Annotated in this window: 50 protein-coding genes and 1 pseudogene (1 of these 51 only partly in view); 23 read left to right on the top strand and 28 right to left on the bottom strand. The window is 68.3% G+C overall.

Translation table 11 applies throughout. The annotated features are described in order from the left end of the window. The 4 genes from V7702_RS02705 to V7702_RS02690 all read left to right on the top strand — a co-directional run. On the top strand, positions 1 to 291 hold the 3' end of the coding sequence (locus tag V7702_RS02705) for a flagellar hook assembly protein FlgD (RefSeq protein WP_335648604.1). It extends 447 nt beyond the left edge of the window; only the last 291 of its 738 coding nucleotides appear in the window; the start codon falls outside the window, past its left edge; its stop codon occupies positions 289 to 291. A gap of 56 nt (positions 292 to 347) precedes the next feature. Next, on the top strand, positions 348 to 1733 hold the full coding sequence (locus tag V7702_RS02700; RefSeq protein ID WP_335648603.1) for a flagellar hook protein FlgE: 1386 nt from the start codon (positions 348 to 350) through the stop codon (positions 1731 to 1733). A 177-nt stretch (positions 1734 to 1910) separates the two neighbouring features. Continuing rightward, positions 1911 to 2198: a CtrA inhibitor SciP gene (gene sciP / locus V7702_RS02695; RefSeq protein ID WP_300574079.1), complete on the top strand. Its 288-nt coding sequence runs from the start codon at positions 1911 to 1913 to the stop codon at positions 2196 to 2198. Between the two features lie 146 nt (positions 2199 to 2344). Then, positions 2345 to 2731 (top strand): DUF5367 family protein, encoded by a 387-nt coding sequence (locus V7702_RS02690; RefSeq protein ID WP_335648602.1) that lies wholly within the window; start codon positions 2345 to 2347, stop codon positions 2729 to 2731. Here V7702_RS02690 and V7702_RS02685 read toward each other — a convergent pair. Next, entirely contained in the window at positions 2705 to 3115 is a 411-nt protein-coding gene (locus V7702_RS02685; protein ID WP_300574085.1) for a RusA family crossover junction endodeoxyribonuclease, read from the bottom strand. The genes V7702_RS02690 and V7702_RS02685 overlap by 27 nt on opposite strands. Positions 3116 to 3198: 83 nt before the next feature. Here V7702_RS02685 and fumC point away from each other — a divergent pair, with 83 nt between their 5' ends. Further along, positions 3199 to 4590 (top strand): class II fumarate hydratase, encoded by a 1392-nt coding sequence (gene fumC / locus V7702_RS02680; protein WP_335648601.1) that lies wholly within the window; start codon positions 3199 to 3201, stop codon positions 4588 to 4590. Between the two features lie 67 nt (positions 4591 to 4657). On the opposite strand, the gene V7702_RS02675 is transcribed toward fumC, so the two are convergent. Further along, complete coding sequence (locus V7702_RS02675; protein WP_335648600.1) at positions 4658 to 5848, bottom strand: acetyl-CoA C-acyltransferase; 1191 nt, start codon at positions 5846 to 5848, stop codon at positions 4658 to 4660. A 26-nt stretch (positions 5849 to 5874) separates the two neighbouring features. Then, positions 5875 to 7104, bottom strand: coding sequence for a tRNA 2-thiouridine(34) synthase MnmA (gene mnmA, locus V7702_RS02670; protein WP_335648599.1), 1230 nt, complete (start codon positions 7102 to 7104; stop codon positions 5875 to 5877). A gap of 207 nt (positions 7105 to 7311) precedes the next feature. Between mnmA and V7702_RS02665 the strand changes: the two genes are divergently transcribed. The 4 genes from V7702_RS02665 to V7702_RS02650 all read left to right on the top strand — a co-directional run bounded on the left by V7702_RS02665 (position 7312) and on the right by V7702_RS02650 (position 11615). After that, complete coding sequence (locus V7702_RS02665) at positions 7312 to 7509, top strand: hypothetical protein (RefSeq protein ID WP_335648598.1); 198 nt, start codon at positions 7312 to 7314, stop codon at positions 7507 to 7509. Between the two features lie 166 nt (positions 7510 to 7675). Continuing rightward, complete coding sequence (locus V7702_RS02660; RefSeq protein WP_335648597.1) at positions 7676 to 9193, top strand: glucan biosynthesis protein G; 1518 nt, start codon at positions 7676 to 7678, stop codon at positions 9191 to 9193. Between the two features lie 56 nt (positions 9194 to 9249). After that, complete coding sequence (gene mdoH, locus V7702_RS02655) at positions 9250 to 11196, top strand: glucans biosynthesis glucosyltransferase MdoH (protein WP_335648596.1); 1947 nt, start codon at positions 9250 to 9252, stop codon at positions 11194 to 11196. Continuing rightward, positions 11193 to 11615: a GFA family protein gene (locus V7702_RS02650; protein WP_335648595.1), complete on the top strand. Its 423-nt coding sequence runs from the start codon at positions 11193 to 11195 to the stop codon at positions 11613 to 11615. The genes mdoH and V7702_RS02650 overlap by 4 nt, the downstream gene beginning before the upstream one ends. Here V7702_RS02650 and V7702_RS02645 read toward each other — a convergent pair. Further along, positions 11591 to 12736: a phosphatidylinositol-specific phospholipase C1-like protein gene (locus tag V7702_RS02645; RefSeq protein WP_335648594.1), complete on the bottom strand. Its 1146-nt coding sequence runs from the start codon at positions 12734 to 12736 to the stop codon at positions 11591 to 11593. The genes V7702_RS02650 and V7702_RS02645 overlap by 25 nt on opposite strands. Positions 12737 to 12872: 136 nt before the next feature. Between V7702_RS02645 and V7702_RS02640 the strand changes: the two genes are divergently transcribed. Then, positions 12873 to 14510 (top strand): EAL domain-containing protein, encoded by a 1638-nt coding sequence (locus tag V7702_RS02640; protein ID WP_335648593.1) that lies wholly within the window; start codon positions 12873 to 12875, stop codon positions 14508 to 14510. Between the two features lie 16 nt (positions 14511 to 14526). Here V7702_RS02640 and V7702_RS02635 read toward each other — a convergent pair whose 3' ends face one another. Together V7702_RS02635 and V7702_RS02630 are read right to left on the bottom strand one after the other, a co-directional pair. Continuing rightward, the gene (locus V7702_RS02635; RefSeq protein WP_335648592.1) at positions 14527 to 16350 is read right to left on the bottom strand and encodes a DUF885 domain-containing protein; all 1824 of its coding nucleotides are present in this window, start codon (positions 16348 to 16350) and stop codon (positions 14527 to 14529) included. Between the two features lie 102 nt (positions 16351 to 16452). Then, entirely contained in the window at positions 16453 to 17943 is a 1491-nt protein-coding gene (locus V7702_RS02630) for an alanine/glycine:cation symporter family protein (RefSeq protein ID WP_335648591.1), read from the bottom strand. A gap of 190 nt (positions 17944 to 18133) precedes the next feature. On the opposite strand from V7702_RS02630, the gene V7702_RS02625 reads away from it, so the two are divergent. The 3 genes from V7702_RS02625 (at position 18134) to V7702_RS02615 (ending at position 20983) form a co-directional block, all read left to right on the top strand. Further along, positions 18134 to 19429: a M20/M25/M40 family metallo-hydrolase gene (locus V7702_RS02625; RefSeq protein ID WP_335648590.1), complete on the top strand. Its 1296-nt coding sequence runs from the start codon at positions 18134 to 18136 to the stop codon at positions 19427 to 19429. A 101-nt stretch (positions 19430 to 19530) separates the two neighbouring features. Next, entirely contained in the window at positions 19531 to 20205 is a 675-nt protein-coding gene (gene trhA / locus V7702_RS02620) for a PAQR family membrane homeostasis protein TrhA (RefSeq protein WP_335648589.1), read from the top strand. Between the two features lie 139 nt (positions 20206 to 20344). Further along, positions 20345 to 20983, top strand: a complete 639-nt coding sequence (locus V7702_RS02615) for an exopolysaccharide biosynthesis protein (protein ID WP_335648588.1) — start codon at positions 20345 to 20347, stop codon at positions 20981 to 20983. 21 nt (positions 20984 to 21004) lie between these two features. Here V7702_RS02615 and V7702_RS02610 read toward each other — a convergent pair whose 3' ends face one another. Further along, the gene (locus V7702_RS02610) at positions 21005 to 21490 is read right to left on the bottom strand and encodes a DUF421 domain-containing protein (protein WP_335648587.1); all 486 of its coding nucleotides are present in this window, start codon (positions 21488 to 21490) and stop codon (positions 21005 to 21007) included. An 80-nt stretch (positions 21491 to 21570) separates the two neighbouring features. After that, positions 21571 to 23643: a cell cycle histidine kinase CckA gene (gene cckA, locus V7702_RS02605; RefSeq protein WP_335648586.1), complete on the bottom strand. Its 2073-nt coding sequence runs from the start codon at positions 23641 to 23643 to the stop codon at positions 21571 to 21573. A gap of 243 nt (positions 23644 to 23886) precedes the next feature. On the opposite strand from cckA, the gene yghU reads away from it, so the two are divergent. Continuing rightward, positions 23887 to 24762: a glutathione-dependent disulfide-bond oxidoreductase gene (gene yghU / locus V7702_RS02600; RefSeq protein WP_335648584.1), complete on the top strand. Its 876-nt coding sequence runs from the start codon at positions 23887 to 23889 to the stop codon at positions 24760 to 24762. Between the two features lie 5 nt (positions 24763 to 24767). On the opposite strand, the gene V7702_RS02595 is transcribed toward yghU, so the two are convergent. The 5 genes from V7702_RS02595 to V7702_RS02575 form a co-directional block, all read right to left on the bottom strand. Then, entirely contained in the window at positions 24768 to 25226 is a 459-nt protein-coding gene (locus V7702_RS02595; protein WP_335648583.1) for a DUF4126 family protein, read from the bottom strand. Between the two features lie 89 nt (positions 25227 to 25315). Further along, positions 25316 to 26407 carry a flagellar biosynthesis protein FlhB gene (gene flhB, locus V7702_RS02590; RefSeq protein WP_335648582.1) on the bottom strand — a complete coding sequence of 364 codons (1092 nt, stop codon included), beginning with the start codon at positions 26405 to 26407 and terminating at the stop codon, positions 25316 to 25318. Between the two features lie 18 nt (positions 26408 to 26425). Then, on the bottom strand, positions 26426 to 27181 hold the full coding sequence (fliR, locus tag V7702_RS02585; RefSeq protein ID WP_335648581.1) for a flagellar biosynthetic protein FliR: 756 nt from the start codon (positions 27179 to 27181) through the stop codon (positions 26426 to 26428). 6 nt (positions 27182 to 27187) lie between these two features. After that, entirely contained in the window at positions 27188 to 27451 is a 264-nt protein-coding gene (gene fliQ, locus V7702_RS02580; protein ID WP_300574139.1) for a flagellar biosynthesis protein FliQ, read from the bottom strand. A 108-nt stretch (positions 27452 to 27559) separates the two neighbouring features. Further along, positions 27560 to 30337, bottom strand: coding sequence for a PAS domain S-box protein (locus V7702_RS02575; protein ID WP_335648580.1), 2778 nt, complete (start codon positions 30335 to 30337; stop codon positions 27560 to 27562). Between the two features lie 273 nt (positions 30338 to 30610). Between V7702_RS02575 and V7702_RS02570 the strand changes: the two genes are divergently transcribed. Continuing rightward, positions 30611 to 32569, top strand: coding sequence for a S8 family peptidase (locus V7702_RS02570; protein WP_335648579.1), 1959 nt, complete (start codon positions 30611 to 30613; stop codon positions 32567 to 32569). A 77-nt stretch (positions 32570 to 32646) separates the two neighbouring features. After that, the gene (locus V7702_RS02565; RefSeq protein WP_335648578.1) at positions 32647 to 33210 is read left to right on the top strand and encodes a hypothetical protein; all 564 of its coding nucleotides are present in this window, start codon (positions 32647 to 32649) and stop codon (positions 33208 to 33210) included. Between the two features lie 3 nt (positions 33211 to 33213). On the opposite strand, the gene V7702_RS02560 is transcribed toward V7702_RS02565, so the two are convergent. From V7702_RS02560 to V7702_RS02540, 5 genes are all read right to left on the bottom strand, one after another. After that, entirely contained in the window at positions 33214 to 33393 is a 180-nt protein-coding gene (locus tag V7702_RS02560; RefSeq protein WP_335648577.1) for an alpha/beta fold hydrolase, read from the bottom strand. After that, positions 33393 to 34118 (bottom strand): hypothetical protein, encoded by a 726-nt coding sequence (locus V7702_RS02555; RefSeq protein WP_335648576.1) that lies wholly within the window; start codon positions 34116 to 34118, stop codon positions 33393 to 33395. The genes V7702_RS02560 and V7702_RS02555 overlap by 1 nt, the downstream gene beginning before the upstream one ends. A gap of 111 nt (positions 34119 to 34229) precedes the next feature. Then, the gene (locus V7702_RS02550) at positions 34230 to 35096 is read right to left on the bottom strand and encodes an alpha/beta fold hydrolase (protein ID WP_335648575.1); all 867 of its coding nucleotides are present in this window, start codon (positions 35094 to 35096) and stop codon (positions 34230 to 34232) included. Positions 35097 to 35171: 75 nt separating this feature from the next. Then, positions 35172 to 35906, bottom strand: coding sequence for an SDR family NAD(P)-dependent oxidoreductase (locus V7702_RS02545; protein ID WP_335648574.1), 735 nt, complete (start codon positions 35904 to 35906; stop codon positions 35172 to 35174). A 30-nt stretch (positions 35907 to 35936) separates the two neighbouring features. Then, on the bottom strand, positions 35937 to 38231 hold the full coding sequence (locus V7702_RS02540) for an FdhF/YdeP family oxidoreductase (RefSeq protein WP_335648573.1): 2295 nt from the start codon (positions 38229 to 38231) through the stop codon (positions 35937 to 35939). A gap of 108 nt (positions 38232 to 38339) precedes the next feature. On the opposite strand from V7702_RS02540, the gene fdhD reads away from it, so the two are divergent. From fdhD to V7702_RS02525, 3 genes are all read left to right on the top strand, one after another. Further along, positions 38340 to 39185, top strand: a complete 846-nt coding sequence (gene fdhD / locus V7702_RS02535) for a formate dehydrogenase accessory sulfurtransferase FdhD (RefSeq protein ID WP_335648572.1) — start codon at positions 38340 to 38342, stop codon at positions 39183 to 39185. Positions 39186 to 39274: 89 nt separating this feature from the next. After that, complete coding sequence (locus tag V7702_RS02530; protein WP_335648571.1) at positions 39275 to 39403, top strand: hypothetical protein; 129 nt, start codon at positions 39275 to 39277, stop codon at positions 39401 to 39403. Positions 39404 to 39426: 23 nt separating this feature from the next. Beyond that, positions 39427 to 39633: a hypothetical protein gene (locus V7702_RS02525; protein ID WP_335648570.1), complete on the top strand. Its 207-nt coding sequence runs from the start codon at positions 39427 to 39429 to the stop codon at positions 39631 to 39633. 5 nt (positions 39634 to 39638) lie between these two features. Here the strand turns inward: V7702_RS02525 and V7702_RS02520 are convergent, their stop codons facing one another. The 5 genes from V7702_RS02520 to flgB form a co-directional block, all read right to left on the bottom strand. Then, the gene (locus V7702_RS02520; protein WP_335648569.1) at positions 39639 to 41192 is read right to left on the bottom strand and encodes an ABC transporter permease/substrate-binding protein; all 1554 of its coding nucleotides are present in this window, start codon (positions 41190 to 41192) and stop codon (positions 39639 to 39641) included. Further along, complete coding sequence (locus V7702_RS02515; RefSeq protein ID WP_335648568.1) at positions 41189 to 41959, bottom strand: ABC transporter ATP-binding protein; 771 nt, start codon at positions 41957 to 41959, stop codon at positions 41189 to 41191. The genes V7702_RS02520 and V7702_RS02515 overlap by 4 nt, the downstream gene beginning before the upstream one ends. A gap of 68 nt (positions 41960 to 42027) precedes the next feature. Next, entirely contained in the window at positions 42028 to 42333 is a 306-nt protein-coding gene (fliE, locus tag V7702_RS02510; RefSeq protein WP_300574171.1) for a flagellar hook-basal body complex protein FliE, read from the bottom strand. Between the two features lie 13 nt (positions 42334 to 42346). Next, a complete protein-coding gene (flgC, locus tag V7702_RS02505; protein ID WP_335648567.1) occupies positions 42347 to 42766 on the bottom strand; it encodes a flagellar basal body rod protein FlgC in 420 nt (139 codons plus the stop codon). 20 nt (positions 42767 to 42786) lie between these two features. Then, positions 42787 to 43209 carry a flagellar basal body rod protein FlgB gene (gene flgB / locus V7702_RS02500; RefSeq protein WP_300574177.1) on the bottom strand — a complete coding sequence of 141 codons (423 nt, stop codon included), beginning with the start codon at positions 43207 to 43209 and terminating at the stop codon, positions 42787 to 42789. Positions 43210 to 43307: 98 nt separating this feature from the next. Between flgB and V7702_RS02495 the strand changes: the two genes are divergently transcribed. Together V7702_RS02495 and fliP are read left to right on the top strand one after the other, a co-directional pair. Beyond that, positions 43308 to 43625, top strand: coding sequence for a flagellar biosynthetic protein FliO (locus V7702_RS02495; protein ID WP_335648566.1), 318 nt, complete (start codon positions 43308 to 43310; stop codon positions 43623 to 43625). Beyond that, a complete protein-coding gene (gene fliP / locus V7702_RS02490; RefSeq protein WP_335648565.1) occupies positions 43625 to 44422 on the top strand; it encodes a flagellar type III secretion system pore protein FliP in 798 nt (265 codons plus the stop codon). Before V7702_RS02495 ends, fliP begins: the two co-directional genes overlap by 1 nt. Before the next feature lie 15 nt (positions 44423 to 44437). Here fliP and V7702_RS02485 read toward each other — a convergent pair whose 3' ends face one another. Then, positions 44438 to 45679, bottom strand: coding sequence for a TetR/AcrR family transcriptional regulator (locus tag V7702_RS02485; RefSeq protein WP_335648564.1), 1242 nt, complete (start codon positions 45677 to 45679; stop codon positions 44438 to 44440). Positions 45680 to 45885: 206 nt separating this feature from the next. On the opposite strand from V7702_RS02485, the gene V7702_RS02480 reads away from it, so the two are divergent. Both V7702_RS02480 and V7702_RS02475 read left to right on the top strand, forming a co-directional pair. Continuing rightward, on the top strand, positions 45886 to 48465 hold the full coding sequence (locus tag V7702_RS02480; RefSeq protein ID WP_335648563.1) for a TonB-dependent receptor: 2580 nt from the start codon (positions 45886 to 45888) through the stop codon (positions 48463 to 48465). Positions 48466 to 48480: 15 nt separating this feature from the next. Beyond that, positions 48481 to 49527, top strand: coding sequence for a tyrosine-protein phosphatase (locus V7702_RS02475; protein WP_335648562.1), 1047 nt, complete (start codon positions 48481 to 48483; stop codon positions 49525 to 49527). A gap of 18 nt (positions 49528 to 49545) precedes the next feature. Here V7702_RS02475 and V7702_RS02470 read toward each other — a convergent pair whose 3' ends face one another. From V7702_RS02470 to V7702_RS02455, 4 genes and pseudogenes are all read right to left on the bottom strand, one after another. Next, on the bottom strand, positions 49546 to 50706 hold the full coding sequence (locus tag V7702_RS02470; RefSeq protein WP_335648561.1) for an alpha-hydroxy-acid oxidizing protein: 1161 nt from the start codon (positions 50704 to 50706) through the stop codon (positions 49546 to 49548). A 101-nt stretch (positions 50707 to 50807) separates the two neighbouring features. Further along, on the bottom strand, positions 50808 to 52715 hold the full coding sequence (locus V7702_RS02465) for a PhoX family protein (RefSeq protein ID WP_335648560.1): 1908 nt from the start codon (positions 52713 to 52715) through the stop codon (positions 50808 to 50810). A gap of 17 nt (positions 52716 to 52732) precedes the next feature. After that, positions 52733 to 55576 (bottom strand): TonB-dependent receptor, encoded by a 2844-nt coding sequence (locus tag V7702_RS02460; protein WP_335648559.1) that lies wholly within the window; start codon positions 55574 to 55576, stop codon positions 52733 to 52735. A 268-nt stretch (positions 55577 to 55844) separates the two neighbouring features. Then, positions 55845 to 57243, bottom strand: a pseudogene (locus V7702_RS02455) (endoglucanase); the annotation flags it as partial.

Here is a 57243-nt window from a genome sequence, read left to right as displayed (position 1 = left end):
TGGGACGGCAAGAACGTTCTCGGCTCGCAACTGCCCGACGGCGGCGCCTACACCCTGCGCATCACGGCTACGGATTCGGCCGGGGCCAGCGTGGGCCACAACGTCTTCATCGAGGGCCTGGTCCGGGCCGTCGAGCAGGTCGATGGCCAAACCTACGTGACTATCGGCGGCAGCCGCGCCCTCTGGCAGACGATCAGCAGTATTGGCCTGCCGTCGACGCAGAACGCCGACACCACCCCCGATCCCAGCAACGACAGCGAAGACGAAGAGACCCCGGCGCAGGCGGCCTGAGCGCCGTCCTGAAAGGGTCCGTCCGCCCCCCCAACCCCTAGAGAAGGCAAGCCCCCATGAGTATCAACAGCGCCATGCTCGCCGGCGTGTCGGGATTGACCGCCAATTCCTCGGCGCTCGCCGCGATCTCCGACAACATCGCCAACATCAACACCGTCGCCTACAAGCGAAACCAGGTGAACTTCGCCAACATCGTGACGGCCCAGGCCGTGACGGGGCGCTACAGCGCCGGCGGCGTCCAGGGCCTGACGCGCCAGTACATCAGCCAGCAGGGCCTGATCCAGAGCGCCAACTCCTCGACCGACCTGGCGATCTCCGGCGACGGCTTCTTCATCGTCACCGAGAAGGGCGCGGGCCTGACCGAGGCCGACAAGCGGGTCTTCACCCGCGCAGGGTCGTTCAGTGTCGACGCCGACGGCTATCTGCGCAACGACGCCGGCTTCTATCTGCAGGGCTGGCCGATCGCCGCCGACGGGACGATCAATTACAATCCGTCCGACCTGACCGAACTTGACTCCATCAACGTCAAGAACCTCGGCTCGGCGGTGCAGGCCACCGCCAATGTCGTCATCAACGCCAACCTGGACAAGCGCCAGACCGTTTCGGCGGCTGAAGCCACCTATGACGCCACGACCCGCTCCATGGCCGACTGGGAAGAGAACACCGACCCACTGACCGGCACCCAGCCCGACTTCAGCATCGAGATGAACGTCGTCGACACCATGGGCGGCACGCACAAGGTGTCGATGAGCTTCCTGCGCTCATCGGCCAACCCCAATGAGTGGCACGCGGAAATCTTCGCCATCCCCGCGGGCGACGTCACCGGCGGCCCCTCAGGCCAGATCGCCGAGGGTCTGGTCATGTTCAATCAGGACGGCACGATCGACCTGGCCAACACGACCCTGTTCGGCGCGGCCGGGGCGGCCCCGACCATCAGCCTGGGAGCATCTGGAACGGCCGGCACGCCGCGCTGGGACGACGCCCTGGGCGTCGGCGCCCAGGATGTGACCTTCGACCTGGACAAGCTGACCCAGTACGCCAACGCCTCGACCGTCCGCCTCGTGAATCCGGACGGCGCCACGGTTGGAACCGTGGTCGGGGTGGAGGTCGACGAGGCCGGGGTCGTCTCGGCCATCTTCGACAACAGCCAAGTCCGACAGATCGCCCAGATTGGGGTCGCCACCTTCGCCAACCCCGACGGGCTGCAGGCCGTCAGCGGCAACTCCTACCGCGCCACCATCGACAGCGGCGAGTATGTGATCAAGCAGGCGGGCAAGGGCGGCGCCGGCGCTATTTCCCCCTCGACCCTCGAAAACTCAACCGTGGACATGTCGGCCGAGTTCACAGGCCTGATCACGACGCAGAAAGCTTATTCCGCCTGCTCGCGCATCATCACCACCGCCGACCAGATGCTGGATGAACTTATCAGTATGCGCCGATAACTTGGAGAGTAACTGAGATTTAGTGAAGGTTAACGCCTCCTGAAATCTCTAACTGTATCATTTCAGTACATGGGGGAGTGAATGGTTACTCCATTTTTCACTATCGGGATTCACGAGCTGTTATGTCAGCCGGCCTATTGTCTGCCCCAACGATGATGGTGGGAAAGGCGTAAAGCCATGTTGCAACAACAGCAGACCCGAACGAACAGCCGTGGCGAGCCCTATGTGATCGGTCCGACCGGCGCGCCTCTGACCCTGGCCGATCTGCCGCCCTCCGACACCGGGCGCTGGGTGATCCGACGCAAGGCCGAGGTGGTCGCCGCCGTCCGTGGCGGCCTGCTCAGCCTGGACGACGCGCTCGCCCGTTATGGCCTGACGTCCGAGGAGTTCCTGGCCTGGCAGAAGTCGATCGACCGCCACGGCCTGGCCGGCCTGCGGACCACTCGACTGCAACAGTATCGCTGAACCTGAACTCCCCCCAGGTCGGTTCGCGATAGGACGGCCGCGCCCCGCAAGAGGCGCGGCCGTTTTTCTTGGCCCGCTGTCATTCGCCGAACATTGGCATGCGATAAGCAGGGCGGACCCCAGATTGGACCGACGGGGGAAATCAAGTGTCAAAAGAAGACAGCCTGTGGTTCGCCCTGGCCGGGGCCGCGGTCTGGGCGGCGGCGACTCTCTTCTACGCGGCCTTCGCCGGTGGCCTGATCGAGCAGGCCTTCTGGTTCTACGCCCTTAACGCCGCCCTTGCCGCCAGCGCGCTGGCCTTCTTCTTCCATCTGACCGCCCAGCTCCGACGGATTCCCCGCCGCCGCTGGCTGGTCGCGGCCACGGCGTTCAGCGCGCCTGGCCTGGCTGGCGCGGCCGTGGTGATGATCCTGTTCGAGACCCTCATGCCGGGCCTTCCGCCGGAAAGCCTCGGCCGCTACGGCGCCTTCGTGGCCGTGGCCTATGCGGTGGTCGCCACCCTGGCCCTAGAGCGGCCCGCCAAGTCGGCTTGAGGGCGCCGGCGTGCTGGCGGCGAAGGCGTCGGAGAGCCGTCGCACCTGGACGATGATCCGTTCCCGCTCGCCGGCCCGGCGCTCCACCAGCAGGCGGGCCACCTGGGCGTCGTCATGGAAGGCGTAGCCCTTGATGGCGTCGAGGATCGCCTTGGCCAGGTTGTCGAGATCGAGCCAGGGCGGATCGCCCACATATTCCATGGTGATCTCGACGGCATACTCGCCCCAGGCCGGCCGGCCGCCCCGCCAGGCCTTGCGAAAGAACTCGTAGATCAGGGGTTTGTAGTATTTGGCCTGGGTGGTCAGCCCATCGACGACCACGTCCATGGCGCCGTCGCCCTCCCGGGCGCGCACCTTGCCATGGTGGGTCCAGCCATCGTTCATGCCCCTCTCTAGCCTGCAGACGCTTTGCAGTCTCGCCCGGCCTCGTTAAACCGACGCGACACCAGTTGCTGGAGGCTTCCCCGATGACCGCGACCCGCACCGAATCCGACACCTTCGGCCCCATCGAGGTGCCCACCGACCGCTACTGGGGCGCCCAGTCGCAGCGCAGCATCGGCAACTTCAAGATCGGCTGGGAAAAGCAGCCCCAGCCGATGATCCGCGCGCTGGGCGTGGTCAAGCGGGCTGCGGCCGAGGCCAATATGGAGCTGGGCCGGCTGGATCCGAAGATCGGCGCCGCCATCGTCCAGGCCGCCCAGGAAGTCATCGACGGCAAGCTCGACGACCACTTCCCCCTGGTGGTCTGGCAGACCGGCTCGGGCACCCAGTCCAACATGAACGCCAATGAGGTGATCTCGAACCGCGCCATCGAGATCCTCGGCGGGGTGATGGGCTCCAAGTCGCCGGTCCACCCGAACGACCACGTCAATATGAGCCAGTCGTCCAACGACACCTATCCGACGGCCATGCACATCGCCTGCGCCGAGCAGGTGGCGCGCGAGCTGATGCCGGCGCTTGAGCACCTGCACACCGCGCTGAAGGCCAAGGCCGAGAACTTCGATCACATCATCAAGATCGGCCGCACCCACACCCAGGACGCCACGCCCCTGACGCTCGGCCAGGAATTCTCCGGCTACGCCCACCAGGTCTCCAGCGGCGTGCGCCGCCTGAAGGAAAGCCTCTACGGGCTCTATGAGCTGGCTCAGGGCGGCACCGCCGTGGGTACGGGGCTGAACGCGCCGGTGGGCTTCGCCGAGAAGGTGGCGGAAAAGATCGCGGCCATCACCCACCTGCCCTTCATCACCGCCCCCAACAAGTTCGAGGCGCTCGCCGCCCACGACGCCATGGTCTACAGCCACGGGGCGATCAACACCGTCGCCGGCTCGCTGTTCAAGATCGCCAACGACATCCGCTTCCTGGGCTCGGGGCCACGTTCGGGGCTGGGCGAGCTTTCCCTGCCGGAGAACGAGCCGGGCTCCTCGATCATGCCGGGCAAGGTCAACCCCACCCAGTGCGAGGCCCTGACCATGGTCTGCGCCCAGGTGTTCGGCAACCAGTCGACCATGACCTTCGCCGGCGCCTCGGGCCACTTCGAGCTGAACGTGTTCAACCCGGTCATGGCCTACAACTTCCTGCAGTCGTGCAAGCTGCTCTCGGATGCGGCCATCTCGTTCACCGACAACTGCGTGGTCGGCATCGAGGCCCGCGAGGACAACATCAAGGCCGCCCTTGAGCGCTCCCTGATGCTGGTCACCGCGCTCGCGCCGAAGATCGGCTACGACAACGCCGCCAAGATCGCCAAGACCGCGCACAAGAACGGCACCACCCTGCGCGACGAGGCCGTGGGCGGCGGCTATGTGACCAATGAGGAGTTCGACGAGGTCGTGCGCCCGGAGAAGATGATCTCGCCGGGCTGACCGCGAGAGCCTTTAGATGGCGCGCGTTTTGATCCGATAACCGGTTCCCACTTATCGGAACGCGCTTCTAGACCAGCTCCACCGCCACCGCCGTGGCCTCGCCGCCGCCGATGCACAGGCTGGCGAGGCCACGACGACCGCCGCGGGCCTGAAGCGCGGCGATCAGGGTGGCCAGGATCCGCGCGCCGGACGCGCCGATCGGATGGCCGAGCGCGCAGGCGCCGCCATTGACGTTCAGCTTTTCCCGGGGAATGGCCAGCTCGCGCTCGGCGATCATGGCCACCACGGCGAAGGCCTCGTTCACCTCGAACAGATCCACCTCGTCCACGCTCCAGCCGGCCTTGGCCAGGGCCTTGCGCATGGCTGGAACCGGGGCGGTGGTGAACTGGCCCGGCTCGTGGGCGTGGGCGGCGTGGGCTGTGATGCGGGCGACCACCGGCAGGCCGAGCCTCTCAGCGACTGAGGCTCGGGTCAGGACCAGGGCTGCGGCCCCGTCGCTGATCGAGCTGGCGTTGGCCGCCGTGATGGTCCCATCCTTGGCGAAGGCGGGCTTCAGGGTCGGGATCTTGGCCGGATCGGCCTTCAAGGGCTGCTCGTCGGCGGAGATGGTGGAGGCGCCCTTGCGGGTGGTGACCTCCACTGGCACGATTTCGCCTTCGAAGGCGCCGCTCTCCGTGGCGGCCCGCGCGCGACAAAGGCTCATGATCGCAAACTCGTCCATGGCCTCGCGGGTGAACTGATAGGCCCGCGCCGTGTCCTGGGCGAAGGAGCCCATCAGCCGGCCCGGCTCATAGGCGTCCTCCAGGCCGTCGAGATACATGTGGTCGAAGGCCGTATCGTGCCCGATCCGCGCGCCGGAGCGGTGCTTGGCCAGCAGGTAGGGGGCGTTGGACATGCTCTCCATGCCGCCGGCCACGATGATGTTGGCTGAGCCGGCCGTCAGGGCGTCGTGGGCCATGATGGCCGCCTGCATGCCGGAGCCGCACATCTTGTTGACCGTGGTCGCCTGCACCGACCGGGGCAGGCCAGCGCCCAGGGCCGCCTGGCGGGCCGGCGCCTGGCCGAGGCCCGCGGGCAGGACGCAGCCCATGAAGATCTGCTCGACCGCTTCAGGTGGGACACCGGCCCGCGCGACGGCGGCGCGAACCGCCGCGGCGCCAAGCTCGGTGGCCTTGAGCGGCGACAGGGCGCCTTGGAAGCTGCCCATGGGCGTGCGGGCGAAGGCGGCGATGACGACGGGATCGGAGGCTTGGGTCATGGACCCAGATATAGGCCTGACGGGCGTCAGGCTCCAGCCGGCGAGGTTTCGGCCGGCGAGGTTTCGGCCGGGACGACCGCCCGCGTGCCGGCGATGAAGCCGCCGCCCAGCACCCGGTCAGGATCCTCCGGCGCATAGAGCACGCAGGCCTGGCCCGGCGCGACGCCCTCTTCGGCGCCGTCGAACTCGACGCCGGGCTCGCCCTCGACCCAGGCCATGCGGCCGGCGACCGGCTCGCGCGTCGAGCGGACACGGGCCAGGACCGGCCGGCTTTCGTCGCAGGCGGTCTCGAAGCTGGGGGACTCGCCCAGCCAGTTGGTTTCCTTGAGCCGCAGGGCCGCCGTCAGCAGCGCCTCGCGCGGGCCGACGATCACCTGACGGGCGGTCGCATCGATCTTCACCACGAACAGGGGATCGCCCACGGCGACGTTCAGGCCACGGCGCTGACCGATGGTGTAGCGGGTCACCCCCTCGTGGCGCCCCAGCACCCGGCCGTCCATGTGCACGATGTCGCCAGCCTCGGCGCCGTGCGGGCGCAGGCGGTCGATGACCGTGGTGTAGCGCCCCTCGGGCACGAAGCAGATGTCCTGGCTGTCGGGCTTGTCGGCGATGGCCAGGCCGAGCTCGGCCGCCACCCGCCGCACCTCGCTCTTGGGCAGGCCGCCCAGGGGGAAGCGCAGGAAGTCCAACTGCTCGGCCGTGGTGGCGAAGAGGAAATAGCTCTGGTCGCGGGTCGCATCCACCGCGCGCTGCAGATGGGGCCGGTTGCCGCCCGCGGCGCGGCGCACATAGTGGCCGGTGGCCAGGGCCTGGGCGCCCAGGTCGCGGGCCACGTCCAGCAGGTCGCGGAACTTGACGGTCTGATTGCAGCGAACGCAGGGGATCGGCGTCTCGCCCCGCAGATAGGCGTCGGCGAAATCCTCGATCACCTCCTGGCGAAAGCGGCTTTCGTAGTCGAGCACATAGTGCGGGATGCCGATGGCCTCGGCCGCCGTGCGGGCGTCATGGATGTCCTGGCCCGCACAACAGGCGCCCTTCTTGGCCAGCGCCTGCCCGTGGTCATAGAGCTGCAGGGTGACGCCGATGACGTCATAGCCGGCCCGGGCGAGCAGGGCCGCCGTCACCGTGGAATCGACCCCCCCCGACATGGCCGCAACCACCCGCGCGCCGGCAGGCAGGCCGACCGCAGCGCGCGCAGCCTCGACCGCCGCATCGGCGGCGGTGGGGCTCGGCGAGGACAGGGTGTTCACGCTCATGGCGCCTATTTAGCGATTGCCGAACCCTTTTGCGAGGCGCAGCCGCAGCTGCAGCTGTGTCGGGTATCCGACAAGTTTCACTCAAGAGTTGACTAGCGCAGCTTCTGGTTCCGGTCTAGGTTGTAGACATCGCCGGAAAGTATCCGCCCAAGCGCCGGCGACCGAGAGACCTCACGTGCTCCCGCTTTCCCTTTGCGAGTGGGTGATATGCAGCATTACAGACTCTATGTCGTGACGGCGGGGGAAGATATTTCCCAGACGCTTGAACGCGATTACCCCAGCGATCACGAGGCCTTGGCCCAGGCCGCGCGCCTGCGCGTGCAGGAGCACGCCGTCGAGGTCTGGACCGGCGAACGGCTGGTGGCGAGGCTCGGGGGAGACTTCGACTTCGGTGGCCACGCCTAAGGCGCGCACAGGCGGCGCCTCTCGCTTCGCCACCGCACAGAAAACGACCCTCGCCGCCCATTATAGGACGGTCCCTCGGGAGCCTCGCGGCGCGACGCGCCTTTGTTTGGCCAAAGCCCTGCTTGAGTAAGGCGCGGTCAACAACGGCGAGGGAGTCTTAGCCGGCGTGCGTTCCGGAACGTCCTATACCCCCTTCGGCGGCGCGAGCCGCCGCGAGCTTATGGTCGCAGGCGCGGGCCTCATGCTGGCGGCCGCAGCTCCCCCTGCCTTCGGTTTCGACGATGTCAGTCTATTGGCTCGCGATCTGGCGGCTCGGCCCTATGCGCCGCCCGACGGAACCCTGCCGGGTCGGTTGAGCGCCCTGACCTACGACACCTATCGGCAACTGGGCTTCCACGACCACCGGGGACTGTGGGCCGACCAGCGCCTGCCCTTCCAGGTCCAGTTCTTCCACCGCGGCGGTCTCTTCCCCGAGAAGGTCGAGATCTTTGAGGTGGTGGACGGGGCGGCGAGGCCGGTGGCCTACGACCCGGCCATGTTCCGCTATGGAACGGGACCCTTGAGCGATCTCGTATCCCTGGATGACTCCCGGTTCGGCTTCGCCGGCCTTCGCCTGCTGCATCCCCTGAATCGCGCCGAGAAGTTCGACGAAACCGCCGCCTTCCTGGGCGCCAGCTATTTCCGCGCCGTGGCCCGCGGCGGGGTCTATGGCGCTTCGGCCCGCGGCCTGGCCATCGGGGCCGGCGAACCGGCGGAAGAGTTTCCCCGCTTCCGCGCCTTCTGGCTCGTGCGGCCGGGGCGGCGTGATCGCAGCCTGACCCTCTACGCCCTGATGGACAGCCCAAGCCTGACGGGCGCCTACAGGTTCGTGATCACGCCAGGCGCGCCGACCCTGACCGAGGTCCAGGCCGAGCTTCATCCGCGCACCGAGGTGCGGCGCGCGGGCTTTGCGCCGCTCACCAGCATGTTCCTCTTCGATCCGCAGACGGCGGGTCGGTTCGATGATTATCGCCCGCGGGTTCACGACTCCGACGGCCTCGCCATGGCCAACGGGGCCGGCGAGCGGCTCTGGCGGCCCCTGTCCAACCCGGCGACGCTGCAGGCCAGCGGCTTCGCCGACCAGACGCCCAGGGGCTTTGGTCTGGCCCAGCGGGCCGCGGGCTTCACCGCCTATCAGGACCTGGAGGCGCGTTACGACCTGCGCCCCAGCATGTGGGTTGAGCCCCTCGAGGACTGGGGCCCCGGCCAGGTCCGGCTGGTGGAGCTGCCGACGCCCGATGAGACCGAGGACAATATCCTGGCCGAGTGGCGCAGCCCGACGCCGCTGACCCCAGGCCGCCCCCACCGGCTGGCCTACCGCCTGCACTGGGGGGTGGCGCCCACCCCGCCCAGGCCCTTGGCGCTCGCCCGGCGATGGCGTGAGGCCGCAGGCGAGGCGCCGGGCTGGCGAAGAGTTCTGATCGATTTCGATGAGTCGGGCTCGGACCTGACGCCGGAAGCCCGGATTAATCTCGGAAAGGTGCCCGTTCGCCATGTGGTGGTCTCACCCAACACCGCCTTGGGCGGCTGGCGGTTGGCCTTCGAATTCCAGCCGGGCCAGGCCCACGAGATCGAACAGCGAGCGCAGCTGGTAGACGCCCGCGGTCCCTGCAGCGAAGTCTGGGTGCGCCGATGGTTGGCCTGAGCCGCGCCATGGGGCCTGCAGCCCGACGGCGTCACCGGCGCGTCCGGCCCTCCCGCTTGAAGGCCGCGCCCCAGGTCAGGGCGGGCCTTGAGCGGCGCGTCGTCCCCTATCCCGCCCTGCGGTCGCTCCCCGCCCCCGCGCCCCTGGCCATGCCGGAGCAGAGACTGGACCAGGGTCCTAGCCGGTTGCCTCCGATCCTCGACGTCGGCCTCCGCAGGATCCTGCTGATCGGGTTGACCCTGGCCCTGACGGCCGCGGCGGGCTGGCGCATGACCCACATCCTGACGCCGGGCGGCCTGGGCCTGGCCGACCTCGGCATGCTCGTCCTGTTCTGCATCCTGTTCGCCTGGATCGCCTTCGCCTTTCTGAGCGGCGTCGCCGGCCTCTTCCTCACCTGGCGGGGGGCCAGAGCCCGCTGGCGACCCCGGCCGGTGATCCTCACCCGCACGGCCCTGCTGGCGCCGGTCTATAACGAGGACCCGCACCGGGTCCTGGCGGGGCTCGAGGCTATCCATGAGGATTTGGTCGCCTGCGGAGTGGCCGAGCTCTATGACATCTTCGTCCTGTCCGACACGCGCGACCCCGACATCGCCCGGGACGAGGCCACCGGGGTCCTGCGCCTGCGCGCCCGCACCGGCGCGCCCGACCGGTTCTTCTATCGCCGCCGCGCCCTCAACCGCGACCGCAAGGCCGGCAACATCGCCGAATGGGTGACCGCCTGCGGGGCCGACTACGAGGGCATGGTCATCCTGGACGCCGACAGCCTGATGAGCGGCGACACCCTGGTCCGCCTGACCGCAGAACTTGAGCGCGACCCCAAGGCCGGCCTCATCCAGACCCTGCCGACCATCATCAACGGCTCGACCCTGTTTGCGCGGATGCAGCAGTTCGCCGGGCGCCTCTACGGTCCCATGGTGGCGCGAGGCCAGGCCTGGTGGTCCGGCGCCGAGGGTAACTACTGGGGCCACAACGCCATCATCCGCACACGGACCTTCGCGGCCTGTGCGGGCCTGCCCCATATCAAAGGCGGCAAGCCGTTCGGCGGGCATATCCTGAGCCACGACTTCGTCGAAGCCGCCCTGCTGCGCCGAGGGGGCTGGGCCGTGCGGATGGCCGCCCATCTGGACGGCTCCTACGAAGAGACGCCCCCCTCCCTGGTGGACATGGCGGTGCGCGACCGGCGCTGGTGCCAGGGCAATCTGCAGCACGCGGCCGTATTGCCGGCCCGGGGCCTGCATTGGGTCAGTCGTCTGCATATGGCCCGGGGCATCCTCGCCTACGCCACCTCGCCCCTGTGGCTCGGCTTCCTCATCCTGGGCGGCCTGGTCTGGGCCAATCAGCGCCAGGCGCCAGGCGCCGAATCCTCGGCGGCCCTGACGCTGTTCGCCGTCACCATGGCGATGCTGATGGCGCCCAAGGCCATGGCCGCGGTGATGACCCTCAGCCAGACCGGCGCTCGTCGCGCCTATGGTGGCGCTGCGCGGCTCCTGGCCGGCGTCGTCGCCGAACTCGTGCTGTCATCCCTCATCGCGGCCTCGATGATGTTGATGCAGAGCCGGGCGGTGGTCGATGTCCTGCTCGGTCGCGATTCCGGCTGGAACGCCCAGACCAGGGATGACCCGCAGATCTCCCTGGCTGACGCCTGGCGCAGGCATCGGCGGCACACCGCCACGGGGCTGGCCTGGGTGGTGCTGGCAGGGCTGCTGGATCCCATGCTGCTGGCCTGGACAAGTCCCCTAGCCCTGGGCCTGGTGCTCTCCGCCCCCCTGACGGTGTGGACGTCCCGCGCCCACGCGCCCGGCCGATGGGGCATCTTCCAGACCCCGGAAGAGGCCGTCCCGCCCCGGGTGATTTCCCGCGCCAACGCCCTGCGGCTGCGGCATGAAGGTGAGCACGCGGCCCGACGGGAGATCGACCGACTAATGTCCGAGCCCGTGCCGCCCCACATCCCCGCCGCCGTGCGGGTTCGACCCCGACGCCAGGAGGCTGATGTCACCTCATGAGTGAGGCATCCGAGATCATTCACCCGGGCGGCTGCCTCTGCGGCGGCGTCCGCTACGAGGTGCGCGGCCCGCTGGAAGACATCCAGCTCTGCCACTGCAGCCTGTGCCGCCGGGCCCAGGGGTCTGCGTTTGCCGCGAACATTCCCGTCGATGAGGCCCGGCTGCGCCTGGTTTCCGGAGAAGACCTATTGACCCGTTTCGAGTCCTCGCCCGGCAAGCTGCGGGTCTTCTGCGGGCGCTGCGGCTCGCCGCTGATGAGTCAGGCGGCCGCCAAGCCTGGCGTGGTCCGGCTGCGGGCCGGGACCTTGGACGGGCCCACCGGCGCCCGCCTCGGCTTCCACATCTTCGCCGACTCCCACGCCGACTGGTGGACGCTGGACGACGAACTTCCCCGCTACTCAGAACGCCCGCCGGCCTGAACGGCCGCCTCTGAGCCCTCGATCAGGCCCTGGCGCGGGTTGAGTCGGGCCGCTGCGTCATGCGGCAGGACGACCTGGAAGTCGCTGAACCTCGGGTCCGGCGTCATGTAGTCGGTCGAGACATACTGCGCGCCCGAGGCGAAGGCCGCCTCCCGCCGGGCGGGATCATTCTGACGGGCCTCAACCGTGTCGGCGTCGGCGCGGGTGCGGACGATGAGGCCGGCGGCGACGGCGGCTGCGATCCGCTCCGCCTGCTCGACCGGCGAATTGAGGGTGATATAGGCCGCGGCGTCCTCGTCCTCCTCGATGTTGACGAACAGGACCCGGCCCTCCAGCGAGGGGCGCGCGCCGCGATAGAGGTCGACCTGCGCGCGTGGCGCATCCAGGGCGAACATCACCTTGCCCCGGGCTTCGCCAAGCTTCGGCCAGCCGCCGAACGCCACGGCGTTGCGCAGGGTCGCGGCCTCGCCACGCACCAGGTCCGGCGTGATCAGCATCTCAGGGGGAAAGACGCTGCGGATTTCGGCGTCGATCAGGTCCATGGCCGCGTCGTCAAACGGCGCCGGCGTCACCGCCCCGGGCGCCGGCAGGGCCGCGCCCTCCTTCAGGTTCATCAGGATGAGCAGCGGCACGTGGTCGGGATGGGCCTGGGACCAGGCGGCCACCTGCGCCAGACATTCGACAAACAGGGGACAGGAGCTGCGGTAGTCCACATCCTGGACGTGCAGCACCTTCAGGCCCGGCCGCCGCAACGGCTCCAGGTCATAAGGCTCCGCGGCGGGGACCAGCCGCCGGGCCAGGGGTCTGGCGTAGCGGCCCGGATCCGGGTCGTTGAGAACGTCGATCTCCAGCTGCCGGGCGCCGGCCTCCAACTGATCGGTCAGCGGCGCGTGGGCGTAGTCTAGCGTGCGCGCCATGTCGGGCGACATGGCGCTGAGCAGGGCCATCTCAGCCGCGGGAATAGCCAGCTTGTAGGAGTTGTGCGTGCCCACCGCCTGGATCGCGTTCATCGGCAGGGCGTCCACCGTCGCCCGCGTGCAGCCTTCACGCCCGTGCGGCGCCTCCAGGTCGCAATCTGCAGGCAGGGAAAGGGCGGCGGCGAGGATTAGGGCGGTGATCATACGGAGGGCTTATCTCGTCTCGACGTCGGTTGGATGACGCCCATGGGCTGCGCCAAATTGCCGCAAGATGTCGGCGAGCGCCATTACTTGAGATTAAGCCTGCCCGTGCAGCTTTGCAGCTGAGCCGGAGCGCCCCGTGACCCTGAACCCCAAAAGCCTTCTGGGCTTCGCCTTCGCCTCGGCTGACCTCCTCATCGAGGTGACGGCTGAGGGAAAAATCTCCGTCGCCCTGGGCGCCGGCGAGGCCCTCGCCGGGTCAGAGGATCGAAACCTGAGAGGCGCACGCCTGGCGGACTTCGTCGCGGCGGAGGACCGGCAGCTTGTCTCGGTTCTACTCGGCGGCCTGGAGGACGGCCGGCGCGCCGGCCCTGTGGTGGTGCGCCTGCACGGCCAGAGCGGCGACGGCGAGCGCGCCGCCAGCCTCTCGGCCTTTCGCCTGCCCGGCCATGGCGGCGCGGTGTCCTGCGTTCTGTCGCGCGCAAGCGCGCCCCATGCGCGGCGGGCGCCGGGCGCCTATGGATTGCATGATCGCGCCACCTTCGAAAGCGCCGCCACCGCTCTCATGGCCCACGCCCGCGAGCGCGGCCTCGACATCGAGTTGGCGTTGGTCGAGCTGGCCGGCTTCGAGGCCGTGGCGGCCCTGGCCGGCGAGGCGGAAGCCTCGGACATGCGCGGCCGCCTGGCTGCGGTAATACGCGCTGAATCCTATGCCGGAGCTTCAGCCGCCCAGATCGGCGACGACCGCTTCGCCCTGCTGCGCGAAGGCCGTGAAAACGGCGAAGCCCTGGCCAGCCGCATCGCCCGCCTGCTGGCCCTGTCCCCAGACGAGGGCGTCCAGCCGGTCGTCCGCGCCCTGGGCGCCGATCCCGACATGCCTGCCGACCAGATGCTGAAGGCCATCCGATATGCCATGGATGACTTCCTTCGCGACGGGGCGAAGACGTCCCCGCCGGCGACCCTTGCCGAGGCCTTCGAGAGGTCGGTGGCCCAGACCCTGAACCAGGCGGCCACCCTGGGGCGCCGGGTGGAGGCCAAGGATTTCACCCTCTTCTATCAGCCGGTGGTCAGCCTGGATGGCCCTGCCCGCCTTCACCACTATGAGGCGCTGATCCGCTTTGGCGACCAGGGCGCGCCCTTCCCGATGATCCGCATGGCCGAGGAGATGGACTTGGTCTGCGCGCTCGACGCCGCGGTGGTGGACAAGGCTTTGGACAAGCTCGCCCGCACCCCCGGACTGACGCTGGCGGTGAACCTCTCGGGCCGCTCGATCAGCAGGGACGCCTTCGTCAGCCAGATCAAAGGGCGCATCATGAGCTATCCTCAGCTCAAGGGCCGGCTGATGTTCGAACTCACCGAGAGCGCGGCGGTGACCGATCTCGACGCCGCCGACCGGCGACTCCAGACCCTGCGCGGCCTGGGCTGCGAAATCTGCCTCGACGACTTCGGCGCCGGGGCGAGTTCGCTCGCCTACCTTCAGCGGCTGAATGTGGATGTGGTGAAGATCGACGGCGCCTTCATCCGCGAACTGGAGCACGACAGCCGCGGCGCAGCCTTCATCAGCCAGCTCGTGAGGATGTGCGGCGAAATGAAGATCGCCACCCTGGCTGAGATGGTGGAGACGCAACTGGTCGAGGACGTTGTCCGCAAGGCCGGCGTCCACATGGCTCAAGGCTGGCTTTATGGCGCAGCGGCCAGGGAGCATGCTCCCTTCCCTGCCCCCCTGCCAGGCGCCACCCCGGCGCGACGCCGGGGGGCGGTGGACAGCTGGGGCTAGGCGCGCCTCAGACGTCTCAGATCCGACGCGCGGCGATGTGGTTGTCGATCACCGCCTCCAGCACGGTCAGCGGCATGGCCCCCGACAGCAGGCCGGCGTCGTGGAAGGCGCTGAGGTCAAAACGATCGCCCAACTGCGTCCGGGCCTTTTCGCGCAGGCGAAGCCAGGTGAGCTTGCCGACCATGTAGCTGCACGCCTGGCCTGGCCAGACCACATAGCGCTCGATCTCGGTGGTCGAGGACGAGATGGGCGAGCCATCGATGGACGACATGGTCTCGATCGCCTTTTCGCGGCTCCAGCGCTTGGCGTGCATGCCGGTGTCGACCACCAGGCGGGCGGCGCGGAACAGGGCGGCCTGAAGATAGCCCAGCTCGCCCAGCGGGTTGTCCTCATAGACCCCCATCTCCTTGGCGAGTTCCTCGGCATAAAGGGCCCAGCCCTCGCCATAGGCCGACAGGAAGGTGGCGCGCCGGATCATCGGCAGGTCCGCCTCCTGCTGCAGGGCCAGCTGCATGTGATGGCCCGGCACCGCCTCGTGATAGGCCAGCGTCGGCAGCGTCCAGGTAGGGTTCTCGGCCGAGTCCCGCAGGTTGATCCAGAAGATGCCGGGCCGCGAGCCGTCCAGCGTGGGCTGATTGTAGTAACCGCCCGGGGCGCCGGCCTCGATGAAGGTGGGCACGCGCCGGACTTCGACGGGTGCCTGGGGCATGGTCCCGAAGTACTCCGGCAGGCGCTGGTACATCGCCGCCGTCATGGCGTTGAGGGACTCGATCAGCTCCACCTTGCCCGCGTCGGTGTTGGGGAAGTGGTATTTCGGGTCCTTGAACAAGGCCGAGATCCGTTCGCCGACCGCGCCCTGGCTGTAGCCCTCCGCCTTCAGGATCACATCGGCCCGGGCCGAAAGCTGGCGCGCCTGCTCCAACCCCATCTGGTGGACCTCTTCGGCGGTGAGCGAGGTGGTCGTCGAGGCGCGCAGGGCATGTTCGTAATAGGCTTCGCCGTCTGGAAGGCGCCAGACGCCGGCGTCTGGCGCCGCCTTGGGCGCCAGCTCGCCCATCAGGGCGATCTGCTTCTCGAGGGCCGGCAGGACCTTGTCCACATAGATGGCCGAAGCCTGGCCCGCGTAATCTCCGGCGATCCCCTTGGCGGCGGCGCGCTCGGCCACCGACGCAACCAGGGGGGAGTCGCCAGGCTCAGTGCGCAGGCCGTTCATCTGGGTCAGCGTGCGCTGGATGACGAAGTCCGGCGGGATGACGCCGAGACCCACGTCGCGGCGCACCCGCTCCACCTCCTGCTCCATCACCGTGGCGAAGGCCTCAAGGCGGGCGAGATAGGCGTCGGCGTCGGCCTTGGTCTCGATGACGTGCTGTGAGCCCAGGAAGTCGGGCACGCTCTGATAGGCGCCGTTGAGCTGGGAGATCACATAGGGCTGACCCGCGCCCTCGTCCCCGTAGACAAAGCTGCGGTTGGCCGCGTCAGTGGTCTCCAGGCCAAACAGAACGGCGTCATAGTTGACGGCGTCCATGCCGGTCAGTTCGCCCCGGGGGATGGCCTTCAGGCGGGCCAGCTGTTCGGCGGTCTTGGCGCGGTCGGCGGCGAGTTCCGCCGTCGAGGCTGGGCTGAGCTGGCCCTTGGCGGCGGCCCGGGGTCCGGAGTCCAGGCCCAGGCGGGTGACCAGTTCCGGCACATTGTCGAGCGCCTCCTCGTAGAAGGACTCCAGCAGGGCGTCGAGGCGCACATCTGCGGCGGTCTCGGCGAAGGCAGTCGAGGCGCGACCGACGCCGCCGGCCAGGGCCAGGGCGCCGGCGGCGGTGAAGAGCATCTGACGACGGGTCTGCAAGGCGGACTCCTCTCTCGGAACTGTTACCTGTGTTACCGGCCACGCTACGGTGCGTGACCGGTCAGGAAAACCGAAAAGGCGCCATCAGTCCCTTTAAGGTTGTCAGTCGCGGTCCTCGCCCGCCGTCTTGTCTCCGCGGGCCAGTTTGAAGACCACCCCCGACAACAGGGCCAGGGCCACCAGATTGGGCAGGGCCATGCTGGCGTTGGAGATGTCGCCCAGTCGCCAGACGAAGGTGATCTCCTGGAAGGACCCGATGAAGATCATCAGCACCCATACGAAGCGGAAGGGAATCGCCAGCTTCTGGCCGAACAGGTGGGTGGCCGCCCGCTCGCCGTAGTAGCTCCAGGTCAGCAGAGTGGTGAAGACGAACAGGATCAGCGCTACCGAAGCGATCAGCGAGCCGATCGGGAAGCCAAACACCAACAGCGGGAACGCCGCGGCATAGGCCGCCTCAGTCATGGCGAAGCCGTTGAGGTCCGACGACCAGGCGTGCTCCTGCATCACCGTCACACCATCGACGCCGGTCGCCGGGAAGGCGCCCTGCACGGTCAGCAGGACAAGGCCCGTGGCGGTGCAGATGATGATGGTGTCGATGAAGGTGCCCATCATGGCGAAACGGCCCTGGCGGGCGGGATCGTCGGTCTGGGCCACGGCGTGGGCGATGGCGGTTGAGCCCTGGCCGGCCTCGTTGGAGAAGAGTCCTCGGGCGACGCCCGACCGGATGGCGACGATCATGCCGGCCCCCAGGAAACCGCCGACGGCGGCGTGGCCAGTGAAGGCGCTCTGGAAGATGGTGGCGAAGGCGCCGGGCAGGTCCTCGAGGTTCATGACCAGGGCGATGACGGCCATGGTGATATAGGTCAGCGCCATGGCCGGCACGATCTTCTCGGCGATGGCCCCGATGGACTTGATCCCCCCGATGATCACCGCGAACACGGCGCCGGCGACGATCAGGCCGGCCACCCATTCGGGCATGCCCGTCAGGCCATTGATCGAGTCGGCCACGGAGTTGGCCTGGATCATGTTGCCGGTGGTCACCGACGAGAACAGGGTGCCGATACAGAAGAGAACGGCCAGCCAGCCCCACTTCTTGCCCAGGCCACGGCGGATATAGGTCATGGGACCGCCGCGGTAGTGACCATCGGGCCCCTGCTCGCGGAAGCGGATGGCCAGCGATCCTTCGGCGAAGGCCAGGGCCATGCCGATCAACGCCGTGATCCACATCCAGAAGAGCGCGCCTGGGCCGCCAAGCGTGATGGCGGTGGCGACACCGGCCAGATTGCCAGTGCCGACCTGGCCCGACAGAGCGGTAGACAGGGCGGCGAAGGGCGAGATTTCCCCCTTCTTGCCGTCGCCTTCGGCGTCGGCTTCCTTCTCGCTCTTGAAGAGGCCGATGAAGGCCGAGCCCAGATTGAGGATCGGGTAGAACCGCAGGCCGATCATCATCCATAGGCCGACCCCGAACAGGGCGATGACCATGGGTGGGAAGGGAAGCACCGAAACTCCGTTCCAGGTTCCCCCCCAGATGAAATCACTGACGTTTGTCACCTGGTCGTAGAAGGCCTGAACGGCGCTGGTCTCTTCCGGCATGAATGTCCCCCTCGACAGGCGCCCGACGCGCGAAGCCGCGAACCTAGACCCGGCCATGCGGATTTGACCAGAGGCGACGCATCGGCGAGCCTTCGAGAGCGCGGACGGCGAAACACCTGTGCGCAGACGAAGCGATCAGCGCATCATGGCGCCTGACTCACAGCCACAAGCCCCCAGAGAGAGCCTTCGGATGACCCTTCGAGACCGCCTCGCCCCCGTCCTCGCCGGTGCGTCCGCCGCCTGCCTCCTGACCCTGGGCGGCGGCGCATTGGCCCAGGAGACGGCGGTTGACGCCATCGCCGGCAGCGCGGCTTTCGGCACGGCCAAGGCCCATCTGACCAGGGACTTCGACAAGACGGTGGCCGACATCATCACGCTGACCGAGATTCCCGCCCCGCCCTTCCAGGAGGCCGAGCGGGGCAAGGCCTACCTGGCCATGCTGCAGGCCCACGGCCTCACCGAGACCACCACCGACGCAGAGGGCAATGTGATGGGGCTGCGGCGGGGTTCGGGCCCGGCCGGCGGCCCGGTGGTGGTGGTCTCCGCCCACCTCGACACCGTGTTTCCCGCTGACACCGATGTGAAGGTCCGCCGGGAAGGCACGCGGCTGATGGCGCCCGGCGTCGGCGACGACACGCGCTCCCTGGCTGTGCTGCTGGCCTATATCCGCGCCATGGACGCCGCCAAGATCGTCACCGACAAGGACATCCTGTTCGTCGGCACCGTGGGCGAAGAAGGCCCCGGCGATCTGCGCGGGGTGCGCCACCTGTTCACCGAAGGCGCCTACAAGGACCGGGTCAGCGCCTTCTTCTCCTTCGACGGCTCCGACCCGTCGCGGGTGGTGACCGGCGCGGTGGGCTCCAAGCGCTATCGAACCTTCTTCCGCGGCCCGGGCGGGCACTCCTATGGCGCCTTCGGGATCGTCAATCCCATGACCGCCATGGCTCTGGCGACGGCGGGCCTCTACCAGATCGAGGTTCCGCAGACGCCGCGCACCACCTATTCGGCCAGCGTCACCGGCGGCGGCGTCTCGGTGAACTCCATCCCGGCCGAGGTCTATACCGAATACGACATGCGCTCGGAGAGCCCCGCGGAACTGGCGAAGCTGGAGGCTCAATTGCTGGCGATCTTCGACGAGGCGGTCGCGACGGAGAATGCGGCGCGCTCGGTGGCCGAGGGCGAGATCACCGTCGAGCCCCTGGTCATCGGCGACAGGCCCGCCGGCGGGACCGATCCCGACAGTCTGCTGGTCCGCAGCGTGGTGGCCGCCATCGAGATGCAGGGCTTCGAGCCACGGCTGTCGGCGTCGTCCACCGACTCCAACATTCCCATGAGCCTGGGCGTGCCGGCCATCACCATGGGTTCGGGCGGCGCCGGCGGGCGGGCCCATGCCCTGGACGAATGGATCGACGTCGAGCCGGTGGAAAGCATCCGCGGCATGAGCGTCGGTCTACTGGCCATCCTGGCGGTCGCTGGGGTTCAGTGAGGCGCCAGGGCCGCAATGGCGACAAACCCGTTGGCTAAGGCGCCGCGGCGATAGGCCCCGGGCGCGCAGGGGCGTACAAGCGGGGTTGAAGGAAGATTATCGTGACCAGCCAGACGCCCAAGCCGCCGCGCCACTATCCGACCCCGTCGGCCAAGTGCGCCGACCTGTGCGTGCACATCATCGGCCTGACCGCGGCCCTGATCGGCGGCGGCGTCCTGGTCGGCCTCTCGATCTGGCGGGGCTCGCCGGTTCTGACCACGGCGGTGGTCGTCTATTCGGCTGGCCTGCTGCTGATGCTGGGCTGTTCGACGGCCTACAACTTCGCCCCGGCCCGCCACCGGCCGCTGCTGCGCCGCCTGGACCACGCCGGCATCTTCATCATGATCGCCGGCTCCTATACGCCGTTCACCGTCGCCGGCCTCAGCGGGGCCTGGGCCATCGTCATGACGGCGGTGATCTGGGGCGTCGCAGCCCTCGGCGTCGCGGGCAAGCTGTTCCTGAGCGGCCTGGACCGCAAGCTGTGGGTGGTCATCTATCTGGCCCTGGGCTGGGCGGTCGTCGTGGCCCTGGGGCCGCTCATGGCCGCGCTTCCGCGGTCGTCCCTGCTGCTGCTGGCCATCGGCGGGGTCGTCTACAGCGTCGGCGTGATCTTCTACATGATGCGCAAGCTGCCCTTCCGCCGGGCCATCTGGCATGGGCATGTGGTGGGGGGCGCCGGCGTCCACTACGCCGCGGTGCTGGTCGGCCTCGTCTTCGGACAGCACGCCGCCAGCTGAAGCGGGGAGGCCAGGTCCAACGTGGACCCCGGGCCACAAACTACGGCTTTTCGAACATCGCCTCGCGCAGAGGGGTGCAATTTCCCGTCAGGGCGTCCATTTGAACGCCACGCCTCAACCCCAGCCTGCAGGATCGACCGTGGTCGACGCCGTCCACCGCTTTTCCGACATTCTCGCCGGCCTTGCCGCCCGCAAGGAGGCGAAGGTGACTGTGGCCGACGTGCTCGACGCCTTTGGCGACCGGGCGTTCGGCGCCCTGCTGGCGGTGTTCGCAGCCCCCCTGGCCCTGCCCATGCCGCCCGGCGTCTCGGCCATTCTCGGAGCGCCGCTGATCTTCATCGCCTTCCAGCTGATGATCGGGCGGCCGACCCTGTGGCTGCCCAAGGCCCTGATGAACCGGTCCATGCGGCGGGCGGAATTCCAGACCATGGCGGTGCGCCTCGCCCCCCATCTGCAACGCCTGGAGCGGCACCTGCGTCCGCGCTGGCGCTTCCTCTATGGGCCGATCGCCGACCGGCTGATCGGGGCCGTCTGCGTGACGCTGGCGGTGATCGTCTTCCTGCCGATCCCGTTCGGCAACATGCTGCCCTCCTTCGCCATCGCCGCCTTCGGCTTCGGCCTGCTGGAGCGAGACGGGGTGGCGGGCCTGGTTGGCGCGGTCGCCGCGGCGGCCAGCGTCATCATCCTGGCCCTGATCTGGAACGCCCTGCTGCTGGCGGCGGTGACCTTCGTCGGCGCCCTGGGGGACTCCTTCGAGCGGGTGGTCGGGCTGTTCTGAGGCGGCGGCGGCCGCGAGGCGTCAACGTCCGACGATATTGATGTCGCCATTGCGCTCCAGCGCGGCGGACTCGACGTCCTCCAGGTCCTCCAGGCCGGCGGCCCGGATCGCCATCCGCAGATCGCCCTCGCCGATGCCGGCCCGTCGCATGGCGTCTTCGTCAGCGACGCCCCCCTTCACCAGGGCCACCGAGCTTCCCTTGGTCAGGGTGCTGAGCCACGACCACCTCGCCGAGGCGCTGGCCAGGGCCGCGTGGAGGCCGAGCAGAGCTGTCGTTGCGACAATCGTCGGCAGGAACGGCGCGCTGCCGGTCATGGCCCGGCTGAGATTCGAGCCGACCACCACGGCCAGGATGATGTCCAGGGCGCTCCATTTCCCGAAGGCCCGGGTCGCGGCGAAGCGGACCATGAGCATCCCCAGCACGAAGATCAGGGCCGCCCGCAGCGACATCTGCCACCAGGCGATATCATCGCCCTGGGACCCGATGAGCGCGTGCAAGGTTTCCATCCGCCCCTCCTGCCAAGCTATTGCAGCGTTCGGAACCGTGGGCGCCGGCGACGGTTCCCTCGCGCACGAGCGCGTCGGCCCTATGCCGCCTTTTGCAGTTCCTGCTTCACCCGTTCAGCCAGGGTCTTGATGTCGATCGGCTTGGGCAGGAATGAGATGTTGGTCTCGCCTTCCAGCAGGTTGGAGAACTCCGCCTCGGCATAGCCGGAGATGAACATCACCGGCGCCCCGGCCAGGTAATGGCGGGCCTGCTTAAGCAGGTCTGGACCCTGCATGCCAGGCATGACCACGTCGGAGATCATCAGGTCGATCTCGCCGGCGTGCAGTTCGGCCAGTTCCAAAGCCTCCTCCCCGGAGGCGGCCTCGATCACCTCATAGCCCCGGGCGCGCAGCAGCCGGGCGGCCACGCCGCGCACGGCGTCCTCATCCTCGACGAACAGGATGCGGCCAGCGCCGGACAGGTCGCGGGCGACCGTCTTGGGCTTGACCAGCGGCGTCGGCGCCGCAACGCCGACAGGCGGCGCATAGACCGGCAGGAAGATGCGGAAGGCCGAGCCCTCCCCCGGCTTCGAGGCCACCGCGATCCAGCCGTCGGACTGCTTGACGATGCCATAGACGGTGGCGAGACCCAGCCCCGTGCCCTCGCCCACCGGTTTGGTGGTGAAGAAGGGGTCGAAGATCTTGTCCAGCACCTCGGGCGCGATGCCGGGGCCGTCATCGGACACCTCGATCATCGCCTGGTCGCCCTGGGCGCCGGCATAGCCGAGCGCCGCAGCCTCGGCCTCGGTGACCCGGGCGGTGCGGATGCGAACCGTCGTGCCGCCATGGACGCGCACGGCGTCCCGGGCGTTGACCGCCAGGTTCATGACGGCGGTCTCGAGCTGGCCCCGATCGACCCGCACGTGGGGCAGGTCGCGGCCATACTCGGTGTCGACGGTGACGTCCTCGCTGAGCACCCGGCGCAGCAGCACCTCGAACTCGCTGATCAGTTCGCCCAGCTCCAGGATCTCCCGCTGGACGGTCTGCTTGCGGGAGAAGGCCAGCAGCTTGCGCACCAGGTCGGCGGCGCGGTTCGAGGTCTGGCGGATCTCATTCAATCCCTCATAGGAGGGGTCGCCGACGGGATGGCGGGCCGCCAGACTGTCGAGCTGCATCAGGATGGCGGTGAGCAGGTTGTTGAAGTCGTGGGCCACGCCGCCGGCCAGTTGGCCGATGGCCTGCATCTTCTGGCTCTGGGCCAGCTGCAGCTCCATCTGCTTCTGGTCCGACACGTCCACCAGATAGGCCACCCAGCGGCCGCCGGTGCGCGACAGATAGAGGTGGGCGATCTTGCTGGGGTCCCGCGACAGGCGGACCTCCAGGGCGCCTTCGGCCCCCTGCGCCATGCGCTGGGCGGCGTCCTGGCGCGAGGCGGTCTCGATCAGGTCGCCGAAGGCCTGGCCCCGGGAATAGGGACCGGCCATGCCGGCCAGGGCCGGATTGGCCTCGATGATGACGGCGTTGAAGGGGTCTTCCCCCTCGAGCAGGGCCGCGCCGAAGGGCGAGGCGGCGGCGAAGGCGTCCAGCACCTTGGGCGGCGGGGCCTTGGCGCCGACCGCGGCGGTCAGCACCTCGAGGGCGCCGGCCGGCAGGGCCAGGGGTTCGGGCGCGGACGGGCGCAGGCGGACCAGAAAGCGGCGGGTCCCGACCGGCGAGATGTCGGCGGCGTGATCGGCGCCGGCGGCCCGCAGGGTGGCGTGGGCGGTCTCGCCGCGGCGGGCGGCGCCCAGCGCCGAGAACAGGCTCGACGCCGAAGATCCGCCCTTGGGCAGGCGCGGGCCATCGCCCAGCACGCCGCGCCAGGCGCCGTTGCTGGCATGGATGCGGCCATCGGCGCCGGCCAGGGCGGCGGGTTCGGCCAGGGCCTCCACCAGGCGCTCGGCGCCGGGCTCGACCTCGGCGACGGGCTCCAGGGTCGAGCGCAGGACGAACAGGCCGAGGCACGCCACGCCAGCCAGGCCCACGAGCAGCATCAGGCCGGCCAGGGTGGCGGGCCCGGCGTTGATCGCCGGCGCGGCGGCGAAGGCCACGGCCATCAGGAAAAACACCACCGCCACCGCGGTGAGCGGGTCAAACCGGCGGGCCGGCGCGGGGCTCTGCGGGGTCTCTGCCATGGCGGACCTGCGGCTTGCCTTGGGGCGTGGGACCAGGCGTCCCACCGAATCATCGAGCATCATACTCCACAAGGTCACCTGAGACCCTTACGAGACCTTTCTGTGGCAGGAAGGTTTCTGCGAAGGTTTTCGCGCGTCGGCGGCCATCGTCCTGATCCGGGGGTCGCCAAACCCCACCTTCGCCACCACATTGCTGGCAGGCGCCGCCCAAGGCGCAAGCGACAAACACTCCGGGAGATGACCATGAGCGACACGACCGACTACGTCCCCCCCAAGGTCTGGACCTGGAACAAGGAGAGCGGCGGCCGCTTCGCCAACATCAACCGCCCCATCGCCGGCCCGACCCACGACAAGGACCTGCCGGTCGGCAAGCATCCGATGCAGCTCTACTCCCTGGGCACGCCCAACGGGGTCAAGGTGACCATCATGCTCGAGGAGTTGCTGGCGCTCGGCCATGCCGGCGCGGAGTATGACGCCTGGCTGATCAATATCGGTCAGGGCGACCAGTTCGGGTCGGGCTTCGTCTCGGCCAACCCCAATTCCAAGATCCCGGCCCTGATGGACCGCAGCGGGCCGGAGCCGATCCGGGTGTTCGAGTCCGGCGCCATCCTGATCCATCTGGCGGAAAAGTTCGGCGCCTTCCTGCCCACCGATCCGGCCAAGCGCGCCGAGTGCCTGTCCTGGCTGTTCTGGCAGGTGGGCAGCGCCCCCTATCTGGGCGGCGGACTTGGCCACTTCTACGCCTATGCGCCGATCAAGATCGAATACGCCATCGACCGGTTCGCCATGGAGGTGAAGCGCCAGATGGACGTGCTGGACCGCCGCCTGGGCGAGAGCGAATATCTGGGCGGCGATGAGTACACCATCGCCGACATGGCCGTCTGGCCCTGGTACGGCGGCATGGCCAAGGGTCTGCTCTACGAGGCCGGCGAGTTCCTGCAGGTGCAGGACTACAAGAACGTCATCCGCTGGGCCGACCAGCTGGGCGAGCGGCCCGGCGTCAAGCGCGGGCGGATGGTCAACCGCACCTTCGGCGACCCGGCCACCCAGCTGCGCGAACGCCACGAGGCTAGCGACTTCGACACCCAGACCCAGGACAAGATCGCCCCGAAGGACTGAAGCCTCTAGCGCCGGTCGCCCTTTGCGCCGCTGACCAGGTACTGGGAGGCGGCCAGCACCAGGGCGTCCTCGACGACGCCGGTGCGGGCCTGGCCATAGCGGCGCATGGCCCGCACCCGCAGCCGGAAGGTCCAGTAAGAGGCGGCCACCGCCGCGCCGGCCGCCAGCACGGCGGCCACCTTGCGCTGCTCGCGCGGCGCCAGCGCCGCCCCGGCCAGGGCGCCGGTGACGATGCGCGCGGCGATGCCGGGAATGACGATGCGGTCGGGGGCGAAGGGCAGCTTGTCTCCCATGGCTTCGGCCACGGCGAGCGCCGACAGCCCGGTGGAGACGGCCGGATGGCCCAGCAGCGCCATGGGTCCGCTCTCCTCCAGCTCGCCTCGGGCCACGGCCGTGCTGGCCACGGCCACGGGCGCCATGGAGCGCATGCCGGCCACCAGGCCTATGAGGATGGATCGGATCACGGCGTCATCTCCCTGTGCTATTCAGGGAGCCGAACGGTCAGGCGGGCGGGCGGTTCAGCTGGCCAAGCTTGGAAAGATCATCGCCGGCCCTAGCGCATCGGCCGGGCGCGGGCGGTGGAGGGCGCCTTGGCCCCCAGGATGAAGCCGATGATCTTGGCCACGGCCTCGAAGTGGGCCGGCGGAATGGCTTCGTCGATTTCCACCGCGGCATAGAGGGCGCGCGCCAGCGGCGGATCCTCGATCACCGGCACGCCGGCCTCTTCGGCCGCGGCGCGGATGCGCAGGGCGACCGCGTCCAGACCCTTGGCCACGCATTCCGGCGCGCCGGCGGTCCCGGCCTCGTATTTCAGCGCCACTGCATAGTGGGTCGGGTTCATGACCACCACGGTGGCGGTGGGAACCGCCGCCATCATCCGGCGCCTGGCCTTCTCATGCCGCATCTGCCGCAGCTTGGCCTTGATCAGCGGGTCGCCGTCGGTCTGCTTGTACTCCTCCTTCACCTCCTCGCGGCTCATGCGCATCTTCTTGAGGAAGCGCTGCTTCTGCCAGATCCAGTCGGCGCCTGTGATGGCCAGCATGAGCGCGATGACCGCGAAGATCAGCTTGCGCAGGATTTCGGCGCTGAACGGCAGCATGGCGGCCGGGTCCAGCGCCGACAGGGTGCGAAACTCGTGAAAGTGCGGCTTGAGCACCAGATAGGCGACGCCCGCCACAGCCAGGATCTTGGAGATCGACTTGACGAACTGGGCCAGGCCGTCGGGGCCAAAGATCCGCTGGAAGCCCGACAGGGGCGAGACCTTCTTGAAGTCGGGCTTCAGCTTGTCAGGCGTGAACAGCAGGCCATGCTGCACCAGATTGCCCAGCGCCCCGCCCAGCGCCGCGGTCAGCAGCACAGCCCCCAGCACGGGCGCTGCGGCCATGATGGCCATGCGCGCCACCGTGACTCCGCCCGCCCCCTCCAGGGGGATCTGCTCGGGATGGGCGATGAAGGGGATCAGCGCCGAGATCATGGTCTTGGCCAGCCAGCCGCCGAGGATGGCCAGGACGCCGGCTGAGAAGGTCAGGGCGGCCAGCGGCGCCAGGTCCTGGGTCTTGGCCACGTCCCCCTTTTCGCGGGACTGTTCGAGTTTCCGCGGGGTCGCCTCTTCTGTCTTCGAGGCGGCGTCGTTGTTCTCAGCCACGGGTCACCACACCCCCGCTCACAGGAACAACGCGATCAGTTCGCGGTAGCGCTCCACCCAGACCATGCCGAGCACGCCGAGGCTGAGCGCGAAGATCGACAGCGCGCTCAGCACCAGCAGCGGCGTGGCCACGAAGAAGATCTGGAAGGCCGGCATCACGCGGCCCACCAGGCCCGCGGCCACATTGAAGATCAGCGAGAACACCACCACCGGCGCGGCCAGCTGCAGCCCCAGCGAAAACGACTGCGCCACCGTCTGCACCGCCAGCTGAGCGGCGTCCCCCACCGGCGCCCCGCCCCCGAACGGAAACACCCGATAGGACGAGACGATGGCCGCCAGGAACATGTGGTGCAGGTCGGTGGACATGATCAGCGTCACCCCCATCACCGTCAGGAAGGTCGACAGCGAGGTGGACGGCTGGGCCTGACCGGGATTGGCCGTCTGGGAAAAGGCCAGGGTCGACTGGATGGACACGATCTCGCCGGCGATGCCGAGCGCCGCCAGCATCATCTTCAGCAGCATGCCGATCATCAGGCCGATCAGGATCTCGCGGAAGATCTGGGCGAACATCGCGCCGTTGGAGTCGGGCACGGCGCCCACATTGCCGCCCAGCACCGGAAACAGCATGAGCGCGAACAGGAAGGCGAAGGCCAGCCGGATGCGGGCCGGCACCGAGCCGTCGCCGACGCCGGGCATCAGCATCAGCATGGCGCCCAGGCGTGCGAAGATCAGGCCGGCGGCATAGATCTGAGGGGCCGACGCATAGGCTTCCATGCCGCCCTACATGGCCGCGATGCGGGCGGCGATCTGGTTCATGAAGTTGGCCATCAGCGCCCCCATCAGCGGCAGGAACAGCAGCAGCGAGATGAAGATGGCGACGATCTTGGGGGCGTAGACCAGCGTCGCCTCCTGGATCTGGGTGAGCGCCTGCATCAGGCCGATGGCCACGCCGACCACCAGGCCGACGATCAGCACCGGCGCCGACAGCTGGATGGTCAGCCAGATGGCGTCACGGCCAACATCCAAAACCTCGGCGCCATTCATCGCGCGCCCTTTCGACAAGCGTGGGAACTGCGCGGGAAGATGGGCGAACGTGGTTAACGAAGGGTGGATTTGGGGGCGGGCAAGGCCCCCGTCGCGCCAACCTTGATCCTACGCGCCAGTCGAGCGGCTGTTGCGTGGCGGGTCGACCTCCGCAAGACGCTCAGCCAGCTCGTCCTTGATGAAGGGCTTGGCCAGGCGGACAAGGTCTGGGGCCACGCCTTCGAACTCTGCGTACCCAGACACGAGCAGGACAGGCAGGTGGGGCCTCTCATTGCGGAGCTCCTGGGCCAGATCAGTCCCGTTCATGCCCGGCATGAGGTGGTCAGTAACCAGGAGGTCGAATTTGCGTCCGAGGCGGGCTTGTCGCAAAGCCTCCTCCGCCGAAGACATCTCAATGACCTCGTATCCGAGATCGGCGAGCATCTCGGCCGTCGTGAAACGAACCGCCTCTTCGTCGTCCACCAGCATGACGACGCCGCGCGCGCCAGACGGGTCCGCGACAGGTCGAGCGGCGGGAACCGGCGGTTCGGCGCCGCTGACCGGGAGCCAGAGCTCGACATTGGTGCCCAGGCCAAGCTTGCTCCTGATCGTCAGGGCGCCGCCCAGTTGCGAGGCCAGGCCGTGGGCCATTGAGAGGCCAAGGCCGGTGCCCTTGCCTACGCCCTTCGTGCTGAAGAATGGCTCGATGGCTCGAGCTTGAGTGGCCGCGTCCATACCAACGCCAGTGTCAGCCACCGACAGCCGGATGTAGTCGCCGCCCGGCAAGCCGCCCGGGCCATCGACGCCGATGGTCTCGGCAGTCGCCGAGAGGCGCAAAACGCCACCGGTCGGCATGGCGTCGCGGGCGTTCACCGACAGGTTGAGCAGCGCCATCTCGATCTGGTTCGGGTCAGCGGTAGCGGTCGGCAGAGCCTCGTCAGCCTCGACGACCACACGAATTTGCGGCCCTGTCGTGCTCGAGATGAGGTCCGCCATCCCTGTAACGAGCTTGGCGATGTCCACGGCGACGGGCTGCAAGGGTTGGCGTCGGGCGAAGGCCAGTAGACGCTGGACCAAGGTTTTTGCGCGATCGGCCGAGTGCAAGGCTCCGGCGATCAGGCGCTGTTCGCGTGGATCGCCCACGCCCCTGGATTGCATCCGGTCCAGTGTGCCGATGATCGGGGTGAGGAGATTGTTGAAATCGTGAGCGACGCCGCCGGTCAGTTGGCCCATCGCCTCCATCTTCTGGGACTGCCGTAACTGCTCCTCAGCGGCCTTCAAGCGGGTTTCCGCCTCCAGCTTCTGCGTCACGTCCCGTCCCATAAGGAAGGCGCCGATCTGTTCGCCATCGGCATCCCGCAGGATCTCGAATTTCATTTCGTAGCCGCGCCGCTGGAGGGCCGGGTCGCCAAACTCCGCGATCTGGGTGAAGGCCTCGCCCCCGAGCGCTCGCGACCACACGGCGAGTGCCTCGGCCAGATCGGCGGGCTTGTCTGCGAGCAGGTCGTGCAGGCTCTGTCCGACCGTCGGGGCTTTACCGTAGAGGTCCTTGTAATCGCGAGCGCAGGCCGAATTAAAGGCAAGCCAGCGGTAGTTCCGATCCAGAATCTGCATCGGATCTTCGGTCCGCTCGACGATGATGGCGAGCAATTCGCGCTGACTGAGCGCTTCCTCGATTCTAGCTTCTAACGTGTCGTTTAGGGCGCGGAGCTGCATCTCGGCGTTTCGGCGGGCGGAGATGTCATTGAAGAGTATGGCGATGCGATTGCGGTCGCGCGATCCAGTGGGGAAGGCATGGACGTCGAACCAACGGCCGAGGTGGTCGGAGCCCTGCTCGAATCGCACCACCTCCCCGGTGCGGGCCACGTGGGCGTAAGTCTCAAACCAGCGTTCCTCTAGCTCCGGAACTGCCTCTCGTAGCCATTTGCCGAAAACGCCGCGATCAAAGCCGGTGTGGGTGTAGAAGGCGGGGTTGGCCTCGACCACTCTGTAGTCGGCGCGTCCGCCAAAGGCGTCCGGATCCACCTCGACCACGCAAAACCCTGCGTCGATCGCCTCGAACAATGCTTGGTAGCGCGCCTCGCTGGCCTGCAGAGCGTCCTCGGCCTTGAGGCGGGCGGTGATGTCGACGGCCGTGCCGGCAACCCTGACGCAGTTGCCCCCCTCGTCGAACAACCCCCGTCCTTTGGCCGCCACCCAGCGCACCCGGCCATCTTCCTTGCCGACGGTGCGATACTCCACGTCGTATAGGGCGCGCTGCATCGGATCGATCGCAGCGGCGAACGCTGCGGCCGTCCGCTCGCGGTCATCGGCATGCAAGCCCTCATAGAAGTCGGTCATCGAGACGGGAGCGTCGGGCGATATGCCGAACATGGCCTTCACGCGGGATGGCCAGATCAACCGGTCGCGCACCACGTCAACGTCCCAGAAACCGACGTCAGCATTCTCGGTGGCGAGACGCAGCCTTTCCTCGCTCTCGGCGAGCGACTGCTCCGCGGCCTTGCGATCCTGAATGTCGATGACCGAACCGACATAGCCCAGGTAGGCCCCGTCGGCGCCGAAGTTCGGACTCGCAAGATCAATCGCCCAGCGAAAAACGCCATCGGCGCCCCGCAATCGATACTCTAATCGGAACGCCGCCTGTCGAGCATTCGCGTCAAGGAAGATGCGCTCAGCTTCCGCCTTGTCGTCAGGATGGGTCGCGTCCAGCCAGCCGTAACCTTCGGCCTGCTCCGGGGTCTGCCCAGTATACTCATGCCAGCGTTTGTTTAGATAAACACAATAGCCGCTCGGATTCGTCACCCATACGATCACAGGGGCGGCGTTGGCCATCTCCCGAAATCCCGCATCAACCATCCGCTGCGCGGTCACCGGGGCCCCTGTCGCTGAGGGGTCGAATTCGGGCAAAGCTCTCTCCTGGATGACCTTGTCGCCAGCGATGCGTCAGATAGGACGGCTGAGCTTGGAACATTCCAGGCAGCGCGGAGACCATCACGTCAGTTCCCCCGAATTGGCCCGCGCGGCGTGGATTCGCTAGTGGGCGTCGCCGGGATCCGCCTCGCGACGCCTGGGCAAGGGAGAGCCCCGCCCCCCGCAATCGCCCAAGCTTCACCGCGCAAAAGAATGTTGCATTTCCCGTCAGGGTGGTAATCAGCCACCATAACGGGGGTATTTGTTCCAATGTTCTTTAAGTCATTCAGTGCGCTGGCGGTGGCCGTCGGCGCGTTTGCGGCCTCGCCTGTCCTGGCGCAGGACTATTCCGAGGCGACGGCCAATGAGGGCCTGGTGCTGATCAACGCCCAGGCGGCCAACGCCCTGGGCTTCACCGGCAAGGGCGTGATCGTCGGCGTGCTGGACAGCGGGCTCGACGCCAGCCACCCCGATCTGGCGCCCAACCTCGCCGACGTCTCCTATGACGCCAATATCCAGGGGCCAGTGGTCCGGGACTATGACATGCACGGCACCCATGTGGCCGGCATCATCGCCGCGGCCCGCAACGGGACCGGCCTGCAGGGCGTCGCCTATGACGCCAAGATCGCCATGCTGGTCCCGCAGACGGGCCCCGACGATGACGAAGCCGCGGCCGACGCCGCCATCGCCAGCGTCTATGCCCGGGCGCTGGACGCCAATGTGCGGATCTTCAACAACTCATGGGGCTTCAACTACTATACCGGCACGCCCGAGGGCCGGGCCAGGCTGGACACCGCCATGCGCGGCCAGATCGAGGTGTTCCGCCGCGCGGTGGCGCTGGACTCGGTGATCGTCTTCGCCACCGGCAACGAGTCGCAGAGCCAGCCGAACACCCAGGCGGGCCTGCCCTACTATTTCGCCGAGTTGCAGGCCAACTGGCTGGCCGTGACCGCGGTTTCGCGCACCGGTGAGCCGGTGGACTACGCCAATCACTGCGGCCTGGCGGCCCAGTGGTGCCTGGCCGCGCCCGGGGGCGCCGGCGGCGATGAAGGCATAGTGTCGACGGTCCCCTTGGCGCAGGGCGGCTACGACTTTTCCAGCGGCACCTCCATGGCCGCGCCGCACGTCACCGGCGCGGTCGCCGTGGCCCGCGAGATGTTCCCTGCCGCCTCGGGCGCCGAGCTGGCGCGCTTCGTCCTGGTCACCTCCACCGACATCGGCGCGGCCGGCGTCGATCCCGTGTACGGCTGGGGCCTGCTGAACATGGGCAATATGGCCGCGGCGCGCTCAGGCCTTGGCCTCGAACTCGCGGCCAATGCGGGCTGGGCCGCCGACGAGGGCCAGGCGGTGCTGATCCAGGGCCTCGACGCCCGGCTGAAGGCTCGCGGGGCCAGCGGCGCCTGGGCCACAGCCCTCGGCGGCCGGAGCCGCCATGACGAAACCGCCACGGCCAACGAAGCCCGGGCCGACACCCTTGGCCTGGCGGCCGGCTATGACCGCACGCTCGGCCAGGACGCCCGGCTGGGCGCGGCGCTGGCCTGGACCACCACCGACCTCGACGAGCCGGGCCTGGCCAACAGCGCCAAGGTGGAGAGCTTCACCCTGGCCGGCTATGGCGCGGCCACCCGCGGCGTGCTGTTCGCCGAGGGATCGGCCGGTGTCCACCGGCGCGACTACAGCTTCACCCGCGGCAGCCTGGCCGGGGCGGCCGGAACGGCGCTCGAGGGGCAAGGGCTGACCGCCACGGCCGAGACCGACGGCTACGGCCTGTTCGCCGACGGCCGCATCGGCCTGCGCCTGCCGGCTGGGCAAGCGGCCATCCGCCCATTCCTCCACGCCCGGGTGTCGCACCAGACGCTGGACGGCTTCAACGAGCGCGGCGGCGACGTCTTCAACCTGGCCGTGGAGGACGTGGAGCTGACCCGCTATCAGGCCGGTCCCGGTGTGGAGCTCCTCCTGGCCGCCCGGCCCATGGGCTCGGCCAGCGTCTCGGGCGACATCTCCGTGCGCTATGACGCGAGCTGGGGCGACAGCGACTATGTGATCGACGCCGCCATGCTGGGGGCGCAGGTCAACGGCAGGCTGGGCGAACTGGACGACCCCGTGACCCTGGCCGGCGGCCTTGCGGCCGACTGGGGCGCGTTGGAGGCCAGCTTGCGCGGCTTCTATGTTCACGCCGAGGACCAGGACGCCCACGGCGCCAGCCTCGGCCTGCGAGTGGCCTTCTAGACGTGACGTCGGCGCCAGAGGGTTGTGACCGCGCCCTCTGGCGCTAGTCTGCACGGGCGACTGCGAAGGGAGCGGTCTTGAGCGACGAATTCAGCTTCCTGTTCGCCTTCTACGGCCTGCTGCTGGGCTTGGCGGTGACCGAGATCGTGGCCGGGTTTTCCCGGGCCTATGACGAGCGGGCCGCCCGGCCGCTGGGCGTGATCGCCCCGCTGTTCGCCATCCTGCTGTTCCTCGACCTGATCACCTTCTGGGTCGGCGCCTGGGAGTGGCGGGCGCTCAATTCCGTCGAGTTCGCCCATGCGGTGGGGGCTGCCGTGGTCGCCCTGCTCTACTATTTCGCCGCCACCCAGGTCTTCCCCAAGGAAGGCGACGTGGACACCCTGACCAGCCACATCCTGCAGCACCGGCGCCCGGTGGTGTTCTGCGTGATCGTCAGCAACATCATCTCGCTGATCCCCACCTTCGCGAGCGCCGTGGAGGCGCGCGCGCCGCTTCTGGACGTGGCCGCCTGGATGGCGGTGAACCTGGTCTACTACGGCGCGCTGATCCTGGCCGCCACGGCGCGCAGCCACCGGGTGATCATCGGAACCCTGGTCCTGCTGATCGCCTATGTCAGCGGCGCGACCCTGTTCCTCGGCTAGGGTCTACTCCGCCAGAAACCCCTCCACCTCGGCCATGAAGGCCTCCAGCTGGTCGTGATGCACCCAGTGGCCGGCGCCTTCGAAGTTCACCAGGCGGGCGTTCTGGAAGTGCTGGATGCGGCCGTCGGCCTCCGGGTCTGAGGCCCAGGATTCCTCGCCGCGCATCAGCTTAATTTGCCCCATCACAAGTTATCTGAGGCTACCCTTGGCTCCGGTTGGGGGGAGACATCCTCCTCCGCACTCACTTCAGGGTCTAGGCTGGTCAACGTAGTATCCCGATCATCCTGGCCGTCCGGATCAACCAGAGACGTGTTTATACGGTGGAGGCCATAGTTGATACCGCAGTCGATATTATAAGCCTGGACCAAGGTGAGAATAGATTCTGGATCCCATTCATCAAAATCGCGCCGCTCAATTCGCGTCATGAGCTCCTTCCGCTGCTGCCTCCTGCCTTCCTTTACAGCTGCATAGAGGAGGGGATATTCACGACCTCCGAAAATATTATCTGTCAGCTTTTGGCGCGAACCTTGGAAGGCCGTCGAGATACCAGATAACAGATTTGCGCTTCGCGCCGGAGTCGTCAGACTTCCAGCCGTACTAAAGGCAAGTCCCGCGATGTCGAGTCCACTTGAGATCGAGTTTCGCTGAATACTTAACCCAACGAGATAGTTCTCACAGAGGATGTCTGATTTCCTAATCAGGATTTCCAGAACCTCGTAGCGGGCCTTGGTAGCGCCGTCGCCGGTTCCTTCGGCCCGCGCCCACGCTGGCCCCGCATCCTCTTTCGTAAGAGGCGGCCCATTCGCCGCCTTGCCCAACTCGTAAGTGTCGGTCCACTTTGACGGTTGAGTTGCGCAGGCGGCCAAGCTCAAACAGGCGACAATCGCTAATACGGACTTCATTTCCACCCCCGCGTCCACCCCACCCGTATAACGCAGGTCAGCGAACAACTCTCGGCAAAAGTGTGGTCCGGGTACAGTTGGTGGTTTTTTTGTAAGCCGGCAGCCTTCGGGGCTTCCCTACTCCGCCAAAAACCCCTCCACCTCGGCCATGAAGGCCTCCAGCTGGTCGTGGTGAACCCAGTGGCCGGCGCCTTCGAAATTGACCAGGCGGGCGTTCTGGAAGTGCTGGATGCGGCCGTCGGCCTCCGGGTCTGAGGCCCAGGATTCCTCGCCGCGCATCAGCAGGACCGGGCAGGTGATCTGGCTCCAGAGGTAATGCTGATCGGCGTGGGACAGGCCGCCCAGGCCCCAGCGGGAATGGTTGTCGAACTTCCAGCTATAGGTCCCGTCCTCGTTCTGCAGGGCGCCATAGATGGTCAGGTGCCGGGCCTGTTCAGGCGACAGGTGCGGGTTTTCCTCGGCCATGCGGGCCACCGCGTCCTCCAGGGTGGCGTAGCGGCGGGGGCTGCGGCCGGAATTCTTGCGCCGGTCCTCGATCCAGTCGCGCAGGCGCTGGTCCACCGTGCGCTTGGCCTGTTCCTCCATCACCGCGGGCGACGGACCCAGGCCCTCGATGGCGACGACCTTCTTCACCTGGTCGGGATAGGCGCCGCAATAGTTCAGCGCGATCCCCGCCCCCATGGAGTGGGAGATGATCGTGACCGGGGCCATGGCCTTCTGGTGCACGATCTGGGCGATGTCATAGATGTAGGAGGCCATGTCATAGCCGCCGCCGATGGACCAGGCGCTGTCCCCGTGGCCGCGCAGATCGGGCGCAATGATGTGGTAGCGGTCGGCCAGGCGCTGGGCCACCCAGTCCCAGTTGCGGCAGTGGTCGCGGCCCCCGTGGACCAGCAGCAGGGGCTCTGCGCCCTCATTGCCCCAGTCCACATAGTGCAGGCGCAGGCGCTGGGAGAAATAGAAGTGGGACGTCGGGCCTTGCATGGCGCGCTCCTGGGGCGGTGTTCTTATGAGCGAGAGGCTTTAGCCCCATCCTATTGGCGCTGGCTAGCACGCGCCCTAGCGCACGAAGCTGGCCCCGTTCACGTCCAGCACCGCCCCGGTCATGGAGGCCGGCGCGTCCAGGGCCAGGTAGGTCGCGATACTCGCCACCTCCTCCGGCTGGGCCACGCGCCCCAGGGGAATGTCGGCCAGCAGCTTGTCCCCACCGCGGCTGGCCAGATAGTCGTCAGCCATCCCGGTCATCACATAGCCGGGACAGATGGCGAAGGCGGCGACGCCCTGACCCGCATAGCCACGGGCGATGGACTTGGTCATGGCCACCATGCCGGCCTTGGACGCCGCATAGTGCCAGTGGGCCGGCGAATCCCCGCGATAGGCCGCCCGGCTGGCCACATTGACGATGCGGCCACGCAGGCCTTTGAGGCCGACCTCGCGGGCGGTCGCGTGCAGCACCATGCGCCGGCAGAGATCGGCCGAGCCCTGCAGGTTGATCTGCATGGTGCGGGCCCAGCTGGCCTGCCACTCGGCGTCCGGCGCATCGACCGGAATGGCCTCGAAGACCCCGGCATTATTGATCAGGACGTCGATGCGACCGTCCAGGGCGTCCAGCGCCGCGCCCCACAATTCGTCACCGGCGCCGGCCTGGCTGAGATCGGCGGCTAGGATGCCGGGGGCGGCGCGCGTGCCCTGGCCGATGACCTTGGCGCCGCGCGCAGCTAGCGACTGGACGATGGCCGCGCCGATGCCGCGGGTGGCGCCGGTGACGAAGATGTGGGGCTGGGACTCAGGCATGGCCAAGCCTAACCGGTTCGCGGCTCCGCCTTAAGCTACGATCCGCACCGGAATGCCCTTCACCGCCGGCGTCAGGGCCTGTTTCGAATGGTGAGCGACCGGCGCCAGCACGTTGCACTCGGGATAGTAGGCGCCCAGACAGCCCGGCGGAATGTCATAGGCCGTGACCCGCAGGCCGCCCTTGCGCCGGTCGATCCCGTCCTCGCTCTCGGTGACCAGGGTCACCACCTGGCCTTCGCTCAGGGACAGCCTCTCCATATCGGCGGTGTTGATCAGCACCACGTCACGGGTCCCCTGGATGCCGCGGAACCGGTCATCATAGCCATAGACCGTGGTGTTGAACTGATCGTTGGACCGCAGGGTCATCAGCCGGAACAGGTCGGCCTGGTCGGCGAAACCCACCGCCGAAAGGCTGGACGGAACGATGAACCGGGCGCGGCCGCCCTCCATGCTGCTGAAGTCCCGCTCCTTGGCCGGATTACCCCGGTGGAAGCCGCCGGGCTGGCGGAAGCGGCCGTTGAAGTCGGCGAACTTGTCCGGATAGGTCCCCTCGATGGCGTCGCGCACCTGGCCGTAGTCGGCGGTCCAGGCGTCCCAGTCCACCTTGGGGTTGGGCGCCAGCAGGGCCTTGGCGATCCCGGCGACGATGGCCGGCTCGGACTTCAGGTCGGGACTGGCCGGCGGATGGGTTCCGTCAGAGGCGTGGACGCAGCTGGTGGAGTCCTCCATCGACACGGTCTGCGGGCCGGTGGCCTGCACGTCCTCCTCGATGCGGCTGAGGCAGGGCAGAAGGTAAGCAGTCCTGCCGTTCACCAGGTGGCTGCGGTTGAGCTTGGTGGCGATCTGGACCGTGAGGTCGAGGCCGGTCCAGGCCGCCTCCACCCGCGGGCTGTCGGGCACGGCGCGCAGGAAGTTGCCGCCCAGGCCGATGAAGGCCCGCACGGTCCCATCCAGCACGCCCTCGCACACCTCCACCGTAGTCATGCCCTTTTCCCGGGGCGGCTCGAAGCCATACTGCTCGGCCAGGCGGTCGAGGGGCGCCAGCTCGGGCTTCTCGGTGATGCCGACGGTGCGCTGCCCCTGGACATTGGAATGGCCGCGCACGGGGCAGAGGCCGGAGCCGGGCCGACCCACATTGCCCCGCAGCATCATCAGGTTGCAGATCATGTTGACGTTCTCGACACCCAGCCGCTGCTGGGTGAGGCCCATGCCGTAGACGCCGATCGCGGCCTGGCTCTCGCCATAGGCCCGAGCCGCGCCGGCCAGGGCGGCGACGGAGAGGCCCGATTCCCGTTCGATATCGGCCCAGTCGGCTTGGCGGCAGAAGTCGGCGAAGGCCCCGAAGCCCTGGGTGTAGTCGGCGATGAAGTCGTGATCGAGCAGCGCCGGATTGCCGGCGGCGCGGGCCATCTCGTCGGCCTCGATCAGCCACTTGCAGAGGCCGGTGATGGCCGCCAGGTCTCCGCCGGTCTTCACCTGGTGATACTGGGCGCTGATCTCGGTGACGTCGGGCGTCAGCATCTGGAAGGGCGACTGCGGATTGCGGAACGCCTCCAGGCCCCGCTCGCGCAAGGGATTGAAGGTGATGATGGTCGCCCCGCGCCGCACCGCCTTCTGCAGGTCGTGCAGCATGCGCGGGCTGTTGGAGCCGACATTCTGGCCGAAGAAGAACAGGAAGTCGGTCTTGTGGAAGTCTTCCAGGGTGACGGTGCCCACCGGCGCCCCGATGCTCTGGGTCAGGCCCACCGAGGTGGATTCGTGGCACATGTTGGAGCTGTCGGGCAGGTTCTGGCTGCCGTACATCCGCGCCATCAGGGCGTACATGTACGACGTCTCCAGGGAGGCTCGGCCCGAGGCGTAGAACACCGCCGAGGTGGGCTCCAGGCGCTTCAGCTCGGCGCCGATGGCGTCGAACGCCTCCTGCCAGTCGCAGGGCACATAGCGGTCGCTGGCCGCGTCGTAGCGCATCGGCGCAGTGAGCCGACCGGCCTGCTCCAGCTCATGATCGGTCCAGTCCCGCAGCTCGGTGACCGTGTGCCGAGCGAAGAAGTCCAGGGTCGCCCGGCGCGGCGTCAGGTCCCAGATGGTCGCCTTGGCGCCGTTCTCGCAGAACTCCGCCGGGTGCGGCTTGGCGGGCTTGGCCCAAGCGCAGCTGACACACATGAAACCGTCGGGTTTGTTCTGCCGCAGGAGTTGGCCGACCGGCAGGTCGCCCTCGCGGCCCACCACCTTGCCCATGCCGATCATCGAGCCCCAGCCCCCGGCCGGACCTTCATAGGGACCAATCTTCACCTGGCCGAAGGTGCGGGGTTTGGAACGGGTCATGGGGTCTCCGCGTACAGCAAGGGTCACAGCGAGGGTCTGGAGGCTAACGGCGCAGCCGCCGTTTGGGTTCGCCCGCTTCGCGCCGCTGGCTTCGGGGAAGAGTTCACAATGTTGCGCAGCCAGGATCCTTCGAACCCGGAGATTCCCGACGCCGTTCGCACCCGGCCTCTGCGGTTTCGTGGGTCGACCGCCGCCTCCATCCCGCGGGAAGTGCCTGAAGAAACCGCCGTGGCGCTGGTCCACGACGCCTCGACCACCGCTGTGATGATGGCCACGCCCTCGGATCTCGTGGAGTTCGGGCTCGGGTTCAGCCTGACCGAAGGCGTCATCGCCAACGTCTCAGACGTCCGCGATATCGATGTGGTGGCCGGCCAGGATGGGATCGAGGTGCGGATGTGGCTCAGCCCCCGCAGTTCGGCGGCCGCCGCGGCCCGACGCCGACGACAGGCCGGTCCCACCGGCTGCGGCCTGTGCGGCGTCGACAGCCTGGCCCAGGCCCTTCGCGCCCCGCCCGCAGTCGGCCACGGCCTGACCCTGCGGCCAGGAGACATCCACGCGGCCATTGACGCCCTGCCACAGCTCCAGACCCTGGGGGACCTCACCCGGGCCGTGCATGCCGCCGGCTGGTGGAGCCCGGGCGGCGGCTATCTCGCCGTGCGCGAGGATGTCGGTCGGCACAACGCCCTGGACAAGCTGGCCGGCGCCCTGGCCATGGCCGCCACGCCCGCTCCGCCCGGCGCGGTCGTGCTGACCAGCCGCGTCTCGGTGGAGATGGTGCAGAAGGCCGCCATGATCGGCGCCCAGGTGATCATCGCGGTCTCGGCCCCCACGGCGCTGGCCATCCGCACGGCCGAGGCGGCCGGCATGACCCTGGTGGGCGTGGCGCGGCGCGATGGCTTTGAGGTGTTCACCGGCGACGAACGCATCGATCAGGGCGCCGCACCGCGCGCGTGAGGCCCGACAGAAGGCTGCTGGCGTGCTAAGAGGATGGATCGTCGCATGGCGGAACCCCCGCCGCGGCCAGGCCCGAAAGGCCGAACTCCATGAAAATCTATGAGCCGCGCCAGCAGGCCCCCGCCCGCCGCGACCTGGTCGATCCCCGCTCGACCACGCCGACCGCCGCCAGCGCGCCACGCAAGTCGCTGCTGAACGACCGCCGCAGCACCCGCTAGACAGAAGAAAGAGACCGGCTCGAATGGGTGACCTGACCGAAGGCCAACTCCACGCCCTCAAGAACCTCAGCCGCAAGAAGGCGGGGGGCGAGGTGCCCTTTGTGAACATCAGCGACGCCCGGGTCCTGGTGGAGCTGGGCCTGGCCGTCCGCAGCCGCCAGGGCTGGGATATTACGCCCGAGGGCGCGCGCCTGCTGGCTCCGCCGCCGAGCTCCGACAACCAGCGCTGAGGCGCTCAGTCCAGGCCCAGCGCCTGGGATAGCGCGCGACCGGCCTCGACCGGGCGCAGCTTGTCGGCGTCCCGATCGACGCTGTAGTTGGCGTCGCGCATAGCCTCCACCGGGATCGACCCGATCAGCGGCCGCAGGGCCGCCAGCAGCCGGGCGTCGTTCACCCGGTCGGGCGCGATCAGCACCACAGCGTCATAGGGCGGCAGGGCCTGGCGGGGATCGGCCAGGGTGACCAGGTCGTCGGCGGCGATGCGGCCGTCGCTGGAGAAGGCCGAGATCACGTCCACATCGCCCGAGGTCACCGCCCGGAACATGAAGGTCGGCTGGAAGGACCGCCTGGCCTGGAAATCGAAGCCATAGGCCTCATCGATGGCCTGCCATTCGGGGCGGGCGAAGAACTCCAGGTCGCCGCCCATGGTCAGGCTGGCCGAGCGCCGGGCCAGATCATCGAGGGTCGTGATGCCCAGCTCCGCAGCGCGGTCCTGTCGCATGGCGAGCGCATAGGCGTTCTCGAAACCCAGCGAGCCGAGGACCAGAACGCCGTCCCGCTCCGCCAGCTCTTCCGTCAGCTCTTCGAGCACCGCCTGACGGCCGGGATTGTCTTCCCGGTTGAGGACATTGGCCCAGAGCGTGCCGGAATAGTCGACATAGACGTCGATCTCGCCCGAGGCCAAGGCGCGGTAGGCGATGGCCGAACCGAGATCCTCTTTCATCCGCGCCTCGCCGCCCAGATCCTCGATCCGCTCGGCCATCATCTCGGCCAGGATGTACTGCTCCGAGAAGTTCTTGGCCCCGACCACATAGCTGGCGGGCTTGCCGAAGCTGATCAGCGGGGTCAGGGCGACGACGACGCCGATCAGGATGCCCGCTGCGCCGATCGCCGCGCGCCTGACGTCCCGCTTGGCTGCGCCGGCCTCGATCAGGCCGAGCAGCTGGTCGGTGACCATGGCCAACAGGGCCGAGGCCCCGCAGCCGAACAGCACCAGCACCCAGTTCTCGGTCTGCAGGCCGGAGAAGATGTAGTTGCCCAGGCTGGTTTGGCCGACCGGGGTCGAGAGGGTCGCCGCCCCGATGGTCCAGACCGCGGCGGTACGCACCCCGGCCATGATGACCGGGGCGGCCAGGGGCAGCTCCACCTGGAACAGCCGCTGGCGGGGCGTCATGCCGACGCCCTCGGCGGCCTGGATGATGGCCGGGCTCACCGAGAGGATGCCGGTGGTCCCGTTCCGCACGATGGGCAGCATCGAATAGAGGGTCAGCGCCAGCAGGGCCGGCAGGAAGCCCAGCGCCGAGAAGCCATGGCCGATCAGATCCTCGCTCGCCGCCGAGATCACCAGCAGCAGCGGGAAGAACAGCGCCAGCAGGGCCAGGCTGGGGATGGTCTGGATCAGGCTGGCGCCGGCTAGCACCGGCCAGCGGATGTGGCGATTGCGGCTGGCGGCCACGGCGAGCGGCAGGCTGATCAGCAGGCCTAGGCCCAACGCCGAGGCGCTGAGCAGGACATGCCAGGCCAGATACTCCGGCAGGCGGGCGAAGGCCGCCTCCACCTGCGGGCTCATACGGTCTCTCCCAGGCGGGCGCGCAGCCGTTCGGCCTGCCGGCGTGGCGCGGCCAGCAGGGCGGAGACCTCCGGATCGGCCGAAGCCGCAAGCGCCTGCGGCGTACCATCGGCGATGAGGCGCCCCTGCGCCACCACCACGATGCGGTCGGCCAGCAGCAGGGCCTCCGTCATGTCGTGGGTGACCATCACGGTGGCCAGGTTCAGCCGCTCATGCAGGGCGCGGTAGTCGTCGCCGAGCGCGTCGCGGGTCAGGGGATCAAGCGCCCCGAAGGGCTCGTCCATCAGCAAGATGTGCGGCTCGGCGGCCAGGGCCCGGGCCACGCCAACCCTTTGCTGCTGACCACCAGACAGGGCGGCGGGAAAGCGGCCGCCCATCTCCCGCGGCAGGGCGACGAGATCCAGCAGTTCAGCCGACCGCGCGGCGCGCCTGGCCTTGTCCCAGCCCAGCAGCTTCGGCGTAATGGTGATGTTCTCGGCCACGGTCAGGTGCGGGAACAGGCCCACCTCCTGGAAGACATACCCGATGCGTCGACGCAGGAGGTGGGGCGCCAGGGCGCCGACCGCCTCGCCTTCGATCCGCACCTCGCCGCCGTCCGGGGCGATCAGGCCATTGATGGTCTTGAGCAGGGTGGTCTTGCCCGAGCCCGACGCGCCCACCAGGGCCACGAACTCGCCGGCCCGCACGGTGAGGCTGGCCTCAGACAGCGCCACATGCGCGCCATAGGTCTTGGTGACGCGCTCCAGCGCGATGCGGGGTTCAGCCATGGGTCAGACCTAACACGCCCGCCGCCATTGGGCTCCCCTTGAGACCAAATCTCAGAGGCTCTGGCGGCTTAGATCGGCATCCGCAGGATTTCCTGGTAGGCCGAAATTACCTGGTCGCGGACGGCCATGACCGTCTCCAGGCTGGTCTCGGCAGCCGAGATGGCGGTGACCACGTCCACCAGCTGGGCCTTGCCCTGGACGTGGGCGGCCATCTGGGTCTCGGCGGTGCGCGAGGTCTGCACCGTCTCTTCCATGACGTTCTTCAGCATGGCGCCGAAGTCGGGTCCCCCGGCGGCCGCGCCGCCGCCCACGGAGGGAAGCGCAGCGCCTTGCGTGGCGGCATAGGCCTTGGCGGCGGCGAGCGGGGTCATCATGGCCTAGGGGTCCCTAGCGCTTGAGCAGGTCGAGGACGCGCATCTCCATGGCGCGCGCCGTCTCGATAACATTCAGGTTGGCCTCATAGGCCCGCTGGGCCTCGCGCATGTCCATCGCCTCCACCAGCGTGTTGACGTTGGGCAGCTTCACATAGCCAGCGGCGTCGGCCGAAGGGTGACCGGGCTCGTATTCAGTGCGGAATTCGCTCGGGTCGGCCTGGACCTTGGCCATCCGCACCCCCTGCCCTGCATCGATGCGGCTGGGCTCGAACACCGGCACCTGCCGGCGATAGGGATCGCCGCCAGCCTCGCGGGAGGTGGAGTTGGCGTTGGCCAGGTTCTCGGCGATGACCCGCATGCGCGCCTGTTGCGCCCGAAGCGCCGAGGCGGCGATGGCCTGGGCCGCGCCCTGGGTGGTCTTGATCTCAGCCATGATCGGTCATCCTCCGCAGATCAGCGCCCAGGCGGGCGGGCCGCGGTGCGCAGCAGGTTGAGGGATTTCTGGTAGAAGCCGACGGCGGCGTCATAGGCCATGCGGGCCTCCGACATCTTCATCATCTCTTCTTCCAGAACCACGGAATTGCCGTCGAGCGTGGTCTCGGAATCCTTGGTGCGGACCGCCTTGAAGCTCGCCGAGGCCGCCGTGCGATTGACCGTGCCGCTAAGGTGTCCGGACTGGGTGCGGGCCGGCGCGCCGGCCTGGGCCATCTGCACGCCGCGCACCTGGGCCTGGAAGCTGTAGGCCTTCACGTCGTGCGGCTGGTAGCCCGGGGTTTCGGAGTTGGCGACGTTCTGGGCGATTAGCCGCTGGCGCTCGCCCAGATGGCCCATGCGGCCGCGCAGCATCGAGAACAATGGGATGTCGGCCAGGTTCATGCCCAACATGGTGAATAAACAGGGTTAATCGCTCCTTAAGAGTGTCTGCGGCAAACCGTGGCCCAAGACCGGCGCCCGTTCGCCGGACAGGTGCGCCCATGGATTTCGCCAGTTTCGCCCGGGCGGTCTTCGCTCTCGCTATCACGGTCGGCCTCATCGGCCTGGCCGCCGTGGCCATGCGCCGGTTCGGCCCCGACGTCATGAGCCATCTGGCCCCCCACCGCGCCGAGCGCCGGCTGGCCGTCGTGGAGACCCTGGTGCTCGATCCCAGCCGTCGGCTGGTCCTGGTGTCCTGCGACGGCGACGAAAAGCTCCTGCTGCTGGGCGAAGGTCAGGTGCTGAATGCGCCGCCCCGCCCCGACCCGACCCCGAAGCCGCCCCGCCGCAAAGCCCCCAAGCCCAAGGCCGACGTCTGATGCGCGCATTCCTTCGCAGCCTGACCGCCCTGCCCGCCGCCGACTGGCGCCGCGCCGCCGGCCTGGCGGCGCTCGTCACCCTGGTCAGCATGATCGGGCCGACCCTGGCTCACGCCCAGGCGGTGAACATCGACCTGGGCACGGGCGCGGGCCTGACCGAGCGGGTGGTGCAGCTGGTCGGCTTGCTGACTGTGCTGTCTCTGGCGCCGTCCATCGTCATCATGACCACCTCCTTCGTGCGGATCGTGGTCGTGCTCTCCCTGCTGCGCACGGCGCTGGGCCTGCAGCAGAGCCCGCCCAATGCGGTGATCATCAGCCTGGCCCTGTTCCTCAGCGCCATCATCATGGCGCCGACCTTCGAGCGGTCCTACGAGGATGGCATCCGCCCCCTGCTGGACCAGGAGATGGAGCTGCCCCAGGCCTTCGAGGCCGCCGGCGCTCCGGTGAAGACCTTCATGCTGTCCCAGGTCGACCGGGAAGACCTGGCCCTGTTTGTCCGCCTCTCGGCGATCGAACAGCCGGACACGGTGGAGGAACTCCCCCTGCGCATCGTCACCCCGGCCTTCATGATCTCGGAGCTGAAACGGGCCTTCGAGATCGGCTTCCTGCTCTTCGTGCCCTTCCTGGTCATCGACCTGGTGGTGGCCAGCGTCCTGATGAGCATGGGCATGATGATGCTCCCGCCCGTGGTCATCTCCCTGCCGTTCAAGCTGATCTTCTTCGTCCTGGTGGACGGCTGGCGCCTGGTCGCCGGCAGCCTGGTCGAGAGCTTTCAGCGCGGCGCCGGCGGCGGCTAGCAGTGCCGCCTCCGGCTATCCGAACAGCGCCGTGATCGAGGCCGTGATGCGCGTGGCGAGCCAGGCGCGTCGCATCTCCGGCTCAAGAGCATAGGCCGAGCGCATGGCGCCGGTGGCTACGATCGACAGGATATGGGCGTCGAGGCCGTCCACGGGGTCGGTGGCGTGGCTCATGCGCAGGAGAAGCACGGCGGAATTCTCCCCCCGTGAGGCCCTGAGATCCTCGGCGTCCCGGCGCAGGTCCGGCTCGCGGATCGCCGCGCTCAGCAGTTCGTCCAAGGCCAGCAGACCCGCTGGCGCCGCGCCCTCGGCGTCGAAAAGGGCTTCAGCCATCTCCTGAGCCAGTTCAGCAATCGGCCGGCGGTCGCCGGGATCTGGCACCACCCCGCCCCGGACGGTGTGGATGGAGGCGATCAGATGATCAAAGGCCGCGCGGACCAGGCTGACCCGCGACGGGAAGGCGCCGCTGACCGCGGCCAGCGACAGACCCACCTCGGCGGCCACCGCGCGATGGGTGAGCCCCGCAAGACCGTCCCGTCCCAGCACCTCGGCGGCGGCCGCGGCGATGCGTCCTGCGCCGCCGGCCGGAGGCGCCTCGACACGATCGATCAGACCGGCCCGGGAACGGGCCAGCTGGCGCCAGCCATCCCAACCCGATGTCGCCCCCCGCGCCCCACGCAACCGAGCGCAGTGGCGGTTGACGCTTTCGATCAGCCAGGCGGTCTGGTCGGGATGGTCGGGGGGGCCGCCATGGATGCCGAGGATCGCCTCGGCGAAATCGGCGCAGGCTTCCGCGGCCCCGGGCGGCAGCTGAAAGGCCGCCGTCGCCTGCCGCCAGAAGGCGTCTGACGCCTCCAGTTCGTGGCGCGCCAGCCCTCGATGCGCCGGCGATCGCGCCGCGTCGTGCCGCATCTCGCGCAGCACCAGGAAGGGCGGCGCCGCAGCCACCCGCTGCAGGTTGAAGGCGGCGAACCAGCTTGCAAAGGCCTCAGGCGGCGGGCCGGCGCGCAGGCTGGCCGCCCATGCCGCCCGCATATGCGCCACCCGTTCGGCGGCCGCCTCGAAGGTGGCGGCCAGCAGGCCCTCGCGACCGGCGAAGTGGTAGTTGACCGCAGACGCGCTCTGCCCGGTCAGGTCGGCCAGGGCCCGCGCCGTGACGCTGCGCAGACCGCCGGTGGCCAGCAGTTCGGCGGCTGTGGCGATCAGTCGTTCACGGGCGGAGAGCGAGGCGGCGGTCGAGGGCATGGCTGACAGCATATGCACCTCACAGGGCAATCGCCATCCCTGTACGATCGTTTTAGTTGAGTCGAAGGGCACGCCACAGAAAGGATCCGGCCGCCCTCATTATGCCGTCCGGCGCGCGTTCATCAACGATAGTTCGCGAAAGTTTCACAGGACCTTCAATCTGTACAATCGTTCGAAATGATAGGTGAGCCTCACATTTTCTCGGGTGGGGCAATCTCGTGACTCGCAAACACATTCTCTTCGCGTCGACCCTGATGGGCGGAACGTTTCTCTGGGCCGGCCTGGCCGTGGCGCAGGACGCCCAGGTCGACGAACTGGTCGTCACCGGCTCGATCGTCGGCAGCCAGCGCGCCGCCATCGCCGAACAGCGCAATGCTGAGAACCTGGTCAGCGTCATCGCCGCCGACACGGTCGGCCAGTTCCCGGACCAGAACTCCGCCGCCGCCCTGGCCCGCATCCCCTCGGTCGCCGTCCAGCGCGACCAGGGCCAGGAGCGCTACATCCAGGTGCGCGGCGCGCCCAACCGCTGGACCAGCGTCTCCATCGATGGGATCAACGCCATCGGCGTGGATGAAGGCGGCGGTCAGCGCGCCTTCCGTTTCGACGCCGTGCCGGCCGTGATCCTAAGCGCGCTTGAGGTCAACAAGTCCCTGACGCCGGACCTCTCGGCCGAAGCCATTGTGGCGCGGGTGAACCTGCGCACCTTCTCGCCCTTCGATAAGAGCGGCTTCAGCCTCTCCGGCGATGTCGGCCTGGGCGAGATGGACCTGGGCGGTGGCCAGCAGGAGCAGTATGCCGCGCGCGCCTCCTGGTCTGGCGACCAGTTCGGCGTGATCATCGCCGGCTCGCACTACAGCCGCGAACAGGTGACCGACAACCGCGAGTTCGCCTATGACGACGTCGGCCCGACCATTCTGGATATCCGCAGCTACCGGCTGGTGCGTGAGAGCAATGGCGGTCTGTTCGGCGTTGAATACCGCCCGAACGACGATCACCGCCTGTTCGCCAAGAGCCTCTATACCGAGTTCAAGGACAACGAGCAGCGCGACCAGTACGTCTTCCAGCTGACCTCCGCGCTCAGCGGAACCCGCGGCTTCGATAGCGGCGACCTGGTGGGCGTGCCCTATCGCGGCTCGTTCAATGACGGCCACTACGGCAATTCCAACTGGCTGAACACCATTGGCGGCGACCACCGGCTGAACCAATGGGACCTTGAGTGGCGGCTCAACTACACCGAGACCGAAAACACCACCGAATTGCCGCTGATCCTCGCCCAGCAGGGCTCCAACCTGCAGCGCGCCTCGCTGACCTATGACAAGAGCGACGCCAAGTTCCCGACCATCTCCCTGGCGACGACGATCCCCGGCGCGACGGCCGGCAGCTTCGTGAGCGGCGCGCCTCAATCGGCCCTGAACCAGACCGCCTTCCCGGTGAACATCGCCCTTCCGCTGGAAGGCGCGGTGACCTCGGAGTCCTTCGTCTACAAGGTCGACGCCGCCCGCGAAGCGATGTTCGGCGCCACGCCGGTCACCCTGCGCCTGGGCGTCGAGTATGATGACCGCGAGGTCACCGGCAACCTGCTGTCGCAGAGCAACACCGTGGTTTTGCCGCAGGTATTGCCGCGGATCGGCGCCAGCTTCAGCGCCGCGGACTACGTAACCGACCAGCCCTGGATCTCCGGCTTCGCCCGCGGCTTCGACGTCAACTATCTGGACAACAAGGCCATGCGGCGCGACCTCATGGGCCTGCTGGACCGCCTGCAGGCGGCCGGGCTCTACAATCCCGCCGCCGGCGACGCCCCGGAAAACCGCTACGAGATCGGCGAGCAGCTGCTGGCCGCCTATGGCTCGGCCAGGTGGGAGATCGGCGCCGCCCAGATCGTCGCCGGCGCCCGTGTGGAGCGTTTCGAGCAGACCATCGACGGCTTCCTGACCGCCGGCGCGGTCTCGACCCCTGTCTCCTACGAGAACGAAGACACCTCGATCTTCCCCAGCATCAATGTGAAGTACGACCTGGACGCCGACACCGTCCTGCGCCTGGCGCTGTCCACCGGCATCGCGCGTCCGTCCTTCGGCACCGTCAGGGCCGGGGCCGCGATCAACGACGTGGGCGCCAGCGTCACCGGCGGCAACCCGACCCTGGAGCCGGAACGCACCATCGGCTTCGACGGCGCCTATGAGCGCTACCTGCCCGGCGCGGGCCTGGCCTCGGTCAGTGCCTTCTACCGATCGGTGGACAATGTGCTCTACGACACGGTGTCAAAGGTGACGGACGACCGCTTCGACGCCGCGGGCGTCGACCGCACCGGCTATGACTACACCACCACCCTGAACGGCGGGCGCGGCAAGCTCTACGGCCTGGAACTGGCCTATCTGCAGCAGTTCGAGTTCCTGCCGGGCGCCTGGAGCGGCCTGGGCTTCCAGGGCAATGTCACCTTCCTGAAGGGCGACTTCGAGACGCAGGACGGCGTCACCGAGCAGTTCCCCGGGACCTCGGAGCGGATCCTCAACACCTCGGTCTTCTACGAGAAGTACGGCCTCTCAGCCCGGCTGAGCTACCAGTGGCGCGACGACTGGCAGGACACCATCGGGGGCCTCGGCTCGGGCGAGTTCCGGGCCGCCACCGAGAGCCTGGATCTCTCCCTGCGCTACGCCGTCAACGAGCGCCTCACCGTCTTCCTCGACGCCAATAACCTCACCGACGAGGTCTATGTCGCCTACGAGGGCTCCGAGGAATTCCCGACGGAAGTCGAACAGATCGGCGCCCGCTGGATGGCCGGCGTCCGCTTCACCTACTGACCTGGAGACTCCAACATGATGCGATCGATCGCCCGCCGCGGCGCCCTGATTTCCGCGCTCTGGCTCTTCGCCGGAACAGCCCAGGCCGCCATCGTCAACGCCGAGGCCCACAGGGCCGAGGACGGCGCCCTGGCCCTGTCCTGGACCGAGACCAACGGCGCGGCGGTCGACGTCTTCATGGGCCAGGGCGCCCAGACGCCGCTGGATCAGATGACCCTGGTCTCGAAGGCCGATGCAGACGGCCGCCACAGCCTGACGCCGGCCTCGGCCGCAGCCCGCCAGTACTTCATCCTGCGGGCGGCGGACGGAACCCGCTACCGCCTGGCCGAGCGGCTGGTGCCGCTGGACGGGGCCATGAACTTCCGCGATGTCGGCGGCTATGAGACCACCGACGGCCGGTTTGTCCGCTGGGGCAAGATCTACCGCTCTGCCGCCCTGTCGGGCCTGACGCCGCAGGATCTGGAGAAGATCCGCAATCTCGACATCCGGTATGTCTATGATCTGCGCTCGGTGGATGAGCGTCGTTCGGAGCCGACCCGTTGGCCAGACACCGGCGCGACCATGGCCAGCCTCGACTACGAGATGGATATCTCCGCCTTCATGGCCGCCTTCGCCGACGGCCCTTCGGCCGAGAAGGTCCGTGCAGCGATGACGTCTTTCTATCCCGCCGTGGTCGACAGCCATAAGGGCCAGTTCCGCGCCGTCTTCGCCGAACTGCTGCAGGGCGACGACGGGGCCATCCTCTACCACTGCTCGGCTGGCAAGGACCGCACGGGCGTGCAGACCGCGCTGATCCTCTCGGCCCTGGGCGTGCCGCGGGAGACGGTGATCGAGGACTTCCTGCTGTCCAACCAGCACCACAGGATGTCGGGCGACGCCGGCCCCATGGCCGGGATGCCGCCAGAGGTCCTGGAGGTTCTGGGTGGTGTCGAGCGCCCCTATCTCGAGGCCTTCTTCGCCGAGATCGACCGGCGCTATGGCGGCGTCGAAGGCTACCTGGCCGCCGAACTCGATGTGGATGCGGCGGACATCCAACGCCTGCGCACGCTCTACACCGAATAGGCCCGGCTGCGGCGGCGCTCAGAGCCGCCGCACGCCTTCACGCTTCAGGTCGGCCAGGGTCGGCATGCCGTTCACGGCCATGAAGAGGTCGGCCTCGGCCAGGATGCATTTCAGGACGTGGGCCGCGCCGGCTGCGCCGCCCAGGGCCAGGCCATAGACGAAGGGGCGGCCCACGCCGACGGCGGCGGCGCCCATGCCCAGCGCCTTGACCACGTCGGAGCCCGAGCGGATCCCGGAGTCGAACCACACGGGCACATCGCCGCTGGCCTTCACGACATCGGGCAGCATGTCGATGGCCGCGATGCCGCCATTGGCCTGCCGGCCGCCGTGGTTGGAGCAGTAGATGCCGTCGGCGCCCCGATCGACGGCCTTGCGGGCGTCGTCCGGATGGCAGATGCCCTTCAGGATGATCGGCAGTTTGGTCACCGACTTCAGCCAGGCGATGTCCTCCCACAGCATGGGCCGGCCAAACAGCGAGCCCCACAGCGCCACGGCCTCGGCCGGCGACTCGGAGGCGTCCTTGCCGAGCAGTTTCTGAAAGACCGGATCGGCCGTGTAGTTCTTGAGCACATGGCCGCGCAGCTGCGGGAAGTTGCCGGCGTTCAGGTCCCGGGGCCGGAAGCCCGTCACCCAGGTGTCCAGGGTGACGATGATCCCGCGATAGCCGGCCGCCTCAGCCCTGGCGATCAGGCTCTCGGCCAGGTCCTTGTTGCGCGGGGTGTAGAGCTGGAAGAAGCCCGGCGTGTCGCCCAGATGCGGCGCTACCTCCTCCAGGGTGTCGTTGCCAAGCGTCGAGACCACCATGGGCACCCCGGTCATGGCCGAGGCCTGGGCCGCGGCGATGTCCCCGTGCTGGTCCTGGCTGCACATGCCGGTCACCCCGATGGGCGCCATGAACAGCGGCGAATGGTAGGTGTGGCCGAACAGGTCAGCCGAAAGGTCGCGGGTCCCGGTCTCGACCATCATCCGCGGGACCATGCCCCAGTGGTGGAAGGCCTCCGCATTCTGGTCCTGGGTGAACTCGTCCCCGCAGCCGCCCTGGACATAGTTCAGCACATGATCGGGCATCGCCGCCGTGGCGCGCTTGACCAGGGTCGCATAGTCCACCGGTAAGGATGGCAGCACGCCGCGCAGGCCGAGCCCATAGATCTCGTTCTGATAGCTTCCGAACTGCGCCATCGCTCCGGCCTCCTCCGCCCTGATATGTTTTGGCGACGAAGCCACGGAGGACCGCGGCAGGTCAAAGGATTCGTGGGCCGCGCCGGTCGATCCCGCCGAAGTCAGGCGCGGTCATCGGCGACCGGGCCGCCGTCAGTGCGGCTGATAAAGATCACCGAGGGCCGCGGCGGCAGGGTAGGATCGCCGTCCGGCCACCGCGCCGTCACCTCCGCCAGCGACGCCTTATCTTCGGCCGGATGCTGGATGGCGACGAACACGCCCGAGCCGTCTGGGGTGAAGGCCGGACTGCAGCACTCGCCGCCTGCAGGCGGCGAGTAGAAGAGCCGCGGCCAGGCGCGGGTCTCGCCCTCGGTGGCCATCACCCAGAGCCCGTCGTGGTTCCGCCGGCCGGGACCATCGGTGCAGACCCAGAGATCGCCCGCCGCGTCGAAGGCCAGGTTGTCCGGCGCCTCGAACCAGTCCTCGGGGCCGGCGTCAGGATGAAAGCGTGCGCCCTCTCCAGGCTCGGCCGGATCGCCGCAGAGGGCGAAGATGCTCCAGGTAAAGCTGTCGGCGGCGTGGTCTGGTCCCTGGCCCGTATCGGGCGGGACAAGCTCCAGCAGGTGGCCCGCGACGTTGCCCTGCCGGGGATTGGCCGCGTTGGTCCCCGCGGTCCGATCCTCGCCGGCGCCGGTCAGGGCGATGATGATGCGACCGGTCTTCGGGTCCGGCAGATAGCCCTCGGGCGAATCCATCGGCGTGGCCCCCAGCAGGTCCGCCGCGCGGCGGGTCTCGACCTGCACGTCGCCCTGGCTGTGGAAGCCGTTCGCCGCCGTCAGGGGGCCGGTCGCGTAGACCAGGGGCAGCCAGTCCACCGCCCCCTCGGCCGAGAACCGAGCGACGCTGAGGACGCCCTCGTCCAGCAGGTCGCGATTGGCCGCGCGATGGTTCGGATCGAACGGCTGCGCCGTGACGAAGCGGTAGCAGTACTCATATTCCCAGTCGTCGCCGAGATAGACGACCACGCGGCCGTCCGGCGCCAGGGCGCATTGCGCGCCCTCGTGGGCGAAACGGCCCAGCGCCGTCCGCTTCACCGGCGCAGCGTCGGGGTCGAACGGATCGATCTCCACCACCCATTCGAAGCGGTTCGGCTCGTTCGGCTCATGGTTGATGTCGAAGCGGCGATCGGCCCGGGCCCAGCCATAGCGGCCGTGGGGCTCCAGATCGGCATAGTGATTGCGGGCCAGATGCGCCGCATCGGGATGGCCGCCAACCTCGCCGCCGAAGAAGTCGGCCGAGCCCTCCTCCCCCGACAGCACCGTGCCCCAGGGGGTGACGCCGCCGTTGCAGTTGTCGTGGGTGCCGAGCACGCGGGTCCCGCTGGGATCGGCCGAGGTTTGTAGCCTGGCATGTCCCGCCGCAGGGCCGGATATGCGCACCGGGGTGGTCCCCGTGACCCGGCGGTTGAAGGCGCTGTCCACCACAGGCGCCCAGGCGCCTTCAGTCCGGCGCAACTCGACCACCGACATCCCGCAGGATGCCATGGTGAACTGCACCTGCTCCAGGCTCATCTCCGCTGCGGCGGTCGACTCCTGAAGGCCTGCGAACATCAGGTGGGGGTTGGGGTATTCGTGATTGACCACCAGCAGGCCGCGGTCGGGATCGTCGTCTTCCAGGGGCAGGAACGCGGTGAAGTCGTTGTTGAACCCGAACTGGCGGGCGGCGGCGCGGGCGTCCGGGCGGCTCGGGTCGAAGGGCGGCGCGTCCGACCACAGGGGATCGCCCCAGCGCAGGACGATGGCCCGCCGATAGCCTTCGGCCACGGCCTCGCGCGGGCCGATCGAGGGCGAGAGCGGCCGAAAGCCCAGCCCGTCAGCCGCAGCCGCTGCGACGGGCGCCAGGGACAGCGCCGCCGCCCCCAGCAACAGGCGACGGCGGTCAATGAGCGCAGAGATCGGCTCCCCTCGTCTCGCCCGCGCCGGAGCGGCGCGGCCCTTGTCGTTAAACACCCGCTCCGGCCAGTCCATCATGGTCTCCCTGTGGGGTCTTAGAAGCGGTAGTTGACGCCGAAGGTCACCGTGCGCCCGCTATAGGTGGCGCCCTCCAGATAGGACGAGCCCTCGCCGTAGCGCTCATCGACGATCGGCTGGTCGCCGTCGTTCAGCAGGTCGACCGCGTTGACGAAGATCCGCGCCTTGGGGGTCAGGGCGTAGCGGAACTGTCCGTCCAGCGAGCCATAGGGCTCCTCGACGATGCGGGTCCCATAGCTGGAGAAGCGCACGGCCTGGCTGTCGCGCCAGCCATAGGCCAGCGTCGCCTCGACCCCATGCTTCTGATAGGTGACCGCGCCGGTGAAGATCGTTTCCGGCGCGTTGAAGAAGTCGCCGCCCTCGATGCCTTCCACGCCCGTATCGGCGTCGCTCCTCTGGAAGGTGGCGTTGGCGTAGACCCCAAGTCCATTCCAGGCGCCCGGAAGTTCGATGAACTGCCGGACCAGGTTGAACTCCGCCCCATAGACGGTGGCGTCCTCACCATTGGCGTAGGTGACGATGTCGTCGATGACCTTGCCGACCAGGCGGGGATCGTTCTCGAAGCGGGCCCGGTCGCCCTCGGCCTCGATGGCGATGCCGCTGAAGATGAAGCGCTCGATACGCTTGTAGTAGACGCCGGCCGAGATCACCCCGATCGAACCGAAGTAACGCTCCACGCCCAGGTCGAAATTATAGGCATAGGCCGGTTTCAGGCCCGGATTGCCGATGGTGACATCGACCTCGCCGTCGTCCTCCTCGATCTCGGTCGCCCCAGAGATGAACAGCGGCTCGGGCCGGGCGATGGAGGTGAAGAAGGCGCCGCGGAACACCAGGTCATCGGACGGGCGATAATTGACCTGAACCCGCGGCAGCCAGCTGGTGTAGTCGGCCTTGCCGGTGATGCGGCGGAACTGCGGGTCGGCGCCTTCCAGCTCGATCGCCTCCCAATTGTCCGACTCCACCCGAGCATGGTCCACCCGCAGGCCGCCGATCACCTCCCACGCGCCCCAGTCGGCCTTGGCCATGCCGTAGAGCGCGAAGACGTCCTCGCGGCTTTCATAGCTGTCGGCGTCCAGCGGGATCACCCCGTCTTCGACATAGGCGTTCTCGAAGTCAGGATCGGTGGCGACCAGCCGCTGCGAATAGGCGCGCCAGGCCTTAACCTGGTCGATATCGAGTGAGAGAAAGGCGGGATAAGGCGCGCCCGTGACCGAGACATCCACCAGCGGGCCGACGCCGAAGTCGGTCAGGCTGAGCGGCCCTTCCAACTCCATCACATTGCCCTCTTTCAGCACGCGCTTGGACCGCTCGGCCTTGGCGCCGACCTTTACGCTGCGCAGCCAGTCGGAGGCCGGCTCATAGGTGATGTCCAGGTGGGCGGCGTAGCGGCTGTTTTCCTGATCATCGATGTCGATGTCGTTGTAGCCGAGCTCATAACCCGAAGGATCAGCGATGCGGGCGACATCCGCCGCCGACAGGTTTGGCCGGGGGAAGTCTCCCGAGAGGTCGTAGCCCAGCAGGTTGCTGTCCAGTTCGACCTCGAAGGCGACCTCGTTGTCGAAGGGCTCGTTGCGCACGCCTGACGAGAAGCCCAGGCCATATTCGTAGGTGAAGGCCCCGCTGTGGGTCACGCCGCTCAGCACATAGGACTGCTGGGTGAGCTCGGTTTCCTCATACTGGTTGAAGATCGAGGCCGTGCCCGGCTCGGTCAGGATCAGGGCGCCGTCGTCGTCATATTCGTCGGTCCCCGCCTCGAAATAGAGGGCGCGGCTGAGTTCCTGGTCATACAGCCGGTTATAGCTGCCCTTGAAGGTCAGCTCGGTGGCGTTGGAAACGGCCCAGTTCAGCGCCAGGTTGGCCGAGATGTTTTCCCGATCATCCTCGTACTGGGTGAGGTGGAACTGGAGCGGCGTGACGCCGGCGCCCGGATCGTCCTCGACATAGGCCAAATAGTCCTCGTCATTGTAGAAGACGAAGCCCTGGGTCTTGCGCTTGGACCAGGCGGCCGAGACCAACACGCCGAACTGCTGCTGGTCGCCGAACCGGCGCGCCGCCGTCGCCTGGATCATCGGGCTCATCTCGCCGGCCAGATCATGGTGGAAGCCGCTCACGGTCAGGTCGAGGACGGGGCCGGCGAAGTCGAAGGCCGTCGCGGTTTCCAGCACCACGGCGCCGCCGATGCCGTCGGCCTCATGGTCGGGCAGCAGGGTCTTGTGGACGGTGATCGAAGACAGGGCGGCGGTCTGGACCATGTCCAGGGGCACCCGCCGGTTTTCCTTCTCCGGCTGGGCGGCGTTCATCCCGTTGATCTGGGTGTTGTTCAGGCCGCTGTCCAAGCCGCGGATGGAGACGTAGCGGCCTTCGCCAGCGACGACCTCGCGCTGGACCGAGACGCCGGGCATGCGGCGCAGGGATTCCGCAGCGTTCAGGTCGGGGAAGCGACCCGCCTGGTCGGCCGAAACGATGTTGCTGATATTGTCGGCGGCGAACTGGCGGCTCAGCGCCTGGGCCTGGGCGGCGCGCTGGCCGACCACCACCAACTCGGACACGGCGGCGTCGCCGAGGGTGGAGGCCCTGTCCGCGCTCTCGCCGGCTGTGAGGGTCAAGGTCTCACGCCCCGTCGGCAGGCCCAGATACTGCAGGGTGAGGCTGTAGGCGCCCGGCGCCAGGGCGCCGAACCGATAGCGGCCCTCGGAGTCGGTCACGGCGGTCTGGCCGGTCTCCTCGATACGCACCAGCACGCCTGACAGCGGCGCGCCGGTCTGGGCCTGGCGCACCATCCCGGCGAGCTGCGCCGGCGACGCCTGCGCCCAGGCCGCCGGGGCGCTGAAGGCGGCCACCAGGGCTGCGGTTGTCAGCATGAGGCCGCGAGACCCCGTCGAACTAAAATGGACCATAGTCATCCCCCACCCGCCACGCAGGCGCGGCGGCTCAAGCGGTCACGCCGCGGATTTGAGTCTGATGCAGCCTCTAAGCCCTGGTTCAGGAACGTCCGCAGAAGCGCTCGCAGGGGAGCGACTGGCCATGCGGCCAGGCGGGCGGCGAAAGTTGCCGGTAAACTGCCCGGCGGCTTTAGCCGAAGTCCATGTCGTCTTTGTGAAGCTTGCGGGAGAAGGCCCGCCGGCTCGGCTAACCCTGCTTGGGCGGGGCGCCGGCGTCGGCGGTCTTGGCGGCGTCGGGAGCGGCCTGACGGAACTTTTCCTTCATGCGCGCGACCCAGCCTGAGAAGGCCTCATTGTCGGCTGCCATGCGGCCGAACTGGCCGACCCCGATGCGGCCCGTGGCCACCCCGGTCAGGGCCACCCGCAGCGCCTCGGGATTACGGGCCTCGTCCAGAAACGGCGCATAGCGGGTCTCCATCCGGGCCAGCGCCTCGTCGTCGCCGGCCAGGCTGAACGCGACGCCAGCCCGCAGCAGCTTGCCCTCGTCCTCAATGGAGAGCGGCGCCTGGGTCTTCCAGCGCTCGCCCAGGGAGGCCTCGAACAGCTTGCCGGCTTCGGGCCAGTCCTTCTGCTTCCAGACGATTTCGGCGCGCAGGTCGCGGGCCTCGGCCGAGTCATCTCGGGTCAGAACCTCCAGCGCGTGGTCGAGCCGCCCGAGATCGGAGAGCGCACGGGCTTCGATCAGCCGGCGGTCACGATTCAGGGCGTTGGGCAGCACGGTCGAACGCGAACCGTTGATGGCGATCAGGGCCTGTTCGGGTCGGCGATCCATCAGGTAGATCAGGGCCAGATCGGTGGCCACCTGGGCGCGCGGCACGCCGTCCAGGCGATGATCCACCTGGTAGGACAGCAGGTCGGCCGCCTGGCTCAGGAGATCGACGTCCACCAGTCGACGGACCAGGCGGCGGACCATCATGTCGCCATCGACGCCGAGGGGCGTCAGGTCCTTGAAGTCGAAGAACAGGGCGAGCGCCTGCACCGGCTCCAACCCATCGGCGAGACCTTCCAGGAACAGGGCGCGGAACGCGGCTGACAGGTCGGCCTGCAGGCCGATGGCCTCCGGCAGGTCCGGCAGCCGCTGGCCAGCCGAGCGCAGGGCCTCCAGCGCCTCGCGATAGCGACCCTGGGTCAGATAGAGGCGGCCCAGGGCGCGGATGGTGGCCAGTTCGGTGGCGTCGCCCCGCCAGCGGAACCTCAGGCTGTCATAGGCCGCCGCCGCCTGGATCGGGGTGATGGCGCCTTCTTCGAAGCGGATTCGGGTGGCCGCCAGCAGGGCGGGCGCGGCGATGTGGTCCAGGGGGGCGGTGGCGACCGCCTGGTAGATGCGGAGCGCTCGCCCGGTCTGACCCTCCTGCTCGGCCAACTGGGCCTGCAACAGGCGAGCCCTGAGCTCTTCGACCGCGTCGGTGTCCTCGTCCAGGACCATGCGGATGCGCGTGCGCGCGCCGTCCAGGTCGTCCAGGGCGAGCGCAGCCTTGGCGTCGGCCCGGGCGAACCGGGCGCGCCACACGGCGGGAAACTGGTTGTAGGCCGCAGCCCCGGCGGCGAACTCCCGCCGCGCCTCGGGCCACTGGGCGGTCTCGCCG

The organism is Phenylobacterium sp. (genome assembly GCF_036963605.1).
Classification (GTDB): Bacteria; Pseudomonadota; Alphaproteobacteria; order Caulobacterales; family Caulobacteraceae; genus Phenylobacterium.
Note: the sequence above shows the minus strand (reverse complement) of the source record. Positions and strands in the feature narration are given on the sequence as shown.

What these genes read in the sequence shown, in the direction of transcription:
- V7702_RS02700 (WP_335648603.1), top strand. Translation starts at nt 348, where the DNA reads ATGAGTATCAACAGCGCCATGCTCGCCGGCGTGTCGGGATTGACCGCC.
- sciP (WP_300574079.1), top strand. Translation starts at nt 1,911, where the DNA reads ATGTTGCAACAACAGCAGACCCGAACGAACAGCCGTGGCGAGCCCTAT.
- V7702_RS02685 (WP_300574085.1), bottom strand. Translation starts at nt 3,115, where the DNA reads ATGAACGATGGCTGGACCCACCATGGCAAGGTGCGCGCCCGGGAGGGC.
- fumC (WP_335648601.1), top strand. Translation starts at nt 3,199, where the DNA reads ATGACCGCGACCCGCACCGAATCCGACACCTTCGGCCCCATCGAGGTG.
- V7702_RS02675 (WP_335648600.1), bottom strand. Translation starts at nt 5,848, where the DNA reads ATGACCCAAGCCTCCGATCCCGTCGTCATCGCCGCCTTCGCCCGCACG.
- mnmA (WP_335648599.1), bottom strand. Translation starts at nt 7,104, where the DNA reads ATGAGCGTGAACACCCTGTCCTCGCCGAGCCCCACCGCCGCCGATGCG.
- V7702_RS02665 (WP_335648598.1), top strand. Translation starts at nt 7,312, where the DNA reads ATGCAGCATTACAGACTCTATGTCGTGACGGCGGGGGAAGATATTTCC.
- V7702_RS02650 (WP_335648595.1), top strand. Translation starts at nt 11,193, where the DNA reads ATGAGTGAGGCATCCGAGATCATTCACCCGGGCGGCTGCCTCTGCGGC.
- V7702_RS02645 (WP_335648594.1), bottom strand. Translation starts at nt 12,736, where the DNA reads ATGATCACCGCCCTAATCCTCGCCGCCGCCCTTTCCCTGCCTGCAGAT.
- V7702_RS02630 (WP_335648591.1), bottom strand. Translation starts at nt 17,943, where the DNA reads ATGCCGGAAGAGACCAGCGCCGTTCAGGCCTTCTACGACCAGGTGACA.
- V7702_RS02625 (WP_335648590.1), top strand. Translation starts at nt 18,134, where the DNA reads ATGACCCTTCGAGACCGCCTCGCCCCCGTCCTCGCCGGTGCGTCCGCC.
- V7702_RS02610 (WP_335648587.1), bottom strand. Translation starts at nt 21,490, where the DNA reads ATGGAAACCTTGCACGCGCTCATCGGGTCCCAGGGCGATGATATCGCC.
- cckA (WP_335648586.1), bottom strand. Translation starts at nt 23,643, where the DNA reads ATGGCAGAGACCCCGCAGAGCCCCGCGCCGGCCCGCCGGTTTGACCCG.
- yghU (WP_335648584.1), top strand. Translation starts at nt 23,887, where the DNA reads ATGAGCGACACGACCGACTACGTCCCCCCCAAGGTCTGGACCTGGAAC.
- fliR (WP_335648581.1), bottom strand. Translation starts at nt 27,181, where the DNA reads ATGGAAGCCTATGCGTCGGCCCCTCAGATCTATGCCGCCGGCCTGATC.
- fliQ (WP_300574139.1), bottom strand. Translation starts at nt 27,451, where the DNA reads ATGAATGGCGCCGAGGTTTTGGATGTTGGCCGTGACGCCATCTGGCTG.
- V7702_RS02570 (WP_335648579.1), top strand. Translation starts at nt 30,611, where the DNA reads ATGTTCTTTAAGTCATTCAGTGCGCTGGCGGTGGCCGTCGGCGCGTTT.
- V7702_RS02560 (WP_335648577.1), bottom strand. Translation starts at nt 33,393, where the DNA reads ATGGGGCAAATTAAGCTGATGCGCGGCGAGGAATCCTGGGCCTCAGAC.
- V7702_RS02550 (WP_335648575.1), bottom strand. Translation starts at nt 35,096, where the DNA reads ATGCAAGGCCCGACGTCCCACTTCTATTTCTCCCAGCGCCTGCGCCTG.
- V7702_RS02545 (WP_335648574.1), bottom strand. Translation starts at nt 35,906, where the DNA reads ATGCCTGAGTCCCAGCCCCACATCTTCGTCACCGGCGCCACCCGCGGC.
- V7702_RS02540 (WP_335648573.1), bottom strand. Translation starts at nt 38,231, where the DNA reads ATGACCCGTTCCAAACCCCGCACCTTCGGCCAGGTGAAGATTGGTCCC.
- fdhD (WP_335648572.1), top strand. Translation starts at nt 38,340, where the DNA reads ATGTTGCGCAGCCAGGATCCTTCGAACCCGGAGATTCCCGACGCCGTT.
- V7702_RS02530 (WP_335648571.1), top strand. Translation starts at nt 39,275, where the DNA reads ATGAAAATCTATGAGCCGCGCCAGCAGGCCCCCGCCCGCCGCGACCTG.
- V7702_RS02525 (WP_335648570.1), top strand. Translation starts at nt 39,427, where the DNA reads ATGGGTGACCTGACCGAAGGCCAACTCCACGCCCTCAAGAACCTCAGC.
- V7702_RS02520 (WP_335648569.1), bottom strand. Translation starts at nt 41,192, where the DNA reads ATGAGCCCGCAGGTGGAGGCGGCCTTCGCCCGCCTGCCGGAGTATCTG.
- V7702_RS02515 (WP_335648568.1), bottom strand. Translation starts at nt 41,959, where the DNA reads ATGGCTGAACCCCGCATCGCGCTGGAGCGCGTCACCAAGACCTATGGC.
- fliE (WP_300574171.1), bottom strand. Translation starts at nt 42,333, where the DNA reads ATGATGACCCCGCTCGCCGCCGCCAAGGCCTATGCCGCCACGCAAGGC.
- flgC (WP_335648567.1), bottom strand. Translation starts at nt 42,766, where the DNA reads ATGGCTGAGATCAAGACCACCCAGGGCGCGGCCCAGGCCATCGCCGCC.
- flgB (WP_300574177.1), bottom strand. Translation starts at nt 43,209, where the DNA reads ATGAACCTGGCCGACATCCCATTGTTCTCGATGCTGCGCGGCCGCATG.
- V7702_RS02495 (WP_335648566.1), top strand. Translation starts at nt 43,308, where the DNA reads ATGGATTTCGCCAGTTTCGCCCGGGCGGTCTTCGCTCTCGCTATCACG.
- fliP (WP_335648565.1), top strand. Translation starts at nt 43,625, where the DNA reads ATGCGCGCATTCCTTCGCAGCCTGACCGCCCTGCCCGCCGCCGACTGG.
- V7702_RS02485 (WP_335648564.1), bottom strand. Translation starts at nt 45,679, where the DNA reads ATGCTGTCAGCCATGCCCTCGACCGCCGCCTCGCTCTCCGCCCGTGAA.
- V7702_RS02475 (WP_335648562.1), top strand. Translation starts at nt 48,481, where the DNA reads ATGATGCGATCGATCGCCCGCCGCGGCGCCCTGATTTCCGCGCTCTGG.
- V7702_RS02470 (WP_335648561.1), bottom strand. Translation starts at nt 50,706, where the DNA reads ATGGCGCAGTTCGGAAGCTATCAGAACGAGATCTATGGGCTCGGCCTG.
- V7702_RS02465 (WP_335648560.1), bottom strand. Translation starts at nt 52,715, where the DNA reads ATGATGGACTGGCCGGAGCGGGTGTTTAACGACAAGGGCCGCGCCGCT.
- V7702_RS02460 (WP_335648559.1), bottom strand. Translation starts at nt 55,576, where the DNA reads ATGCTGACAACCGCAGCCCTGGTGGCCGCCTTCAGCGCCCCGGCGGCC.